The sequence below is a fragment of the Paenibacillus sp. CR_12 genome (assembly GCF_041953985.1).
GTDB classification, from domain to species: Bacteria; Bacillota; Bacilli; order Paenibacillales; family Paenibacillaceae; genus Paenibacillus_AQ; species Paenibacillus_AQ lautus_A.
In genome coordinates this window covers 115344-173014 of the sequence record NZ_JAVFHO010000006.1, presented here as the reverse complement: position 1 = coordinate 173014, position 57671 = coordinate 115344, and the positions used below count along the sequence as shown (strand labels likewise).

Here is a 57671-nt window from a genome sequence, read left to right as displayed (position 1 = left end):
ACGGTTATGGAACATATGGCGGAAGTCCAAGATCGCCCATCCTCCTATCTTTTCTATTCGTAGGTCGTATAACGTTAATTAACATGAAAGTGCTGCCCTGACGCACTCCAGTTTTTGCAATTCGGCAAGCACCGCGTTTGGGGATGATCCCGGGAAGCCGGGGCAGAATGCTATTTGGGAAGGTTTGTTGGGTTTCGAACATACGGGAGATCGTGAGAACATCGGTATTAAAATTGTCAAAGGATGTACATATCAAGCAGCTGGGACAACCTGCGACGTCAATGGTATGCTTTAGATACGGTTTTATTAAGGATGAGTGAATCGGATAAGGAGGCACGGAATGAACTCAGAACATGAACAGACTGCGGGCAAACCTGCAACCGTTTCAGGCGGAGGATCAGGAAGATTTGGGGGCAGACTGATGCCGGAAGTGCCCACCGGCGAGCGGAAGATCGAGCATGTTCGATTATGCCTGGACGAAGAAGTGGGCTCCGTGGGGGTAACCACCGGTTTTGAACGTTACCGTTTTCGTCACGCCGCACTGCCGGAGATCGACTTTGGAGAGATTAAGCTGGACACGACGTTTCTTGATTTTTCCGTACGCACGCCATTCTTGATCAGCTCCATGACTGGCGGAAGCAAGGCCACCGGAGAGATCAATATGCGTCTTGCGGAAGCGGCGGAACGGCGCGGCTGGGCGCTGGGTGTCGGCTCCGTGCGGGCTGCGGTGGAGAAGGAGGAGCTTGCTTCGACATTCCGCGTGCGCGAGAGCGCGCCGAGCGTGCCGGTGATCGCGAACCTAGGAGCGGTGCAACTGAACTATGGCTTTGGCCTTGACGATTGTCAGCGGGCGGTGGATATCGCCGGTGCGGATATGCTGGTTCTCCATCTAAACGGACTGCAAGAAGTGTTTCAGCCGGAAGGGAACACCCGGTTCGGCCGTCTGCTGGGGCGCATCGAGGATCTGTGCCGCACGCTTTCGATACCGGTCGGGATTAAAGAAGTGGGCTGGGGTATCGATGGCGAAACGGCGCGGTCTCTGCTGGACGTCGGGGCAGCGTTCATCGACGTGGCCGGTGCGGGCGGCACCTCATGGAGCCAGGTCGAGAAATTCCGCAGCCCGGATCCGGTCCGCCGCGCTGCGGCCGAGGCTTTTGCCGGGTGGGGCAATCCTACCGCGGAATGCATCGCGGAGGTGCGCGAAGCCGCGCCGGCCTGCGCGCTGATCGGCAGCGGCGGGCTGCAAAGCGGCGTCGATGCGGCCAAAGCGCTCGCGCTTGGCGCCGATCTGGCAGGTTTCGGCCGCGGACTCCTGGGCTCGGCGGTCGATTCGGTTGAAGCGCTCGATCAGCGGCTTGCCCAGGTGGAGCTGGAGCTGCGGACGGCCATGTTCGGTATCGGCGCGGGGAATATCGAGGCCCTGAAGTCCACCAAGCGGTTGATTCGTGCCTAAAACAGCGCGCAGAACACCGCAGAACGGGAATTCGCGATGGCAGTATATTCGTGTTGAAGTCTATGGGGTATCTGCTATAATTAATAAGATTGTTTAGCTGGTGATAGAGGCTTGGCGTATAGATCCCGAGCTTCGTATACTTATAAATAAGAGTAAACCTGATAAGGAGTTGTCACATAAATGGCTTTAAAAGCTGGAATCGTCGGTTTGCCGAACGTTGGCAAATCTACATTGTTTAATGCGATTACGCAGGCGGGCGCCGAGTCGGCAAACTACCCGTTCTGTACGATTGATCCTAACGTGGGCGTCGTGGAAGTGCCGGATGAGCGCCTCGACAAATTGACCGAACTGGTTCAGCCGAACAAGACGGTACCGACCGCTTTCGAATTCGTCGATATCGCGGGCTTGGTTCGCGGCGCGAGCAAAGGGGAAGGTCTTGGGAACAAGTTCCTGGCCCATATTCGGGAAGTGGATGCGATCGTTCATGTGGTCCGCTGCTTTGAAGACGAGAACATTACCCACGTCGACGGTAAAGTGAACCCGGTCAGCGACATTCAGACGATCAATCTGGAGCTGATCCTTGCGGATCTCGACAGCGTCGAAAAGCGGATCGAACGCGCGAAGAAGAACATGAAGGGCGGCAACAAGCAGTATGCTCAGGAAGTGGAGCTGCTGGAGCGCCTGAAGGAAGCCCTGTACAATGACCAGCCGGCACGCAGCGTGGAGCTGAGCGACGATGAGAAATTGATCGTGCGCGATCTGCACCTGCTGACGCTGAAGCCGGTATTATACGCGGCGAACCTGAGCGAAGACGGCGTTGCGGAAGCCGACAGCAATCCTTACGTGCAGCAGGTTCGCGATTTCGCGGCCGCGGAGAACGCGATCGTGGTGCCGATCAGCGCGAAGGTTGAGGCCGAGATCGCCGAGCTTGAAGGCGAGGACAAAGCGATGTTCCTTGAGGAGCTGGGACTGGAAGAGTCCGGTTTGAACCGTCTGATCAAGGCGGCATACAGTCTTTTGGGATTGTATACCTACTTTACCGCCGGCGTGCAGGAAGTGCGTGCCTGGACGATCCGCAAGGGAACGAAAGCACCGCAAGCGGCCGGCGTCATCCATACCGACTTCGAGCGCGGCTTCATTCGTGCGGAAGTCGTTGCTTACGATGACCTGGTTGCGGCGGGCTCGATGAACGGCGCGAAAGAGCGCGGACAGCTTCGTCTGGAGGGCAAAGAGTACGTCGTGAACGACGGCGACGTTATGCACTTCCGTTTTAACGTGTAATCGATGAAGGTTTCAAAGGCCATGGCTCCATGTCGCTTTGTGCATGGGACCGTGGTTTTTTTGAAGCGAACGGGAAAGGCGAGTACCCTTTCTTCGGTCAACTGCCTGCTAGTCAAACGTGTCGTTTCATGGTAAAATAAAAAGTCGTTTACACTTCATGTTCCCTACGAAATTGGAGTGCGAAATGGCATATCTTCAGGAATATATCTTAGAGAGGTGAATTCCTTTGTTGGACCGATTACAATCCCTTGCAGACCGTTATGAGAAGTTAAGCGAGCTGTTGTGCGATCCCGATGTCGCTAATGACTCCAAGAAGCTCAGGGATTATTCCAAAGAACAATCCGATTTACAGCCTGCTTATGAGGCTTATGTTGAATATAAAAACGTCATTGAAGAACTCGAAGCCGCCAAAACCATGCAGGGCGAAAAGATGGACGACGAGATGCGCGAAATGGTGAAAATGGAGATCGAGGAGCTCACCCAGCGCGAGCAAGAGCTGGCCGAAAGAATTCGGATTCTGCTGCTGCCGAAGGACCCGAACGACGATAAGAACGTCATTATCGAGATTCGCGGCGCAGCCGGGGGCGACGAGGCGGCACTGTTCGCTTCCGACCTGTACCGGATGTATACCCGTTATGCCGATACCCAAGGCTGGAAGGTTGAACTGATGGACGTCAACACCAACGATCTGGGCGGGTTCAAGGAAGTGATCTTCATGATCAACGGCCGCGGCGCTTACAGCAAAATGAAATTCGAGAGCGGGGCGCACCGCGTGCAGCGTATTCCGACCACGGAATCCGGCGGCCGCATCCATACCTCCACCTCCACCGTAGCGGTTATGCCGGAGGCGGAAGAAGTGGACATCGAAATCCATGACAAGGATATCCGCGTGGACACCTTCTGCTCCAGCGGCGCAGGCGGTCAGTCCGTTAACACCACCAAGTCGGCGGTGCGCGTAACGCATATTCCGACCGGCATTGTGGCTACATGCCAAGACGGCAAATCGCAGAACTCCAACAAGGAGAAGGCGCTGCAGGTGCTTCGCGCCCGTATCTTCGATATGATGCGTCAAGAGGAAGAAGCGAAGTACGCCGGGGAGCGCAAGAGCAAAGTCGGCACCGGTGACCGCAGCGAGCGGATCCGGACGTACAACTTCCCGCAAAGCCGCGTGACCGACCATCGGATCGGACTTACCGTTCACAAGCTGGATCAAGTGATGAACGGGGAGATTGAAGAGATCGTTTCGGCGCTGACCCTTGCGGAGCAGGCTGAAGCGATGGAAAAAGGAGTATAACGCTTTGAAGCGGACGATATTTGAATTGACGCCGCAGCGCAGCGTAAGAGAAGCCTTTGTGGAGGCTTCTTCTTTTTTAGACGGCATGCGGGTGATGGAGCCGCAGCGGAATGCGCAGCTGCTGCTGGAGCATGTGCTGGGATTGTCGGGAACCTCGTATTATATGGCGCTCGCGGAGCCGTTTCCGGCGGACCGTCGCCGCGCCCTGGAAGAAGCGATCAATCGAAAAGCGCAAGGCGTTCCGGCGCAGTACATTATCGGCGAACAGGAGTTTTACGGCCGACCGTTTGAAGTTACGCCGGCGGTGCTCATTCCGCGCCCGGAAACGGAGCTGCTCGTGGAAGCGGTGCTGAAGTATGGACGGGAGCTCACCCTGCGACCGGATGGAGGGCTGAAGGTCGTCGACATCGGCACAGGCAGCGGGGCCATTGCCATTACGTTGGCTTTGCAGTCAAAGGGATGGGATGTGTTGGCGAGCGATATTTCGCCCGATGCGCTAGAGGTTGCCGCGCGGAACGCGAAGAAGCTGGGCGCCCAGGTTGAGTTCCGGCAGGGGAACCTGCTGGAGCCGTTTGCCGGCACGGGGCCGGACATCCTCGTCTCCAATCCGCCGTACATTCCGGCGGAGGATATCGAAGAACTGCAGCCGGAAGTCCGGGACTATGAACCGCGCACGGCTCTGGACGGCGGGCCGGACGGATTGAATCCGTACCGGATCATGATGGCGCAGCTGCCCTTGCTGTCGGCGCCGCCGCGCCTGATCGCTTTTGAGCTGGGCATGGGCCAGGCCGGGGAAGTAGCCGAGCTGCTGCGGAAGGCAGGACACTGGAAGGAAATCGTCACGGTACCGGATTTGGCGGGGATTGACCGTCATGTTCTGGGAATTTTCCGTTAATTGTATTCGGGTCCGATTTCTTTTAAAATAGAGGATGGGCTGCAGAATGAACGTTGGTTTGTTCGCCCAGATGGTTATTCTGCCTGAATGGCACATCGGGGTTTGCGGGCTCCGGGCACAGGGGGACCTAAAGCATGCTTCAGAAGTTCAAGAAGATTGATTTTGTCATTGTGTTTGTGCTGCTGATGCTAATGGTCGTCAGCATCACGTCGATATATAGCGCCACGTTCGATACCGCTGGGTTCGAGGGTCACCATATTAAAATGGCGGTATTTTATATCCTCGGTTTCGCGGCTTTCTTCGGGCTTAGTTTGATTGATTATCGAATATGGAATAAATATGCGCTGCACATCTATATCGGAGGGTTAATCACGCTGTTGCTGCCTTCCTTCATCGGTCAAACCAAAAATAATGCCACGGGCTGGATCAATCTCGGCATCGTGGACATTCAGCCTGCCGAATTATTTAAGCTGGTATTGATCATATTTATTACCTATGTCCTTATTCGCAAGGACAAATCGAGGCTGTCTTTCTGGCGGGATATCGTACCGATTGGTTTTCTGACGTTCATTCCGTTTGCCATCGTCATGGTTCAGAATGACTTGGGGAACGGACTCAGTTATATTGTCATACTGCTCGGGTTGTTATGGATCGGCAACGTGAAGTTTTCGCATGCGCTGATCGGTCTGCTGCTGGTAGCGGGCATTGCCTTTGGCGGAGCACAGGCCTACATCCACTTTCATGATGAGATTAAAGAATCGAAAATCATGGAGAGCCGCGGTCATTGGATGGAACGGATCGATCCATGGCTGGTGCCCGAAAAAGCTACCGCGAAGGCAAGTTATCATACGAACAATGCAAAGCTGGCCATTGCTTCAGGCGGTATGAGCGGAGAGGGGTACTTGGAAGGCAGCTCGGTGCAATCTTCGCGCGTACCTTATACGTATTCGGATTCGATTTTTGTGCAAATTGCGGAGGAATACGGCTTTATCGGCTCTTCCGTCCTGTTGCTGTTATATTTCATACTCATTCACAGGATGATCCTGATTTCGCTGGAAAGCCGGGAAAAAGCGGGCCCGTTTCTGATCATCGGCATCGTTGCCATGCTGCTGTACCAAATCTTTGAGAACATCGGCATGTTTATCGGGTTGATGCCTTTGACGGGAATCACCTTGCCCTTCATCAGTTACGGCGGAACGTCGCTCATCATTAATATGGCGTGCCTCGGGGTTGCCATGAGCGTGAAGCTGCACGGACAGGAAGTGGAGGAGGATATGCCGAATCCGCAAACATACCGTTCCGCGCCAACCAAACAGGCTTAACGCGGGTGATTAGGGTTTAGAATCGGAGAGATGCTATCGAAAGCAGCATCTCTTTTGTTTTTTTCTCCGTATCCAGGAAAGAGGATCGCGAATTGTGTTAGCGGTGAAAATCTTTTAGAATGATTCATTAGGGGCTTGCATGGCAGGATCCCTGAAAATCTTGAACGTAATGCCACCTTCAGATTAGGGTTTATGGAATGATGAGTATCAACGACGATAAGCAATGGCAAACTTTCTTTTCGAATAATCGTTATATGCCTGTATAGGCAAACCGGGGGTTCGTGTCTCCGGGCACAGGGGGATCAAAGCATGCTTCAGAAATTCAAGAAGATGGATTACGTTATTGTTTTCGTACTGGTTTTGATGATGGGTATCAGCATTACGTCCATATACAGCACGACCGTCGACACCAAGTTCGAAGGCTCTCATATCCGCATGATTGCTTTTTACATTGTCGGCTTCATGGCTTTTTTCGGAATTAGCCTGCTGGATTACCGGCTGCTGATTAAATATGCCAAATATATATACTTAGGCGGTTTAGCCGTGCTGGTCCTCGTGATGTTTATCGGGAAGGACATCAACGGCGCTCAGGGCTGGATTTACATTGGCAGTTTAAGTATACAGCCTGCTGAATTGTTCAAGCTGATCCTGATCATATTTCTTTCTTTTGTATTGGTACGAAAAAACAAACCGCTGCTGTCCTTCTGGAAGGACGTCGTTCCGATCGGGCTGTTGGCGTTCGTGCCTTTCGTGCTCGTCATGGCTCAGAATGACCTGGGTAACGCGCTTAGCTATGTCATCATTTTGCTGGGGCTGCTCTGGATCGGGAACGTCAAGTTCTCCCATGCGCTGATCGGGCTTGTGCTGGTGGCAGGAGTGGCCTTCGGCGGCGCTCAGGCTTACATTCATTATCATGATGAACTGCTGGAATCGAAAATACTGAAGCCGCACTGGGTGGAACGGATTGATCCGTGGCTGTATCCGGAGAAAGCGACCGCCAAGGCCAGCTATCATACGACGAATGCGAAGCTTGCCATCGCCTCCGGCGGCATGAGCGGCGAGGGCTACATGCAGGGTTCGTCGATACAGTCGGGCCGGGTGCCTTATGCGTACTCCGACTCCATCTTTGTGCAGATTGCCGAGGAGTTCGGATTTATTGGTTCCTCCGTCCTGCTGTTGTTGTATTTCATCCTGATCCATCGGCTGATCCTGATCTCCCTGGAATCCCGGGAGCGTGCGGGACCGTTTCTAATCATAGGAATCGTGGCCATGTTTTTATATCAGATCTTCGAGAATATCGGGATGTTTATCGGTTTGATGCCGCTGACGGGGATTACGCTGCCCTTCATCAGTTACGGGGGAACGTCCCTTGTGATTAGCATGGCGAGTCTCGGGGTCGCCATGAGCGTCAAGCTGCATGGTCAGGAAGTGGAGGAAGATATGCCGGATCCGCATGCTTATCGCCCAGCGGCCGCTAAGCAGCAGGCTTGATGGTCGGGTGGAACTTCGCCGCGGTCTGGAAAATAACCAAAACCGAATCGTCATTTATATGAGAGGATGCCGTTCCCATGGGAACGGCATCTTTTTTGTTAAAGTCGTGACGCGCCAATCTATGAATTTTTTTCGATTTGCTAGATTCCATGTTTATATCTTTTTCAGTCGGACATACTGATAGCATCATAGAGTTTCGTTCATAGAGAGGCGGTTGTCCGAGATGAAAAATTATAGTGAAACCCTCCGTATTATCGTGAAAAAAATGGTTGTGCTCTTATCCTGCATGTTTATGGTCATCATGGCTTGGGAGGGGCAGCAGATCGATGCTTCCGTTGTCGGCGGTCCGATCCCTCAAGAATCGATACGGCTTCGCATTCTCGCGAATTCAGATAACCCGTCCGATCAGCTCGTCAAAAGAGAGATTCGTGACGCGGTCGTTGAGCAAATGCAGCTGTGGGTCCTGCAGCTGGAGAACCCGCAAAGCCTGGAAGACGCCAAAGCATTAACCCGGCAGCATCTTCCGGAAATCCGCCAGCTGGTGGGTGAAGAGCTGAGAAAAAGAGGCATTACCTACAATTATCATGTAGAGCTTGGCGTCGTGCCGTTCCCGACCAAATTGTACGGGGGCACGGTGTATCCGGCGGGCGATTACGATGCGCTGCGGATTACGCTAGGCGAAGGCCAAGGACAAAACTGGTGGTGCGTCCTGTTCCCGCCGCTTTGCTTCATCGACGGCGGCAGCGGGGATGCGGCAGCTCAGCCTGTCGAGAAGGGGATCCAAACGGTGTCCGCCGATGCGGGCGACGCTTCTCCGGAGGAAGCGCCGAAGAAGGCAAGCGAAAGCGAGCCGGAGGTCCGCTTCTTCCTGTGGGATATGTTCCTGGGCCTCTGGAATTGGGTGGCGAGCTTATTCTAGGATGATCCCGCGTATTGATTTCCAATACGGACAGGGTATGATAAACTTGGATGAAGAAGTACGTGTTCAAAAAGGTGGATTTTCAGCACCGAGAAGGTTGGATGAAGCTAGGGACTGAGGAGTGGAGCGTACGTTTTGGGTACGTGAGCACCGGAAGGCCCGGCTGAATTCAAGATTCGATGCCGAGCTGCTTCTTGATTCGCTTCGTGTTAGATATAGGATTTATAAGTTATCAACGGAGTTGATGAAATTCTATATCGCAAGAAAACCTACCTATGCATCGCGGTCGCTCATCCTTGAAGTGGCTTCGATGAGGGGTTTTCTTATCAAAAGCGGACTTTTTGAACAACCTCTAGAAGAGTGCTTTCTCTTTGGCGCGACCGGTTTCCATGGGAACCGGCACGGGACTGAAGAACGAGAAGCGCTTTTTCTTTTGGAGTATAGGCAAAACGCGTTTGGATGTTTATATATTTCATATACAGAAAGCTTGGGATAGGTATGGAACAGAACGGAAATGACAAGGAACGCAACCTGCAGCGGGAACAAGGCTCCCGGAATGCTGCATCGAAGCCAACCAAAGTGTGGCACGTCTTAAGCTCCCTCTCCAAGGAGAGCCTCGGGTCCGAGAAGGAAGCGAAGCAGGCGCTGCACGAAGCAGGCCAGGTGCTTGCACAGGGCGGTACGGTGGCTTTTCCGACGGAAACGGTGTACGGACTTGGTGCTGACGCCGGCAATACGGAGGCGGTCGAGCGCATCTTCGCCGCCAAAGGTCGGCCATCGGACAATCCGTTGATCGTGCATATCTCGGAGCTGGCTCAGCTTGACGGCTTGGTCCAGCAGGTGAACGAGACGGAGCGGGCGCTGATGGCGTCGTTCTGGCCCGGACCGCTGTCGCTGGTGCTGCCCGTGAAACCGGGCGCCGTATCGCCTCGCGTGACGGCCGGGCTCGATACGGTTGCCGTGCGGATGCCGGATCACCCCGTGGCGCTGGCTCTGATCAGCGCCGCCGGTTGTCCGCTTGCCGCACCGAGCGCGAATCGCTCCGGCCGGCCAAGCCCGACGCTGGCCAGCCATGTGCTGGAGGATCTGGCGGGGGCGATCGACGGCGTGCTCGACGGCGGCCCGGCCGGGGTGGGCGTCGAGTCGACGGTGGTGCAGGTCGGCGAAGACGGTGCCGTCACGGTGCTCCGCCCGGGCGGCGTCACGGCCGAGCAGCTTGCCGCGGTGGCGGCAAGCGTGCGCCAGGACCCGGCGCTGCAGCGCGCCGCCGGGGAGGCGGAGAGCCCGGCGCCGCGCTCGCCGGGCATGAAGTACACGCACTACGCACCGAAGGGTGCGATGTGCGTGGTGCAGGGCCCGCGTGCCGAAGCGGTGTCGGCACGCATCGCGGCCGAGCTCGAGGCGGCGGCCCGGCGCGGGGAGGTGACCGGCGTGCTGTCGTTCGACGAGCACATCGGTCGCTACCGCGCGGACGTTGCCGTCTCGCTCGGCAGCCTGGCCGCGCCGGAGGAAGCGGCCCGCCGGCTGTACGCCGGCCTGCGCCGCTTCGATGAAGAAGGCGCGACTTTCATCCTGGCCGAAGCGTGCCCGGAGCAGGGGCTTGGCGCAGCCGTCATGAACCGGCTGCTGAAGGCCGCGGGACATCACATCATCCACGTCAATGCCGATGCTGATTGAACGGTTTTAGCATGATTTCCCCCTTGTCCGCATATGGTGTACAAGACCATGGGACTTGGGGGAATGGGGATGTTGGAGGCGTCTGTCCAATCGGGACAGCTTGCGGCGATTCTGCTGATGGCGGTTGCACTCGGGCTAGACGCATTTTCGCTTGGCATCGGAGTCGGAATGAGAGGCGGCATGCGCTTAGGCCATATGCTGGGCATCAGCTTCATGATCGCAATGTTTCACATGCTAATGCCGCTGGCGGGCTTGTTTGCCGGCCGCTATGTAGGTATGCTGCTGGGTCACGTCACAGGGCTTGCAGCCGGCGGGCTGCTCCTCCTGCTGGGCGGGCATATGCTGTATAATTCTTGGCGGGGCGGGGAAGGTCAGCGCATTCATCCTACCGCGTTCTTGGGCATGCTGCTGTTTTCGCTCAGCGTCAGCATCGACTCCTTCTCGGTAGGCGTTTCGCTCGGGATGTTCGTGGATGATGTGCTGCTGATCGTGATCTCCTTCGGTGTCGTGGGCGGTTTGCTGTCCATTCTTGGCCTGCTGCTCGGCCGTCAGGCGAGCAACAAGCTGGGGGAGTACGGCGAGATGCTGGGCGGACTGATTTTGATCATCTTTGGCGTGATGTTTATCTTTTGATGCAATATTTGTTACAATAATCCCAAAACAACCTACAACGGGAGGTACGGGACCGTGAAAAATATATTGTTTGTCTGCACGGGGAATACCTGCCGCAGCCCGATGGCGGAAGGGATGCTGCGCAAGCTCGCCAAACAGCGGGGCATTCCCCTGGAAACGCAATCCGCCGGCGTCTCGGCCGTGGACGGCATGCCGGTATCCCGTCATGCGGAATCGATACTGCGGGACCAGGATATTCAAGATCGTTTGGTATCTAAGCCGCTGACCGCGAATCTTGTGGAATGGGCAGACCTGATTCTGACGCTGACCCAGTCGCATAAGCAGTATGCGATTCGGCAGTTCCCGCATGCGGCCGACAAGATGCACACGCTGAAGGAGTTTGTGGAGGATGACCGGCGGGTGCTGGATGATCTGCGGGAGCAGGACAGCCTGTACGCGACGCTTGAGCTGGCCAGATCGCTGGGCCGCGATGTCAGCGACCGCGACCGGGAGCGTCTGATCGAGCTGCGCCAGCGCATTCCGAGCTTCGATATCTCCGATCCTTTCGGCGGCTCGCGGGAGGAATACGAGGCGACGGCGGCGGAGATTCGGACGGCGCTCTTCCGCCTGCTGGACAAGCTGGAAGCGGATCAGCATAAATAGGATTGGGTTCCACGGAAGCGAAGAGTGAATCTGGATCCGGGCTCAATCTGGCTAAAAAAGCCGCTTGCCTTTCGCAGGGTATTGCTTTAAGATGAAGGTGAAAAACATGAATCCGATGTAACTGGCGACGAAGTGGATGAAACCACGATGGAGCATCGGAATATACGGCCGGTCGCCTGGGCAAAGAGCATTTGGAGCACAATACGTGCGCCGACTGCTCTTTTTTCGTCTTTTGCGTGGAGTTTGGGTTATAATGAAACAAGCTAAAACGCAAAAGCGAACATTCGAGGGGGTTTTTCATAGATGAAAATTGCATTGGGTACCGATCATGCCGGCATTCGTCTGAAAGAGGAGATCGTGGAGGTCATTCGGGGTCTTGGACACGAGGTGGAGGATCTTGGCTGCGGCTGTTCCGATTCCGTGGATTATCCCGATTACGCGCTTCCGGTGTGCGAGAAGGTGGTCTCGGGTGAAGCGGATCGGGGCATTCTGATCTGCGGAACGGGAATCGGCATGAGCATTGCCGCCAACAAGGTGCCGGGCATCCGCTGCGCGCTGACGCATGATGTATTTTCGGCCAAAGCCACGCGTGAGCATAATGACAGCAACGTGATTGCGCTGGGCGAGCGCGTCGTCGGCCCCGGGCTTGCTGCCGAGATCGTCAGCGCATGGCTGACAACGGATTTCAGCCAGGGCGAACGCCATGTCGGCCGCGTGAACAAGATCAAGGCCATCGAGGAGCGTTACCTGAAGAGCGAATCGCGATAGGTCGACGCGTAAGCTGCTGCGGTTATTGCGTATGGAATGAAGCATCTTCTGTGAAAAAATTCATCGGGAGGACTGTGACATGACGGATATCTCCAAGGTTTCCTTGAGCGAACAGACGGCGCGGATCGTCCGCGAGCTGGCCGAAGCGGCAGCCTTAGGACCGGGCAAGGTGCTGGTCATCGGAGCCAGCACCAGTGAAGTGGTCGGACGCCGGATCGGCACGGGCGGCGCTCTTGAAACGGCGCAGCAGCTTCTTCAGGGCATTGCCGAGGTTCAAGCGGAATTCAGCTTCGCTGTAGCCTATCAATGCTGTGAGCATTTGAACCGGGCGCTAGTCATGGAGCGGGGGCTGCTTGAAGAGCTGCGCCTGACGGAAGTGGCGGCTGTACCGATTCCGGGGGCGGGAGGCTCCATGGCCTCGGCGGCGTATCGGAGTATGAAGGAGCCCTGCCTTGCGGAATCCATTGAGGCCCATGCGGGTGTCGATATCGGCGAGACGCTGATCGGCATGCATTTGCGAAGAGTGGCGGTTCCGTTCAGGCCGAGCGAGCGTTATATCGGCGATGCGCGCGTAACGGCGGCTTACACCCGGCCGAAGCTGATCGGCGGAGAACGCGCCGTGTACCGGCTTGAGCAGCGGGATGATTCCACGCTGTGCGATTGATTCGAATGAGAGCCCGCTTTAGTCATTAGGTAAACTTGTAGTCTTGACTTGGCAAGAGAAAATAACGATTGATTATGGGAGGATATGAACATGATGGAACATTTGCGGAAGAATGACCCGGCTGTATTGGAAGCGATGGATTTGGAACTGAAGCGTCAACGCAGCAACATTGAGCTGATTGCCTCCGAGAACATCGTCAGCGAAGCGGTTATGGAAGCCATGGGGACGGTGCTGACGAATAAATATGCGGAAGGCTACCCTGGCAAGCGTTATTACGGCGGCTGTGAGCGAGTGGATATCGTGGAGGATATCGCCCGTGACCGCGCGAAGGAATTGTTCGGTGCCGAGCATGCCAACGTTCAGCCGCACTCCGGCGCCCAAGCGAACATGGCGGTGTATTTGGCTGCGCTCAAGCCTGGAGATACCGTGCTCGGCATGAACCTGGCCCACGGCGGCCATTTGACTCACGGAAGCCCGGTTAACGCGTCCGGCCTTCTGTACAATTTCGTTGCATACGGCGTGCAGGAAGACACGTTCCTTATCGATTACGACGAAGTCCGCAAAGCGGCTTTCAAACACCGTCCTCGTCTGATCGTGGCGGGTGCAAGTGCATATCCTCGCATTATTGATTTCGAGAAGCTTGCTGCCATCGCGAACGACGTAGGCGCATTGTTCATGGTCGATATGGCTCATATTGCGGGTCTTGTTGCCGCGGGTCTTCACCCGAATCCGGTTCCGCATGCCCATTTCGTAACCACCACGACGCACAAGACTCTTCGCGGACCTCGCGGCGGCATGATCCTGTGCAAGAAGGCATGGGCACAGGCGATCGACAAAGCGGTGTTCCCAGGCTCCCAGGGCGGACCGCTCATGCATGTCATTGCTTCCAAGGCCGTTGCGCTTGGCGAAGCATTGGATCCGTCCTTCAAGACGTATGCAGAGAACGTCGTGAAGAACGCGAAAGTGCTGGCTGACACCCTGATCGAGGAAGGCCTGAACATCGTTTCCGGCGGAACCGATAACCATCTGATGCTGGTCGATACCCGCAATCTGGACATCACCGGCAAAGACGCAGAGAAGGTGCTGGATTCCATCGGGATTACCGTCAACAAGAACGCCATCCCGTTTGATCCGACGAGCCCGTTTGTCACGAGCGGTATCCGTATCGGTACGCCGGCAGTAACCTCCCGCGGCATGGATGAGCAGGCGATGGTGAAAATCGCGAAGATTATTGCCATGACCTTGAAGCAGCCTAAAGACGAAGCAACGCTGGAAAAAGCGGGCCGTTTGGTGGCTGAGCTTACGGATCAATATCCTCTTTATGCCGAAATGAAATATTAATCACAGTTTCGTCAGCATAAGAGGCCTATGATAAGAGGACCCCACCTGAAGGTGGGGTCCTCTTTTAGGAGCTGTCACATTCTGGCCAGATTGCTATGCTCGCATGCTCCCGGTCGGGTCGCTTGGCGGTGAGGATCAATATAGGCGAAAATGGAAAACCTAGGTGCAGGGCTGACGAAGATCCGGTTATAAGGTCAAAACTCACGGAAATAAACATGACTCGTGCAGGTGTCAATTGACTAGAGGGAATGATATAATAGACAGGATTTATGGAGCTCACAAGTATTTACGCCCATATTGAAATAACATTTGCATTCAAACCGGAGGGACCAGACATGGGAAAATTGGTGATTTGTGATCACCCGTTGATTCAACACAAACTTACATTTATACGCGATATGCGGACTAACACAAAAGACTTTCGCGAATTGGTAGACGAAGTCGCGACTTTGATGGCTTATGAAATTACGCGGGAGGTTCCTCTTGAATCGATATCTGTTCAGACGCCGGTAGCCGAAACCCAAGGGAAAGTCATTTCCGGCCGGATGCTCGGCCTCGTGCCGATCCTGCGTGCGGGTCTTGGCATGCTGGACGGCGTGGTCAAGCTGCTTCCCGCTGCCAAGGTAGGGCATGTCGGATTGTTCCGCGACCCGGAAACGCTTCAGCCCGTGGAATATTATACGAAGCTTCCAACCGACGTGACGGAGCGGGAATTGATCGTCATCGATCCGATGCTGGCAACGGGCGGATCGGCCATCGCTGCAATCGACGTGCTGAAGAAGCGCGGCTGCACCCAGATCAAGATGATGAATCTCGTGGCTGCGCCGGAAGGCGTAAAGGCCGTGCATGACGTCCATCCGGACGTGGATATTTACGTTGCTGCTCTGGATGAAGGGCTCAACGACCACGGCTACATCGTACCGGGCCTGGGTGATGCAGGAGATCGGCTGTACGGCACGAAATAAGAGCCGAGCCAGTCATTCGTACGACTTGAATTGAAAAAACAAGCATGCAAAGAGGGGTAATTTCAAACATGTCAAAAGTGAAAGTGATGACGATATTTGGGGTCCGCCCCGAAGCGATCAAGATGGCGCCGCTTATTCTGGAACTTCAGCGCCATCCGGAGCATATCGAATCGGTGGTTTGTGTAACTGCGCAGCATCGGCAAATGCTGGATCAGGTGCTTGACGTGTTCAAGATTGTTCCGGACTACGACTTGGACGTGATGAAAGACCGTCAAACGCTGAACGAGATCACCGTACGCGTTCTGGAGGGGCTTGAGCCTGTCCTGCGCGAGGCCAAGCCGGATATCGTGCTCGTGCACGGCGACACGCTGACAACGTTCCTGGCCAGCTATGCAGCCTTCCTGCAGCAGATTCAGGTCGGCCATGTAGAGGCGGGTCTTCGCACATGGAACAAGCTGAATCCTTATCCTGAAGAAATGAACCGTCAGCTGACCGGCGTGCTGGCCGATCTGCACTTTGCGCCGACGGACTGGTCTGCCGAGAATCTCCGCAAGGAGAATAAGCCGGAATCCAGCATTTACGTGACGGGCAACACCGCTACGGACGTGTTCCAGTATACGGTTCGGGAAGGATATACCCATCCGGTTCTGGATTGGGCACAGGGCAAGCGCCTGATCCTGATGACGGCGCACCGCCGCGAATCCCAAGGGGAGCCGCACCGTCAGATTTTTGAAGCGGTGAAGCGCATTGCCGACGAGTTCGAGGATATCGCCATCGTCTACCCTGTGCATCCGAGCCCTGCCGTCAAAGAGCCGGCTCACCGCATTTTGGGGAACCACCCGCGCATCAAGCTGATTGAACCGCTGGATGTCGTGGATATGAACAATATTTACACCCGTACGCATTTCATCATTACGGATTCGGGCGGCATGCAAGAGGAGGCTCCGTCCTTCGGCGTGCCGACGCTGGTGCTTCGGGACACGACGGAACGTCCGGAGGGCATTGAAGCCGGCACCCTGGAGCTGGTAGGCACCCAGGAAGAGAATGTGTACGAACGCATTAAGGCTCTGCTGACCGATCAGGAGCTCTATGACAAGATGAGCAAAGCCGCTAATCCTTACGGGGATGGACAAGCTTCCCAGCGAATTGTCAATGCGATTTTGCACCATTTTGGCATTCGAAAAGAGCGTCCTGAGGAATTTCACAGAATGTTCACAAAGGCATAGTTTACCGTATTCTGATTGGCAAGGGGACAGCATACAGTTGAACTGTACGGTTACCGCGGCGTTTTGCGCAATTTAGACTGCTCAAAACGCCGATTTTACACGGGAAATCCATCAAATCGATTCATTGACAAACTCTTGTTATATTCAGTAAAATGAGTTGGGATTAGAGGTTCATATGAAAAATCCGAAAAGTCAAGATAACCCTTGGTTGATAGCGCTATACATTAGCGGGGCGGGCGGTTTGCTTGCCGCTTACATTCTCATCGGTTTTTTTACCGGGCGATGGCTCATGAATCAGTTGGACGGGCCCAGAGTGTGGCTTGCCATTGGTACGCTTTCGGGGCTCTTTGTAGGGATTTTGAATATCGCTCTTCTCATTAAAAAGTTTTTGGGGGCGCAGGCGTGAATGATTTGACTTCCATTGTGAACGCTGTATTTAGAGTATCGTTACTCTTATTGTCTGCCTTGTTTCTCGGATGGGCTCTCTATCCGGAATTCCGCCCGATAATTATGGGGTTGATCATGGGCATGGCGGCGGGCTTGTTTAATGTACGCTTCCTCTCCATGAAAGTGCAGCAGCTGGCGCAATTGGCTGTCGATCCGGAACCGAAAAAGTACAACTTCGGCTTCATTACGAGATTGTGCATCGGGCTCCTGATTGTGATCTTCGCCGTAAAACTCGAACAGGTATCCCTCGGCGGTGCAATCGCCGGTCTGTTCATACCCCAATTGTTGACCATTCCTGTCAGCATTGTGTTCAGTTTGAGAAACAATCATTGATCAGCGCTAACTTGGAAAGGGGTGAAAACAATTATATGCATGATTCACCGATTATCAAACTTGGCGGATTGAATATTGACCTTTCGGCGGTCATAATGCTTCTTGTCACCTGTGTGGTGGTGTTCGTATTATGCCGGCTGGCGGTACGTAATCTATCTGTCGAAAACCCTTCCAAACTGCAAAACTTCATGGAATGGGTAGTGGAATTTGTGCAAGGCGTCGTAGCGAGTGCGATGGATCTGAAGAAAGGGAAAGCTTACATATCGTTGGGGCTTACTCTGATCCTCTTCATCTTTGTAGCCAACTTGCTGGGCTTGCCGTTCTCAATTATCACCGACTTGCCGGAGAACTTCACGGTCTTTGGTCAGCCAATCCTGGCTACACTAGGACTTGAACATGGCCACTATGCTCACGTATTGTGGTGGAAGTCGCCAACAGCGGACATTTCCGTTACGGCCGGTCTTGCGATCGTTGTATTCGTGCTCATGAACTACCTGGGCCTGAAGCTGAATCGCAAGCATTACCTGAAGCATTACATCGAACCGTTCCCGATCTTCCTGCCGCTCAATATCATTGAGAACCTGGCAAAACCTATCGCTCTGGCAATCCGGCTTTACGCCAACATTTTTGCCGGCGAGGTATTGATCACGGTGATTCTGAAAACCGGCTTCTGGGGCATTCCTTTCATGGCCGCATGGCAAGGTTTCAGTATCTTCATCGGTGCATTGCAGGCGTTTATCTTTACGATTTTGACAATGGTATACATCTCGCAAACTACGATTCACGAAGAGCATTGATCAACTCGGACGAATCCGCCGTAACAGCGGTGTTTTTCGAAAGAGATATTTTCTATAGTTTCACCAAATTTCAATTTTGAAACAATTTTAAGGAGGATATTTAACAATGGAATTTTTGGCAGCAGCTATTGCAGTAGGTCTGGGCGCCCTTGGCGCAGGTTTGGGTAACGGTATGATCGTAAGCAGAACAGTTGAGTCTATCGCTCGTCAACCAGAAGCACGTGGTCAATTGCAAACAACGATGTTTATCGGTGTTGGTATCGTAGAGGTTATTCCTTTGGCAGCTACTGTAATCGCGTTCTTGATCATGTTCTCTTAATAACAATACAACGGTTTGGCGGGGAGGGCCGATGCCATCCGCGCCTTCGTTTTGTTAGGCACCGCACTTCGTGTTGATGGAAAGGAGTGACCTCAATGACAATTCTATGGGAAAATATGGTAATCACTATTCTTGCGTTTCTTATTCTTTACTTTTTGCTTCAGAAGTTTGCTTTCAGCAAATTGTTCGGCATCATGGAGCAGCGTCGTGAGCTGGTCATGAGCCAGATGAACGAAGCGGCACAGACTCGTCAGCAGGCAACTGCTTATGTAGAAGAGCAGAAAAAGGCACTGGAGCAAGCGCGTCAAGATGCTCACGAAATCATCGAGCGTTCCAGACAAACTAGCAACAAACAAGCAGAGCAAATTATGGAACAAGCTAAGGAAGAGGCAATTCGCCTGAAATCCGAAGCTGTTCGTGATATCGAGAATGAGAAGAAGAAAGCGGTCGAAGAGCTTCGCAGCGAAATCGGCAGCGTTTCCGTGAAGATCGCGACCAAGCTGATCGAACGTGAAGTCAAGAATGACCAAGCTCAAGAAGAACTGGTGGATCAATACCTTAAAGAGGTAGGAGGCAGACCATGAGCCAAAATACGGTAGCAGCCAAGCGGTATGCGCGGGCGCTGTTCGAAGTGGCGGCTCAGCAGCAGAAGGGTCTGGAAGTGGAAGAGGAATTGCGGGCTGTCGTGCATGCCATTGAAGGCGATGCCGACATCCAGAAATTCATCGCCACGCCGAATGTTCCCCAGTCCGTGAAGATGAACGTAATCAGCCAGGCGTTGGCAGGGAAGGTATCGCAGCCTGTATTGAACACGATCGAATTGCTTCTCGACAGAGGGCGTGCAGAAATGTTCGCAGAACTGCTGAACAGTTATGTGAAGATACAAGGTGCGAGCTTGGGTTTGGCAGACGCCACTGTGTACTCCACCTACCCGCTTAGCGATCAGGAAAAAGAACAGGTTGCTTCGGAATTCGGACAGTTAGCACATCAGAAGATCCGCGTGACCAATGTTGTGGACGAACGTTTGCTCGGCGGCCTGAAAGTCGTCATTGGCGACAAGCTGTATGACGGAAGCATTGCCGGGAAGCTGGAACGTCTCGAAAAGTCTTTTAATAGACGAGCATAGTAGATAGGGGTGAAAACGTTGAGTATCAGACCTGAAGAAATCAGTACTTTAATCAAAAGTCAAATTGAAGAATATAAATCCGATATCACTGTCTCTGAAGTAGGTACGGTAATTCAAGTAAGTGACGGTATTGCTCGCGTGTACGGCCTGGAGAACGCGATGTCCGGGGAACTTTTGGAGTTCCAAAACGGCGTGTTCGGTCTGGCGCTGAACCTTGAGGAGAGCAATGTCGGTGTCGTTATCCTGGGACCTTACTCCGAAATCAAGGAAGGCGATCAGGTAAAGCGTACAGGACGTATCATGGAGGTTCCTGTAGGCGAAGCTCTGCTTGGACGCGTCGTGAATCCGCTGGGTCAGCCGCTTGACGGCAAAGGCCCGATCGAAGCGACTGCATTCCGTCCGGTTGAGAGCAGTGCACCAGGCGTTATCGACCGTAAATCCGTTCATGAGCCGATGCAAACCGGTATTAAAGCGATCGACGCGATGGTACCTATCGGCCGCGGCCAGCGCGAGCTGATCATCGGTGACCGCCAAACAGGTAAAACCACCGTTGCCATCGATACGATCCTGAACCAAAAGGGCAGCGGCGTTAAATGTATTTATGTAGCCATCGGGCAAAAGCAGTCCACTGTAGCACAGGTTGTTGAAACTCTTCGCCGTCATGGCGCGCTGGAGTACACGATCGTTGTTACGGCTTCGGCTTCCGAGCCGGCTCCACTGCAGTACATCGCTCCATACGCAGGCTGCGCAATGGGCGAGTACTTCATGTACAAAGGCGAGCATGCACTCATCATCTATGATGACTTGTCGAAGCAAGCGGCAGCATACCGTGAATTGTCCTTGCTCCTCCGTCGTCCTCCGGGTCGGGAAGCTTATCCGGGTGACGTTTTCTACCTGCATTCCCGTTTGCTGGAGCGTGCAGCGAAGCTCAACGATGAGCTTGGTGGTGGTTCATTAACCGCACTGCCATTTATTGAAACACAGGCTTCTGACGTATCTGCTTACATTCCAACCAACGTAATTTCGATTACGGATGGACAGATCTTCCTGGAGTCCGAACTGTTCTACTCCGGACAACGCCCAGCGATTAACGTCGGTATTTCGGTATCCCGTGTCGGTGGTTCCGCGCAGATCAAGGCGATGAAAAAGGTTGCGGGCGGCATGAAGCTGGATCTTGCGCAATACCGTGAGCTCCAGGCGTTCTCCCAGTTCGGATCCGATCTGGACAAATCAACCTTGGCTCGTTTGAACCGTGGTGCAAGATTGATGGAAATCCTGAAACAGGGCGTAAACCAGCCGTTGTCCGTTGAACAACAGGTGGTTAGCTTGTACGCAGCCGTTAAAGGATATATCGATGATATCGAGGTTGCTGACGTGCGTCGTTTCGAGAGCGAGTTCCTCGCGTTTATTGGAAGCAATAAACCGGAAATTCTTCAATCCATTACGGATACGAAGGATTTGACGTCCGACAACGAAAACGCGTTGAAAGCGGCAATCGATCAATTTAAGAAGGGCTTTGCCGCTTCGGTCTAAGCTCCTCAGGCAAGTAATAGGAGGGGAGCCGGGGTAAGCCCGGCATCCTCTTTCATCATATGGAATGTAGCTTTGGCTGTGACCAAAGTGGTTTTTACAACAGATGTGGCTTTGGTCCTAGCCAAAGCTTAGTCTACCCGTACGAAGTAATTTTGGCCCCAGCCAAAGCGCGAATTGCTTACGAAGTAACTTTGGCTCCGCCAAAGTTAGGTGATTGCTTACGAAGTTAGCTTTGGCTTCGCCAAAGCTAGGCTGATGCTTACGAAGTAACTTTGGCTCCGCCAAAGTTTTAAGGTGGTGAAAACATGGCAAGAGGATTACGTGATATTAAGCGGCAGATCAAGAGTGTTCAGAACACAAGGCAGATCACCAAGGCGATGGAAATGGTTGCTGCTGCCAAGCTGAGAAGAGCTCAAGAGAAGGCGACCTCCGCGCTTCCATACTCCGAGAAGCTGAAAGAAGTGGTTGGCAGCATCGCTGCTGGAACCAAGGGAATCAGCCATCCGATGCTGGAGAAGCGCGAAGTGAAGAAAACCGGTTATCTGGTGATCACTTCAGACCGTGGTCTTGCGGGTGCTTCGAACTCCAATATTTTGCGTAAAGTATCGAATTTTATCGCAGAACGCCATCAGTCCAAGGACGAGTATTGCCTGTTTGTGATCGGACGTAAAGGACGGGATTATTTCCGCCGTCGTGGACTTCCGGTTGTTGAGGAGCTCACCGATTTATCCGACAGTCCGACCTATGCGGATATTAAGACCATCGCTAACGCGGCGGTTCACCAATACGAGCTGGGTCAGATCGATGAGTTATACCTGTGCTATAACCAATTCGTGAATGCCTTGACTCAGCTTCAGGAGATCTCCAAGCTTCTGCCGATGGAGAACATTGGCGGCGGGGAGAACCTGACTGGTTATGAGTATGAGCCGTCTCCGGAAGGCGTGCTGGAGGTTCTGCTTCCGAAATACGCGGAAACGCTGATTTTCAGCGCAATGCTGAATGCGAAGGCAAGTGAGCTTGGAGCGAAGATGACCGCGATGGGAGCAGCAACGAAGAATGCGAGCAAGTTGATCAACGAGTTGAACCTGACTTACAACCGTGCTCGTCAGGCTGCCATCACGCAGGAAATTTCCGAGATTGTGGGCGGAGCCAACGCTCAGCAATAATGTACGTTTGAATTCTTAACTTAGTATTTAACGGATATGCGGCGATGTGATGAACAGCCGCTTTTACGATCATCGTTCACCGCCAGAGGTGAACGGGTAGGAGGGAAAACGAATCAATGAAAAAAGGACGCGTTGTCAGCATTACAGGTGCTGTAGTTGACATTGAATTTGAGCGCGGTCATCTTCCCGAGATTTTTAATGCTGTCAAGATTGAAGCTACGTTGGAAGGCGGCCGCTCGGTTGATTTGACTTTGGAAGTATCCAATCATTTGGGTGATAACCTGGTTCGTTGTATCGCGATGTCATCCACGGACGGTCTCGTTCGCGGTATCGAAGCTGTGGATTTGGGCAGACCGATCACGGTTCCTGTAGGTTCCGCTACACTCGGACGCGTATTTAACGTATTGGGTGAGCCGATCGATAATGCAGGTGCCGTAGTGTCCGAAGTTAATAACCCGATCCACCGTGAAGCTCCTGCATACGATGAACTCTCCACGCAAGCAGAAATGCTTGAAACGGGGATTAAAGTTATCGACTTGCTTGCTCCATACCAAAAAGGCGGTAAAATCGGTCTCTTTGGCGGTGCAGGCGTAGGTAAAACCGTTGCGATCCAGGAATTGATCAACAACATTGCTCAAGAACACGGCGGTATTTCCGTATTCGCCGGCGTAGGTGAGCGTACTCGTGAAGGTAATGACCTTTACCACGAGATGAGCGATTCCGGCGTTATCAACAAAACCGCGATGGTATTCGGTCAGATGAACGAGCCTCCGGGTGCCCGTCTTCGCGTAGCGTTGACCGGCTTGACGATGGCGGAATATTTCCGTGACCAAGAAGGTAAAGACGTGCTTCTCTTTATCGACAACATCTTCCGCTTTACTCAAGCGGGTTCCGAAGTATCCGCCCTCCTGGGACGTATGCCTTCCGCGGTAGGTTACCAGCCAACGCTGGCATCCGAAATGGGACGCTTGCAAGAGCGGATCACTTCCACGAAAAAAGGTTCTGTAACATCCATCCAGGCGATCTATGTACCGGCGGATGACTATACGGATCCGGCTCCTGCTACGACGTTTGCTCACTTGGATGCAACGACGAACCTGGAGCGTAAAATTTCCGAGATGGGTATCTATCCTGCGGTAGATCCGCTGGCATCCAGCTCCCGTATCTTGGCTCCGGAAATCGTTGGTGAAGAGCATTACAATGTAGCTCAAGGCGTTAAGAAAATTTTGGCTCGCTACAACGAGCTTCAAGATATCATTGCAATCCTCGGTATGGATGAGCTGAGCGAGGAAGATAAAGCGATCGTTGGACGTGCTCGTCGTGTTCAGCGTTTCCTTTCCCAGGCTTTCCACGTTGCCGAGCAGTTTAACGGCATTCCTGGTAAATATGTGCCAGTTAAAGAAACCGTACGCAGCTTTAAAGAGATCCTGGAAGGCAAGCACGACCACCTTCCGGAAGCCGCTTTCCTGTTCGTAGGTACGATTGAAGAGGCAGTTGAAAAAGCAAAAACATTGTAAGCTGACGCTCCGTGATCGGCAGACCGAAACAGTGCTCTCAGTGGGACTGTGAGGTCTGCTGCGCGAGTTTTCTGCGGAAAACGGTGAGGAGGGATGGAAGTGAGCACCATTTTGTTGGAAATCGTAACGCCGGACCGCTTGGTTTACTCGGAGCAGGTGAACAGTGTTACGGTGCGTGGGGTCGAGGGAGAGCTGGGCATTTTGCCTGGTCATATTTCCTTCGTTACGCCGCTTCAAATAGCGCCAGTCTTTGTGAAGATCGGCAACGAGAGAACCCCGTTTGCGGTACAGGGCGGTTTCGTCGAAGTCCGCAAAGATAAGATTGTCATCCTGGCGGAAAGCGCAGAGAGAGCGGGAGAAATCGATCTGGAGCGTGCGGAAGCCGCGAAGGAAAGAGCAGAGACTCGACTGCATGCGAAGGGAAGACAAGATGAAGTTGACCATCGTCGCGCGGAATTGGCTCTGCAAAGAGCGATGAACCGGATTAAAGTGACGCGGAACTAACAATACAGCTTGGCTGCAATCTTGCAGCCAAGCTGTTTTTTGTTTACAGCATGGATAGGATTTCAGAGAAGCTGAATCCTGTTGCTGTGAATCGCAAGGAAAATTTCGATAAGCGGGGAAAACGCCGGCTGTTTTCTGGGAATCGCGTCGATTATAGTTAATTTTTTCATCGTTTAAAGGGTCAGAAGAGTAGGATGAATTCGCTAAAGCAGCTCTCTAACAGTGTCATATGAAGCTCTTGGAGCCTGCGATTCTATGAAATGTTGGATATCCCAAGTATCTAAGCCTTGCTTTTATAGAGTCGCAGCACAACATATAGCGTCTAAGAGAGAAAGGTCATTCCAAGAATTAACCATGCTGGAAGCTTTACCGGCCGCTAAGTTAGGGACCGGTAATTTTTTGTAATATAATAAGTATAAATAGGAGCATGGGGAATGAAACTATATCCATTCCTGGTGTTTCATTGGTTCATGATTGCGATAAGAACAGCATTTTGGACTTCGGCTAATGGCGCGTTCCTGATCGTTTTTGGGCAATGTCGATAAATTTTATTATTTCCGAGGAAATGTCGTATAGAAAGTGCTGGATTCTTAGGCTCCAGCCAAGTATTATAGAAGAGTCGGTCCTGAATAGGGCTGACAAATTCACGAAGGAGGAGGGAGTATGAATCAGGATTTATCCAATTCAATCGGTGCCGTCGGTGTTAGCGGATTGATATCGATTGTTGTTTCACTGGTCTGTATCGCACTGGCTTGGTGGGCATTACAACAAGTAAAGCTGGATTTGGTTGTCCGTCATCCGAAAGGTCCGCAGGGAAAGCTGCTGCATTTGCTGCTGGCGGTGGTGCTTGGACGATTCGTTGCTGAATTCCTAATTGACTATATTACATGGAGTCAAATGATCCGATATATGTTTTAAACGCGAAAGACGGGCGTGGTACATAACGTGTTGGAGCAGCTTGTTTTAAAGACATGAGTTGTAGGATGGTTATGTGTTCGGCAATCTTTTTACGTGTCTGTTTTAATTGCGGTATGAATGGTTATATCTCTGTTAGGTTGCTTCAGAAGAAGATGTCGAATAAACGCATTTTATTATGTTAACACTTAAATCAAGAAACTGATCGGGCGGACGCTATGACTTCCGGACTATAATGTTCACCCGGTAATTGTTGCGCATTGACAAGTGCTGGTCGGTCATGGTACCTTTCGTAGGTCCATACTGCGGATAACAGATGCTTCATAAGGTGGCATCATGGATTGTTCAATTCCTGATGTAGACACCGTATCAGATGTCATAAATAGTTCAAAAATCGCTTGTTTAGCGGAAAACACTAATGTTAAGATGAAAGTTAGGGAATTAGCAACACCTAATTACTAACACACGCAATCAGGAAAATTATGGACGCGGAGGGAAACCATGATGAGCAAATTTATCGTCCGCGGTGGCAAAAGACTGACCGGAAGCGTCAAAGTCAGCGGAGCAAAAAATTCAGTTCTTCCGATCATCGCTGCCTCTCTACTAGGGGAAGTTGGGGAAAGTGTTATTATTGACGCGCCTCCTCTTGACGATGTAATTACAATCAGCAAAGTATTGGAGTCGCTTGGTGCGGGCATTACATATCAGGATGAAGTGATACGTGTGAATGCAGAGCACATAACGACATGTGAAGCGCCTTATGAATGGGTGCGGAAGATGCGGGCGTCTTTTCTGGTCATGGGACCTTTATTGGCACGTTGTGGACGAACCCGGATTTCGCTTCCCGGGGGATGTGCTATCGGCACAAGACCCATCGATCAGCATCTAAAAGGATTTGAAGCTCTCGGGGCGGAAATCAGCCTCGGACAAGGATATATTGAAGCTAAGAGCAATGGCAGATTGCGCGGGGCAAAGGTCTATTTGGACGTTGCAAGCGTAGGTGCTACTGAAAATATTATGATGGCTGCCACATTGGCTGAAGGGACAACGGTTATCGAAAATGCGGCGAAAGAGCCGGAAATTGTCGATTTAGCGAATTACCTGAATGCGATGGGAGCCAAAGTTCGCGGTGCGGGCACGGGCGTGATCCGCATCGAAGGCGTTGAGAAGATGCATGGCGTGAAGCATAACGTGATTCCTGACCGGATCGAAGCAGGCACCTTTATGGCTGCCGCTGCGATTACCGGCGGGGACGTATACGTGGAAGGAGCCATCGCCGATCATCTCGGCCCTGTCATCTCCAAGATGGAGGAGATGGGGATCACCGTCGAGCCGGACGAGAACGGGATTCGCGTCATCGCTGACAAGCCGTTAAAGTCGGTGGATGTGAAAACCTTGCCTTACCCTGGATTCCCAACCGACATGCAATCGCAGATGATGGCGCTCTTGCTGGTGTCGGAAGGTACAAGTGTCGTGACCGAAACCGTATTTGAGAACCGCTTTATGCACGTGGACGAATTCCAATTGATGAATGCGGAGATCAAGGTGGAGGGACGTTCCGCCATCGTGACCGGCGGCGCGAAGCTGAAAGGAGCCAAAGTAACGGCAACGGATCTGCGTGCAGGGGCCGCCTTGATTTTAGCCGGTCTTGTCTCTGAGGGGACTACCGAAGTTGGCGGCGTTCAGCATATTGATCGCGGTTATGTTCATTTGGCGGAGAAGCTGTCCGGACTTGGCGCGGATATCTGGCGTATTTCGACGGAGGAACCGAGCACGGAGAAGGTTTCGAAGAAAGCGGCAACTGAAGCAGAGGACGCCAAACATTTTAAAGTGCAGCCAACCTGGGTATAACCGGGAGGCTGGATCTGTTCATTCAGAATAGATGCAATAAGTCATAGAAGGGGCTTTGCCGATGGAGGCAAGGCCTCTTCTTTTTTTGGGTATGCCATCATCATTGCAGGTACTCCTCCTCCTCTTATGTTGGGATTCCGGATGAATAGGAGACTCTTTGCTAGCTTGCTTGTAGTCAGCCGTAGCGTTTCTTCATCCATATACTTTTCCCGTCTCTTAGAATAGTTCTATCAAATGCCCGTATCTCATAAGTATAAGTAGAGCGTGATGGAGCATGAACGAGAGCCTATACCAGGGGAAAAGGCACAGGAGGGAAACGCAATGAAAGATTCGAAGGTTCGTGTGAATGTGAGCACCGCAGGGAACAAACGAGCGGTCGATTCAAAAGACGTTCGGAAAGAAGGAAGTGCTGAGTCTTATCAGGTGCCGTCCGAAGGATCGGCGGCTCCCGTGTTGAAGTGGAAATTTCCTGAGGGGCTTGAGAAGAAAGGCGGGCTGACAGAAGAACAAAGCCGTCGTTCGATATCGGATACAGAGGACATGGAGGAAGGGCCGCGCGGGCACCGCGGCCCGGGGAGCAGGCCGGACGCCTTCGGCGAGTCCGGCCATGGCCCGCGGGCGGCACAGACGCCGCCGCCCGAACGCCCTGCCGGCGCGCCTGCGCATGGCGCCGGGCCAGACCCCGGCGGGCCGGCGGCCATGCCGCAGGGCCCGCATTCCGCGGCCGAGCCGCAGCGCTTCGCGCAAGCGGCGCCGGGCCGCGTGCCGCGCGGCGGCCGCACGTTCCGTGTGCGGCCTGCGCGCTGGGGGCGCCGCGGCTTTGCCGCGCGGCGCCCGGCCGCCGGGAAGCGGCGGTTGCGGGTGCACCCCGCCGTCTGGGCGGTGGCCGGGCTGCTGGCCTTGGCGCTGGCGCTGCCTCTGCTGGTGGTTGCCCCCGGCAACAACGCACCAGAGCCGCTGCCGCCCGGGCCGGCCCCGCTGCCTTCCGCCGAGCCGCAGGCGGCGGAAGAGCCCACGGTATCCGTCTATGTAACCAAGACGGAGACCGTGGAGGAGCTGCCGCTGGAACAATACCTCGTCGGCGTCCTAGCCGCCGAGATGCCGGCGGAGTTCCAGCTGGAGGCGCTCAAGGCCCAGGCCATCGCGGCACGAACCTATATCGTGCAGCGGCTGGCGTCCGGCGACCGCAGCGGCGTGCCGGACGGCAAGGCCCTGGTGACCGACACGGTCAGTCACCAGGCTTATATTGCCCAAGACGAGCTGACGAAGGAATGGCGTCGGCTGGGGAAGGAAGCCGAGCTGGCGAAGCTGCGGCAGGCCGTTAAGGAAACGGCGGGTGTGGTGATGACGTATGAAGGTAAGCCGATTACGGCTTCTTTTTTCTCCACCAGCAACGGGTATACCGAAAATTCAGAGGATTATTGGAAGAACGAGATTCCCTACCTGCGCAGCGTGGAGAGTCCATGGGATAAAAAGATTTCGCCCAAATACAAGACAACGGTCACGATGCCAAGGTCGGAGTTTATCGGGAAGCTTGGACTGGCGGATGGAGCCGTACCGGTATCGGCAGGCGGGGACGGGGGTTCTTCTTTTTTGAAAGTACTCTCGTATACGCAAGGCCATCGCATTGAGAGCGTACGGGTCGGCGGCAAGAAGTTCACCGGTCGCGAGGTGAGAGAGAAGCTGGGGCTCCGGTCCAGCCAATTCACCCTTCATATGAAAGACGGAGAGATTGAGATTACGACCTACGGCAACGGCCACGGAGTCGGCATGAGCCAGTACGGAGCAGAGGGCATGGCCCGTGAAGGATATGAAGCGAAAGCGATCCTGGAGCACTATTATACGAATATTTCTTTTGACAAAACTTCAAATCTTCTCTCTTTAGTTGCCCCTTGATTCACTCCGTGATTAAAAGACGACTTTTGAACAACCTCTCAAAAAAAATAATAGTGAGATAACGTATAAAAGAGTTGGCCCCGGTAACAATGGTTACTGAGGTGATTGCAAATGAATGAACAGAACAAAAATAGTAAACCCCACGAAGAAACTCCTAAAACTGTGCAAGGAGATTCGGCGGTAACGTCATCTTCGTGGAAGAAAGCATTATCCAAACGGTGGGTGTTCCCGGCAGCATACTTAGCAGCAGCGGCAATTATACTAACCCTCGTGTGGGTCTACCAGGACGCCAGCCAAAAGACGCTGAACCCACAAGAGGAAGCAACAACCGTATCGGAATCGGTTCAAGGCTCGGAGAAGCCTGCTGCAACCGAAGGCAATGACGGAGAGGCTGTAGAAGTGACGGCTAATGCGCAAGCGATGATCTGGCCGGTAGCGGACGACGTGGCGGTGAGCATCGTCAAACCTTACTTTGACGAGACGAATCCGGAGACCCATCAAGAGGCGATGGTGCAATATAACGACACCTTCACGCCGAATCTGGGAATCGACTTGGCTGCCGCCGATGACACGATGTTCGAAGTCAGAGCCGCGCTTACGGGTAAAGTGACCCGGGTTGAGAATCATCCGGTCAACGGTAATGTCGTTGAGATTACATCCGGCGATACGAAAACCGTGTACCAAAGCTTGAACGAAGTGAAAGTGAAGGAAGGCGCTGAAGTGAAGCAGGGCGATTCCATCGCGACGGCCGGACGCAGCGAGCTTGAGAAGGATCTCGGCAACCACGTGCACTTTGAAGTGTATGAGGGCGGGAAACTGGTCAACCCTGTGAGCGTGCTTCCGCAAAAATAATTTCATTTCTTCGTCATATGCGCCCACCGCGCACTTGAAGAGGCAGGATCTTGGGATCCTGTCTTTTTTTTGCTGCGGGTTCGGATGGCAAGTCCAACCCTTGCTGCGCCTTGTTTTATGGAGTTGTTCTGCTTGTCCGCGATCGGCATGTCCAGAAAATAAATGGGTCCAAGTAAGCTTGTCAGCACTTGAAACCGCGAATATCCCGTCAGGCCCCTCATATAATGTACCAAACTATCCACACAGTAGGGAGGCGGGAGCGTGCACGATTACATCAAAGAGCGGACCATTAAGATCGGACGCTGTATCGTGGAAACGAGGCATACGGTTCGAACTATAGCCAAAGAATTTGGCGTGTCGAAGAGCACGGTGCATAAGGACTTAACCGAACGTCTGCCGGAGATCAACCCGGACCTGGCGGATCAGGTAAAGCACATTCTCGAATACCACAAATCCATCCGCCATCTGAGAGGCGGAGAAGCTACCAAGATCAAGTACAAAAAAACCGGCAGCAACCGTGAACCGGTGGCCACGGCAAAATCCTGATTTTTTAGGGCTTTGGTCGCTAGATTGGCGTTGAATCCCTCCCCTAAAGTATGATATGTTAAAAGCTGGTATAGGATCGAAATATGGGACCTGTTTTGCCGAAGATCATCATCGATTGCTAGATTATGTCGAAGGGTGGTACGGTACAGCGAACAGACTCTTTTACCATAAAATAACACTTTGGGGGCTTTTCATGATGTTGAGCAAGGATATTGGAATCGATCTCGGAACGGCGAACGTGCTCATTCACGTAAAGGGGAAGGGGGTAGTGTTAGACGAACCTTCCGTTGTCACTATTGAGACCGACACCAAACGAGTCCTTGCCGTCGGTGAGGAAGCACGGCGCATGGTCGGGCGTACTCCCGGCAACATTACGGCGATCCGCCCGCTGAGGGACGGGGTCATCGCCGACTTCGAAATTACGGAAGCGATGCTGAAGTACTTTATTGATCGCGTGGGCGCGCGCAGTTGGCACAGCCGGCCCCGAATCCTGATCTGTGCACCGACGAACATTACTTCGGTGGAGCAGAAAGCGATCCGGGAAGCGGCTGAGCGCAGCGGCGCAAGGGATGTGTTCCTGGAAGAAGAACCGAAGGCGGCGGCAATCGGCGCAGGAATGGATATTTTCCAACCGAGCGGTAACATGGTCGTGGACATCGGGGGCGGCACCACGGATGTGGCCGTCCTGTCCATGGGCGATGTGGTCACCGCTTCTTCGATTAAAATGGCAGGGGACAAGTTCGACGAGGCGATCACGAAGTACGTGAAGCATAAATATAAATTGCTGATCGGGGAACGGACGGCAGAAGATTTGAAGATGGCGATCGGAACGGTTCGCCCGGGCGGCAGACAAGCTGAGATGGACATTCGCGGACGCGATATGGTATCGGGATTGCCGTTTACCGTAACGGTGTCGTCAGAGGAAGTGCAGGAAGCCCTGTGGGATCCCGTGTCATCGATCGTGCTCGCGGCCAAATCCGTATTGGAGCGCACTCCGCCTGAGCTGTCGGCAGACATCATCGATCGCGGCGTTATTCTAACGGGCGGCGGCGCGCTGCTTCATGGATTGGACGAGCTGTTGACGGACGAGCTTCGGGTGCCGGTGCTTGTCGCTGAAGATCCGATGCACTGTGTGGTTAAAGGAACGGGAATTATGCTGGATAATTTGGACAAGGTCGTTAAGAAAAAGTTCTAACCTTCCGATATAGATGATAGGACAAGTTGAATATGGAGATGAACCGTAGCGTTTATCGACTAAGGTTCTTATGATTCGTTAATGGAAGGGAAGTGCCTTCATTGTTAAGAGGTCTATATACAGCCGCTTCAGGGATGATGACCCAGGAGCAGCGACATAATACGGTGACGCAGAACATCGCCAACGTTAACACGACAGGCTATAAGGCAACGAACAGCGTACAGCGCTCGTTCCCTGAAGTGCTGGTCTCCATGATCGGCGGCAACGAGTCGTCGAATGCGGGACGGAAGCTGGGCAAGTTCAACACGGGCGTATACGCCGAGGAGAGCATTTCGCTCTATACCGAAGGTGCGCTCCGGGAAACGAACAAGACAACGGACTTTGCGCTGGTATCCTCGTTTACGGTACAGAATCCGGCAACGGGCCAGGCTTATCCGTTTGATGCTTCGGGCAGATACGTGGATGAGAACGGCGAGGTGATTTACCGGCCGGAAGGATTTTTCACGGTTCAGAACGAGAACGGAGATGTCCGGTACACCCGCAACGGCAGCTTCCGGGTCAGCCCCGAAGGCAACCTGTTGAGCGAGAGCGGCTATAAGGTTCTGGATAACAATAACAGACCGATTGTATTGACAGGTCCGGCGAGTGACTTTACAGTGAATGAGCAAGGAGAAATCATGGACGCCGCTGGCAGAGGGACGGGCATCATTCTCGGCGTCAGCATCGTGAGCCAGCCTCATGGACTGATTCGAGAAGGGCATGGCGTGTTCCGCATGGCTGATCCGGACGGTGAAGTGCGTTTTATGACGCCGGCCGATAACGGAGTGGTCCGACAGGGATTCATCGAAGGGTCCAACGTGGATCCAACGCAGTCGATGGTGGAATTGACCGCTGCGCTGCGCGCGTATGAAACGAATCAGAAAATCGTTCAATATTACGACAGAACGCTGGAGAAGGCGGTCAATGAGATTGGCCGCGTCTAAGCTAACGTCTGTAAGCAGGTAGGCAGCACATTGCTGCCGAAATAATGGGAGCCCACGGGAGGTAAGTAATGAACAACTCGATGATAAGCGCCATGGTGTCGATGAATGCCCTCCAGCAGCGATTGGATGTCATTGCGGACAATATGGCAAACGTCAACACGGCTGGTTATAAGAAAAAGGAGGCATCCTTTGAGGATGTGCTGACACAGGTTCAGGGCCATCACAAGGATTTCGACCGAACGGGCCGTGCGACGCCGCTTGGCTATACACTCGGGTACGGCATGAGATTATCTTCCGTTGTGCCAAACATGGAGCAGGGCGCCATGAAGGAAACCGGCAACCCGCTCGATCTGATGATTGACGGGCAAGCCATGTTTGCGGTTCAGGGAGACGGCGCGATCGGATATACCCGTGAAGGCGGGTTCCATGTATCCCCGGACGCCCGTAATCCGAACAACCTGCTGCTGGTCAATTCACAAGGCTATCCTGTGCTTGACGTGAACGATAATCCGATTTCTCTTCCGGCCAAAGGGAAAGTTGCCATCAATGAGAGAGGTCAGATTATCGTGGAGACCCCAACGGGTGGCCGTACGGCTCCTTATGCCACCTTGAAGCTGGTTGAGCTTGAGCGTCCGGAGGGACTGGTCGCTGTAGGGGATAACCTGTTCGTCTTAGGGAATGGTTTAGCGGAAGGCGACGTATTCGATACGACGCCGCCTGCTCCGGGTGAGCCTCCTAAATCCAAGGTGCTGTCCGGGTTTGTGGAACAATCCAACGTGAACCTGACCGATGAATTGACCAAGATGATGGAAGTTCAGCGGGCCTACCAGCTGACGGCACGCGCGCTTAGTTCCAGCGATACCATGATGAACCTTGCCAACACAATGCGAGGGTAGGTGGGCATCATGAGTGAATCAAACGCCAAAAAACGCTCCAAGACATCCGGATGGAAAATCGCCGTCCGTATCATGATTCCTGTATTGCTCGTACTGGCATTATTCGGGGGCATGGTCTTCGGATATGTTGTCCTGGGGGATCAGGAGCTTAGTGAAGTGTTTGAATGGGGCACATGGAAGCATGTTTTTGATTTGATTTTCGCACCGTGACGAAGGTCGGGGTGACATACAACGTCGTTGATAAGATGCCGAACTCCCTGTAAGGGAGTTTTCTTTTTTTAGGGTTAAACGGTATAATGGGATGGGACTTGCGTATTAACTTTGTCATTTCATGACAATGGACGGATGTATATAAAATAACCCCACAAAGTGGAGCCTATGCTGCGATGCTTATTCCAAATACTTTGCGGGGACCCCAAAAAACTTGTAAAAGGGCCCTCTCCTCGTACACGGAATGTCCGAAGGAGAAAGCCCCTTATCTGAAACCTTCACTTCTGCAGCGGTGAAGGATATCCATCATTTTTTCCGCAACTCCTTCTTTTTATGCAAATGATCCGAAATTCGTTAAAGAACCTCGAAGATGAAGCATGATACAACCATCAGCAATACCTTCCGCTGCTTGAGAAAGCGGCATAGCGGCGCAACTGGAACGAACTCCCCTTTTCAAACGCTATGCTTGGCGGGTACGTACATAAGGAGGATTTAATACTATGTTGAACATCAAACAGATCCAAGAGATTATTCCGCATCGTCCCCCGTTTTTGCTCGTCGATAAGATCGTGGAGATCGAGGATGGCAAACGGGCGGTCGGCATCAAGAACGTGACGATCAACGAACCGTTTTTTGTCGGGCATTTCCCTGAATATGCCGTTATGCCGGGGGTCCTGATTGTAGAAGCTTTGGCGCAAGTCGGCGCTGTGGCGATTCTCAACGTAGAGAGCAATCGGGGCAAGCTCGGCTTTTTGGCGGGCATTGACGGTTTCCGTTTCCGTGGACAAGTGGTACCGGGAGACACGCTGCGCTTGGAAGTCGAGATCATTCGCCTGAAGGGCATGATCGGCAAAGGGAAAGCGACCGCAACGGTGGATGGACGCGTAGTGGCCGAGGGAGAAATTATGTTTGCTCTCGCGGATAAGGAGTAATTTTCAGACTATTCTTGTTTGGATGAGGAAGGGAGACTTTTTTTCATGTCAGAGATGAGTCAGAGAACAATCGATACGGTACAGCGTTGGTTGAATGATCCTTATGTAGATGAGGAGACGAAACAGGAGCTGCGTTCACTCGAGCACGATGCCAAAGAGCTGGAAGAGCGGTTTTATCGTGATCTGGAATTTGGAACGGGCGGTCTGCGCGGCGTCATCGGTGCAGGCAGCAATCGGATGAATAAATATACGGTAGGTCGTGCAACGCAAGGCTTTGCGCAGTATATTCTGGAGGCTCACGGCGATGCGGAAGGCAAGCCTTCCGTTGTCATCGCCCATGATTCCCGGCATTTCTCGCCGGAGTTTGCGTTGGAGGCTGCTTTGGTTCTGGCCGGCAACGGAATTGTAGCCAAGCTGTACCCCTCCTTGCGTTCTACGCCGCAACTGTCATTCAGCGTGCGCCACCTGGGCGCTACTGGCGGAATTGTCATCACGGCAAGCCATAATCCGCCGGAATATAACGGCTATAAGGTGTACAACCGTGAAGGCGGCCAGTTAGTGCCGGACGAAGCGGAGAACGTGATTGCCCGGATTCAGGAGGTGGATTCTTTCTCCGCCGTGAAAAGGCTGTCGCAGGCGGATGCCGAGGCTCAGGGTCTGCTGGTTTGGCTGGGCGAAGCGGAAGATCAGGCTTTTGTGGATACGGTGACTGATATCAGCGTGAATCGGGAGCTTATCGCGTCCAAGCTGGGCGAGGATTTCAAAATCGTATTCACGCCGCTGCATGGAACTGGGCAAGCCCCGGTCGAGCGGGTGCTTCGGAACATCGGCTTTAAGCATATCCATGTCGTTCCTGAACAAGCCCAGCCGGACGGCAATTTCTCCACCGTGAAATCTCCGAATCCGGAGGAACGGGAAGCGTTCACGCTTGCGATGAAGCTTGGCGAGGAAGTGGGAGCCGACATTTTGATCGGAACGGATCCGGACGCAGATCGCATGGGGGCCGTCGTGAAGAACGCTCAGGGCGAATACGTCGTGCTGACAGGCAATCAATCGGGCGCGATAATGATCCACTATTTGCTGGGTCAATTGAAGGAAGCGGGCAAGCTGCCTCATAACGGTGCCGTCATCAAGACCATCGTTACGAGCGAGATGGGAGCGGCGATTGCGGAACATTATGGTGCCGCCGTGTTGAATACATTGACGGGCTTCAAGTACATTGGCGAGAAAATGACCCAGTTCGAGGAGTCCGGCAGCCATACGTATCTGTTCGGCTATGAGGAGAGTTACGGCTATTTGGCAGGCAACTATGCCCGCGATAAGGATGCCGTGCTGGCCTCGATGCTGATATGCGAAGCCGCCGCCTACTATAAAGGACAAGGCAAGACGCTGTACGATGTGCTGCAGGAGCTTTACGAGCAGTTCGGTTATTTCCTCGAGACGCTGGAATCCCGGACGCTCAAAGGCAAGGATGGCGTTGCCCAGATTCAAGCCAAGATGTCCGATTGGCGCGACAATCCGCCCCAGAAGGTCGGGGGCCAAACGGTTAAGCAGGTCCTTGACTATGCGGAGGGCTTGGACGGATTGCCGAAGGAAAACGTGTTAAAATATTTGCTTGAAGACGGTTCTTGGTTCTGCCTGAGACCTTCGGGCACCGAGCCGAAGATCAAAGTGTACTTTGCCGTGCGCGGCGAATCTCTCGCCGATGCGAAGGCCAAAATTCAATCGCTCTCGGATCAAGTCATGGCCCGGGTAGACGCTTAACCATAGATACATTTTAATGAGAGAAGAGAACGAAGGGGATTTACGATGGTTGCGCAAGGCATCAAATGGCTGTTGCCCTCCATCGTAAATCCCCGCAGGTTCGATGAGGAGGTACTTTCGTGGTTCAGAAATGGAAACGCTGGAACACGGCAGCCCGCAAGTGGCTGTGGATTCTGGTTGTTCTTGGCGTTGCAGCGGCCCTGCCTGTAGGTTATGACCGACTGCAAACAGAATCAACATCAAAGAACGTTGAATTGGTGTTTGATTATCGGGATTTGTTGGATGTCGCGGTGTATCAATCCAAGCCGCAGGATTTTATATCCGAGCAGCTGGATCGCCTGAAAGAAGCTGGCGTGATCAGTATGGCGCTTTATGAAAGCACGCTGGACGAGCTGGCGAAATCGCGGCGGATATCGGTATATGACGGGCAGCAGGTCGCCGATCTGACAGGTACGACGGTCTCCCCGAACGAGAATTTTACGTATGTTGCATTCCTGAACGAGGAAAGCGCAGCTTTAATTAAACCCATCATTCAAGATACGTTCACGAGACTGGGGATTCCGATAAGATCATGGCAGTTCGATCGCGCAGTGGACGGATTGGTGCTGGAAACTCCGCGTTCCAATGCGGTCATTAAACCGTTGTCTCCAGACCCGATTACGATCAGCATGCTGAGGGAGAAGGGCTTTAACATTGTGCCGCGTCTGTCGGACAGCCTTCCGTATGATCAGGCTTACATGGAGAAGCTGATGGCGTACTTCGCGGATAACGGCGTGAAACGCATTCTGTTCGAAGGGGATTCCGCCAGAGGTTTTAATGATCAAGCCGACATGAAAAGCCTGGATTCCTTTGGCCAGCTGTTGAACGAACATGGGATCGGTCTCGTGGCGATTGAGAATATCAAGCGTCCGCAAAAAGGCTTTACGAAACTTGCCTATTTAACGGATTACAACGTAACCCGTATTTATTCCTTAAGCGAGCGGGATGCTAATCTGGAGCCCGAGGTTATCGGGGACCGCTTTGCCCTGGCATCCAAAGACCGTAACATTCGGATGTTCTATTTGAATGCAGAGCCGAGCCGGGATATGACCAAGGCTACCGTTACGCATCCGCTCGACAATCTGATTGACAGTTTGACCGGATCGGGCCAAGCCATCAAGCAGATCGAGGACAATGGCTTCACCATGGGTCCTGCAGAGCCGTTTAAGGTAACCGACTCGTCCTTGCAGCGTTACTTCAAGCTTGGGGCGGTCCTGGGAGCCATCGCGCTGATTTCGCTCATGATTTCCTATTACATTCCGTTCTTGACGATTGCAGCCTTCCTGATCGGGCTCGTGGGCAGCGCCGGATTGTATGTTCTAAAGCCGACATTGCTTGAACAGGCCTTGGCTTTATTTGCCGCGATCAGCGCTCCAACGGTTGCCGTCATATTGGCCATTCGCAAAGTCAATGAAACGCAGAAGAGCATTCCGGACATGAGTCCTGGCAGAAGAATGACCCATTCGATCGTATTGCTGGTCAAAACCTCGATTTTGTCGCTTGCGGCTGTACCGATCGTTGTTGCGTTATTGAACAATGTGACCTATATGCTCGTGCTGGATCAGTTCCGTGGCGTGAGCTTGCTGGCTGCAGCTCCGATTGGACTTATTGCGATCTACGTGGTTCTATATCGCGGAGGATCGACTTACAGCGCAATTCTGAAGCTGCTTAAAGCACCGATCTCGTTGACATGGGTCATCGCAGCAGGGATTGTGGCCATTGTTGGCTGGTACTATCTCACCCGTACAGGTAATGCAGGGTCCGTATCTTCGATCGAAATGACATTCCGTACATTCCTGGAAAATACGTTTGGCGTACGTCCGCGTAACAAGGAATTCTTGCTTGCTCATCCGATGATGGTACTCGGCGTGTTCCTGTCATTTAAGTATCGTCATGCCGTATACCTTCTCATTATCGGCGTGATGGGGCAGCTGTCGATGGTCGGAACATTCACGCATATTCACACGCCTCTTTATATTTCGGCGATTCGCGTCGTATTGGGCCTTGGACTCGGCCTGATCATCGGATTGATCGCGATATTGGTATGGCAAGTGGCAGAAAGGATCTGGAAACGATGGTCTCCACTTCTAAGACAATAGTCATTTCCGGATATTACGGATTTAAAAATAGCGGTGACGAAGCGGTACTGAAATCGATTCTGACCGCATTAGAGCAGGAAGGACAGGCAGCGGGGGTCGATATCAACCCCGTTGTGCTTTCCATCGACCCGGAATGGACTTCGGCTGCCTACGGGGTTAAATCCGTTCATCGGATGAAGCTGGGCGAGGTTCGACAGGCGATCAAGGACAGCGACGGCTTGATCAGCGGCGGGGGAAGCCTGCTGCAGGATGCTACCAGTCCGAAGACCATTCCTTATTATTTGGGCGTTCTCAAGATCGCGCAGTGGCTCGGTAAACCGACGTTTATTTATGCCCAGGGCGTTGGCCCGGTGAACCGCAAACTGTTTTATCCGATGATTCGCTCGATCTTCCGTAAATGCACATATATCTCGGTGCGGGACATGCAGTCGGGCGAACTGCTCCAGTCCATGGGAATATCGGGGGAAGCCGTGCACGTCGTGCCGGACCCGGTAATGGGGTTGCCGCTGCCGGCCGGAGAGGGTGTCCATCGGGATTCCCACCCGGGATCAGCGTCGAAAGAGAATGAAGCTGCACTAGTTTCTTCTATAGAAGAGCAGCACGAATCATCCGAAGAACCTGTAAAGGCATCCTCGTCATCAAGCGGAGACACGAAAGGCTCTCTGCCGGTCATAGGCATTTCGGTTCGGTATTGGCATCCGGAACGAAAAGAGTTGAAGGCTGTAGCGGAAGGTTTAAAGGCGTTGGCCGGACAACGACCGGTGCATCTTCGCTTTCTTCCTTTTCATCAGCCGGATGATATTGAGGCTTCGCAGTTTATAGCGGATGCCATGGGCGATATCTCCAAGAATGGCTCTGCCTTGAGTTTCTATCGCGATGAGAAGCAGCCGCAGGACATGCTGCGCGAGGTTAGCCGTTGTGATATGATATTGGGCATGCGCCTGCATAGCCTGATCTATGCCGCGAATCAGAGCGTGCCGCTGCTCGGAATTTCTTATGATCCGAAAATCAACCACTTCTTGAAGCGGCTTGGCAGCGAGCCTGTCGGAAGCAGTGAATCCCTTGATCCGAGCGTATTAAAGGATCAGATGCTGAAGCTGTTGGACGATGCAGCGGCATGGAAGGCGGAGCATGGCGAGCAGATTGCCGTGCTGAAACGCGAGGCTGCCATGCCTGCACGCCATATTGCCCAATATTTACGCCATAGAGGATGATAAACATGAAACAGACCTATCCATTTCCTACCGTATCGGTATTCGAGATTCCTTTTTCCAAGCTAAGCATGAAAGATACGGTGAAATACCTGACAGAGGCTGTGCAGTCGGGGCAGCCCCATCATGTGATCACGGCGAATCCGATCATGGTGATGACGGCCGTCAACAATCCGGAGTATAAAGAGATGATGCAAAGCGCTGAAATCATCGTTCCGGACGGCACCGGTATCGTGTGGGCCGCTGGTGTGGGCGGCGATCCGTTGGAGGGACGCGTAACCGGCTTCGAGCTTTTACATGAATTGTTGAAGGTCGGGGAAACCTATAGATGGAAGTTCTTTCTGCTGGGAACTACCGCCGAAGTGATTCAGGAAGCTGCCGAAAGGTTACAAATGCAATATCCGGCTGCAATTATATGCGGCTGCCGGGACGGCTTTTTTGGGCCAGATGAAGATGCTGCCGTCATCGAACAGATACGGGCGGCTTCACCGGATATTTTGTTTGTGGCGCGCGGTGCGGATAACCAGGAGCCTTGGATTGCCCAGCATAAACAGGCGCTCCAGGTTCCGGTCGTGATGGGAGTCGGGGGTTCTTTCGACATTATCTCCGGCAAGCTGAAGCGGGCACCGAAGGTGTTTCAAAAGCTGCGTCTCGAATGGTTTTATCGCCTTCTGAAGGAGCCTACCCGTTACAAAAGAATGCTTGCGCTGCCGAAATTCGTAGTGAAAGTGCTGCGCGAGAAAGAAAACGTAACGAAATCGAGCTAAATGGCTCATTTCTGTGGGTAAAATCCGGGAAATCACCGGAAATTGGCATTGGTTTTCGGACCCGAAGGGAGTATAATTCAACCGGTAGACTTTTATTGGGGGTCGAATGATTACATGTTAATGATATACATCATCGGGTTTATCGTATCGCTGGCGCTCGCTCTGCTCTTAACGCCGCTTGTAAAGAAGTTTGCGGTTAAGATTGGTGCCGTTGACGTTCCTAACGCCCGCAAGGTTCATACCCGGATCATGCCCCGACTCGGGGGACTCGGCATTTATCTGGCTTTTATTCTTGGACTGATTGCGGTTCTTCCTTTTTTGCCGGATAGCCTGTCGCCTCGTGATGCCAACTTCATGAAGGCATTTCTGATCGGCGGTTCCATGATCGTATTGATCGGAGCCTTGGATGATCGATTTGAACTTTCGGCCAAAGTGAAGTTTTTGGCTCAGATTGCAGCTGCTTGCGTGGTTGTATTCGGATTTAATATTACCGTGGACTTTGTAAATATACCGTTCCAGGACCGGTACTCCATGCTGGAGAGCTGGGTATCGATTCCGCTTACGATTTTCTGGATCGTCGGCGTAACGAACGCGATTAATTTGATTGACGGGCTCGATGGACTTGCAGCAGGCGTATCCGGCATTGCGATCGGCACGATCCTGGTCATGGCCGTCTTGATGGGCAACACAACCGTAGCCTTGCTCTGCCTGCTGCTCCTCGGCAGCATTATCGGTTTCCTGTTTTTCAACTTCCATCCGGCAAAGATTTTCATGGGAGATACGGGGTCATTATTCCTTGGATTCAGTTTGGCCATGCTGTCCCTGCTTGGATTTAAGCAGATTGCGATTGTATCCTTTATTACGCCGCTGATCATTATCGGCGTTCCGTTGTCGGATACGTTCTTCGCGATCATTCGCCGCAAAATCCAGAAGAAACCGATCTTTGCTCCGGACAAGGGCCATTTGCATCACTGCCTGCGCGAGCTTGGATTCAGCCATCGCCAGACCGTGTTGATCATTTACGTCATTGCCGCGTTCTTCGGCGTATTGGCCGTCATTCAATCGTCGGCTGCCATGTATGAAGCGAACTGGGTGACGTTTGTGGTTATCTGCGTCATGATGTGTTTCATGCAGATCGGTGCCGAAGTCATCGGACTGGTCGGCAAGACCAAACGGCCGATTCTCGGGCTGATTAACCGGATGCGGATGAAGGCAAATCCCGAAAGCCGCACCAAATAGAACTTATTCTTTTTCATTATGAGTCCGGTACGGACATGCCAGCCTCGCCCAAAAAGGGTGAGGCTTTTTTGTGTTTTTTTCTAAATAATTGAATGTCTGGGACCGATATATGAACTATGCGCAAGTACCAATCTGTCAGTGAAAGCGAGGGGACCCAGTGAACGACGCAACACCCAAAACGGACGCCAACGTCCGAATGATCAAGGAGGCACAACCGTTGAAGAAAAATTTCCGTACAATAGCAAGCCTGTTATTGGCCATTGCTATGTTCTTTTCCCTTATTCCGGCATTACCGGCTTCAGCTGCAAATGGAGCCTTGTTTTTTCACTTTTCCAATCTAAGTACGGATCCGAATTCTCCAACCCCGGAGAACCGGAGCTCGATATCGGTTACGGGTACCTACAACGGCATTAACCCGAACACCATCTCTTATGAAATCAAACGGTTCGATGACACAACCACGGGCGGCACCGGCGTCAAGCCGATTCTGGACGAAGCAGCGAATACGTTCGAGTTCCTGAATGTGCAGTTGAATCAGGGCGTGAACAAAATCATCGTGTCCGGCATGAGCACGCAAGGCCAGCAGATGAGTGCTACGGCCTATGTGAAGTTCTCCGATGTACCGGCTGTTTACGAAGTAGCGCTCAGTGATGGACGCGTTCTGGAAGAGAATGCTTCTAAGCCGGTTGTCGTTACTACGCAGACCGTCAGCATTTCCGTCAAAGCGACGAATGGATCCAAGGGTGTTACCGTCAATGGGCAGAGTATGTATGCCGGCGGCGGCGATACGTATTACTCCGCAGGGATCCTGCTGCAGAAGGGTGTCAACGATCTGGTGATCGTCGTGAACTCCGAATCGAAATCCCAGACCATCAATAGACAGGTCGTTTATCATCCGACAGGTTCCATAACTGTCAATCAACTGAAGATTGGCGGCACAAATATCGATGGGCAAGCGGTAGTAACCGGTACGGTGAACGGCGTCATCTCCGGTTATGTGATCGTGGATGCTCCTCCGGCTGGTACCCCGGCGGTTCCCCCGATTCTTGAAGTATCCGTATTTCAGGTAGGATCCACAAATCCGATCACCACCTCGCCGGCAACCGTAGGTGCGGCAAGCTTGCTGGGCAATACCTTGATGTATCCTTTTACAACGACTGGCACAACCAGCATCACTCAGAGCGGGGATTATTTTGTACTCACTAAGGATTCTACCACGGGCTTTGATGTGAAGAATTCTTTTACTTACCGCGATGTCAATGCGCCTACCATCAAGCAGGTCTACCAATTATACGGCGTAACGGAGAGCGGAGGAACGGTATCGGCTACCTCCCAATCCATTTTCCCGAGCAGTAACAACACCGTCCTGAATGAACTGCCGGTCTATCTAATGGTCGAGCAAGTGAACGCAGGCAATGTCGAGATTGAGTCCAGCAAGGGCGGCGGCACGATCGCCCAGAAGTTTACCTACGGCGGCCACACGGTTTTCAAAATCACGAACCTGCCGACAGGTCAGCAGAACCTGATCATCAAGGTCAGCAATGGTTCGGGCGTTTCCGATACCAAAGTCATCCCGGTGACGTTCTTGTCTTCTTCTTATATTGATATTTTCAATTTGTACAACAACCAGGTATTTAAGAACAGCTCGGAATTCAACCAAGTGACAGGACGCATTGTCAACTACACAGGGACTACAGGACTTACGATTTCCCTGAACGGAAACACTCGCGATCTGAACGTGAACGGCAACGGGGAATTCAGCTTTACGGATACGACGTTCCTGCAGCTGATTCCAGGTCCGAATACGTTGGTAGTCGCCGACAAGAGTGGGAAAATCTCGACGAAGCTAACCCTGCTTTATTTTAGCGATACCCGTTCGGTTATCAAAAACATGATCCCATTCCCGGTTGGTTCCGCAACGGAATCCGATCCGGACGGATTGTTCCGAGAAACGGCTGAGAACGCTTATAACACGTATGAAAAAGCTTTGGGTCTGCGATTTGAAGTGGAATACACGGATGAGATTACGGTGAACCTCAGTCATCCGACGCCAACCATCTTTGCAGTATTTACCAAAAACAACCAAGGAACCTGGACTCTTTCGGGCGGTGCCCTGAAGACGCAATTGGATCCCATTAATCCGGCGGATTACGACCGTTACTTTACCATTGGCAATGGCGCAAACTCCAGCTCGGCTCGCGTAGTGTTCAAAGAGCTCGCACTACCAGAGGTTGGTTTACAGGCAATCAGTATCGGTTCGCGTTATCAGTCGGTTACAACCACCGATACCATCGAAATCACGCGCGAACGTGCACCTTATCAAGTGCTGTCTCCGAAACTTCCGAACGAAGGCGTACTGAAACAGAACTTTGTAGAGGTAAGCATCAAGGCTGAAGGCGCGGACGCCATTCTGATTGGCAAAACGCCAATGGTGAAATCCGAAATCAGCGACATTTTCCGTCTTGAGGTCAAGAACCTGAAAAACGGCAAAAACACCATCAAGTTCACGATCGAACAAGGCACCAAAAAGACAAACGGCCAATTCGTCGTAACGTACACCGACGATGCAACGGAAGGCTCCCAGTATAAAACGAATATTTCGAAGTCCGGTAAAGTGTCCGTATTTAAAGGCGGCGTGTCGCTGTCCTTGCCGAAAGGCACCGTGCTTCAACAGGCGAAATCAAGCCCTACGGCTGAAGTGCCAACGATCAACCTGCTCGGCGAGCATGACATCCTGTTCGGCATTGCCAACCAGATCGATGGTCGTACGATTAAAGCCTATAATCGGATCGGCGAAATCGAGAACGGCGTGGAAATGGACGGACGCCTGTCCCTGATTCCAGGGGATAACAACAATGCGTTCCGTTTCACTCCGGCTGCGCATTTTGGATATGCGTCTCCGCTTTACTGGCTGGATGCAGGTTCGCTTAATGCCTACAGCAGCAACGTGGAAGACTTTAATGTAAAAGCGGCAACGCATCCGTACGCAAAAGGGCACGAATTCCATCAACGCTTGATTCCGCAGAACTGGATGGAGCTCTCCCAAAAAGGTACGATTACCTTGAAATACGATTCCGCGCTGGTGAATTCGGCTTCCAGCAATCTGGGCATCTGGTGGTACAACCCGTCCCAAGGAACCTGGATCAACATCGGCGGAAAAGTAGACGCCAAGAAGAAAACCATTACCGCTCCATTCAAGGGCTTCGGTTACTACGCCGTTAAATCCTTGCGTTACAGCTATTCCGATGCGATCTCGCATAAGACGGCCCGCAACGATATCGAATTGATGCTGGCCAGAGGATACATGAAAGCGTCCAAGCAGGATGCGTTCGGCGTATACGATCCGATGACTCGCGGCGAATTTGCTACGATTATCGTGAAGCTGCTGGATATTCCGTTGGATTACGATACCGACAAGAACAAGCTGACCTTTGATGACATTTATCAGGAAAGTGTCGTCAACAGCATGCAGTGGGATTACCGTTACATCGAGACGGCAGCCAGAAAAGGGATCATCCGCGGCATTGCGCCTCGAAGCTTTGCTCCGAATATGGAGCTGACCCGCGAAGAAGCGGCCAACATGATCGCACGCGCGCTGAACCTGAAGATGGGCGAAATCGAAAAAGATAAAGCAGCGCTTCAGAAGCAATTCGAAGATGTGGGCAATATCAAGTCGAACTACTCCTACCCAGCCATTCTTGCCGTAAGCAAGGCCGGCATTCTGACCGGCGTGGCGAACAGCTTGAAGGAAGGCGAGAGAAAGCCGACTTACAACTTCAACCCGGATGCGGTGCTGAATCGTGCCGATACGGCAACCGTCGTTAAACGCATGATGAGCAAGCTGAAAATGCTGTAAGCCATTATTCATAAGTTAGAATTTGCATGACAAAAGGAACGAGAGCCGATGCCCAATTTCTATTGGCAGTGCTCTCGTTTTTTCCTGCGCAGCTTTTAATGAACAGGTTATATATGTCATAATTAACAAGATCTTATGGGCGTCATATGCCCCGCGGAAACCGTTTACCAATATCTATTGTTTTGTAATTTCATGTAGAATACGCTACAATAGCGGAAGCACATACTATTTTTAGAGGGTGAAGATGAATTTATGAAGCCGATATTATCAAAAGCGCAGCTCGACTACATGAAGGCGAAGACCAAGTTCGAGGAAAAAGCCAAAGTGATGGAGAAGAAGATTGAGCTGGCTCGTGCCACTCATGATGAGATAACTCAGGAAGTCATGGAGGGACTCGTTGTTGAGACAGGCTTTCATGATTCATTTAACGAAATGACAGCGGCTGAGAATGCGTTGATCCAATGGTCACATACTACAATTAAACATGATAAGACATATCGTACGAATAAAGCGGAGATCGATCAGATGTACAGCACGCTGCACAGCAATCCGGAGATGCGCGCGCGGATTATCCAGCTCGCTATGAAGATTCGCTAGCATTCTACAAAGGACGCCGATAAGGCGTCTTTTTTTGTTGTCGCAATATGTAAATGTAGGCCTGTTATATGAATCGGGGACACTTCGAAAAAAATTTTTAAAAAAACTTTGCAACTGCCGCAACTTTTTGGAAAATCAAACGTTTATAATGTAGAGCCAACGAAGTAACCAAGATTATCCGATGCAAGAAGATTGTCTATTAATTAGAAAAATGTTCTTTACGGTGTTGGGGACTCGTTGTATAATACCTAGGTAGGATTAGGAATCTATTCTAGTATGTAGTGTTCTCTCGTTAACAAGATTCTGTGATATCGTCACAGACATCATTTATGATTTATGCTCAACTCGGGAAAGGAGGTGCAGGACAAATGAGTGATAAGAGCTACCAAATTAAAGAAAATAATCAAGTGATGATTCAAGGAGGAGAAAAAAAGGTTATGAAGAAAATTTTATCCGTAGCACTGTCTACAGCAATGGCATTCTCCATGTTTGCTTCTGTTGCATTCGGTGACGACGCACTCAACACTCAACAGAAATTTGATGTACTGAAAGAAAAAGGGATCTTCACTGGTTATCCAGACGGAACTGCTGGCCTGGACAAAGAAATGACTCGCGCTGAGTTCGCTAAAGTCCTGGTTGGTATCATGGGTCTTGAGCCAATCGAAGGCAAAGCATCTTTCAAAGACAAAAACTACAAAGCTGACAAATGGCCAGCTCCTTACGTAGAAGCAGTTTACGCTGCAGGTCTGATGGAAGGTAAAAACACAACAAAAATGATCTTCGACTTCAACGGTAAAATCACCGTTCAAGAAATGGCGAAGGTTCTCGTTACTGCACAAAAACTCGAAATCCCAACTGAAACGAACAACAACGCTTCTGACTGGGCTAAAGGTTATGTGCAAGCAGCAATCAACGCTGGTCTGGTAGACGCTAAAGCTAACCCTAAAGCGAACGCTTCCCGTTCCCAACTGGTTGACGTTGCTTACTCCATCTACCTGGCTCAACAAAAACCAGCTGTAGTTTCCTACAAGGTTTCTGAAGAAGGTAAAGTAGTTGAGTTCACACTGGCTAACAATGAAGTTGTGAAAGTAACTCTTGAGACTCCTTTGAAAGCTAACGTAGCACAAGATGTTAAGTTTACACATAACAACTACGAGTACACACATAATGTAACTTGGGTTGTGACTGTAGCTACTAAGATTGACTCTGTATCTGCTTCCAACCTGAAAGAGATCGTTGTTAAATTTGACGGTACTGTAGATCCTGCAAGTGCTGGCAACAAAAACAACTACACTGTTAAAGGCAGCTTGGCAATTGACAGCGTTAAAGTAGCAGATGACAAGAAATCTGCAACAATTCTGTTGGCTAAAGCTGACAATGCAACTCTTACGAACCAAACCGAAACAGAGATCACTCTTAAGAACGTCAAAAACTCTGACGCTTCCAAAGTGTTCGATCAAACGGTTAAATTCACTCCAACTGATGTAGCTATTCCAGAAATCTCTGAAGTAGTTGGTCTTGGAACAGGAGCTTTCAAAATCGTATTCAGCGAGCCAGTTAAAGAGTCAGCTGCAATCATTACTAACAACTACCGTGTAGACGGCAATGTTATTGGTGCTAACGTTACTTTCCAATATCCTAACATTGCAATCGTTGAAACTGGACTCACAGTAGGCGACCACAAAGTTACAGTAAGTAACGTTGAAGACTATTCCGGTCTGAAAGTTGCTCCAGTTGAAAAGTCCTTTACCGTTGTTCAGGACACTGAAGCTCCTACAGTTGCTTCCGTTAAAACAAACGACTTGAGACAAGTTGAAATCGAGTTTAGCGAAACAGTTAAGAGTGTGGATAAAGTCTACGCTAACACGACTGCCAACACGGCATCTGTACCTTACACAATTCGCGACAACAAAGTTATCGTGAACTTCCCTAACCCATTGAATGTAAATGAGAACACAATTTACATCGAAGGTGTTAGAGACTTCAGTAACAATGTTGCTAACCGCGACGCTAAAGTAACTCCAACCCTGGATACAGTTCGTCCAGAAGTTGTGAAAACTGAGTTGAAACAACAGGACAACGGTAATCACCAACTCGTAATTGAGTTCAGCGAGAACGTTGAAACTGCTTCTGCAGAAGCTCGCACTAACTACACGCTGAAGAAAAGCGATGGTAAAGCAGCTGAAGCTGTAGGATTGGACAGCAAAGGTAACCCAGTAATCAAGCCATCTTATGATCCTGTAAAACGTACAGTGACAATTGATCTGGCTAGCAAACTTGACAATGCAACATACACTTTGGAAGTATCCGGTGTACGTGACGTTGCATGGGTTCCTAACCAAATGCTTCCTTTCACTACAACTGTAAATGCTAATGTTGCTACTTCCGGAGCTATTGCTCGCGTATGGCAAGCAAACGTTGGTAATACGCAAAGCTATGTTTATGTTCAATACAACAAAAACGTAGCAACTAGCGGTGTGGGTGATGCTACTTCTAAGCAGAAGTACACTGTTAAACAAGGAACTGACTTCAGAACTTTGGGTAACAATGAAAGTGTAATCCTGTATTCTCCGAATACTGTTCGTATTACCATAGATAACCGCAATCCTGTGGAATCTGTAAGAGCAAACCTGATTGCAGATGTTGATGGAAACTTCTTTACTCAAAACAGCAACTATATTCTTGAAAAAGCTGTAGTTGATACTGAGATTGGTTTGAAAGCTGGCGAAGCTATCGAAGCAACTGACAAAGAATCCGTTAAACTGGTATTCGACGGTGCTTTGAACTACGTCAACCCAAGTGATTTCACAGTTACTGCTGGCGGTAAGAACTATACTCCAAACACGTATACTCTTAGCACAGACAGAACCACTGTAACTTTGAAGTTTACTGGTTCCAATGCACTTCCAACTGATTTGCAAGGAGCTACAATTTCTGCAGCTGACCCAACTACACGTGATAACTTTGGCGTTGTTATTAAGCCGGTTTCTGGTAATGTAGTTGATAAAGTTGCTCCAGAAGTTGACGGTTCTGAGGCTCATATCAGTGCACCAAGCACTGTAGGTACAGCAACATATTACGATATTACTTTTGAAGCTTCCGAAGTTGTCAGCAAAAACAGTACAGTTACTGATGAGTTCGTAAACAGTCTCTTCACTGTTAAATTTGATGGCAAAGATGCTAAAGTGGAAAAAGTTTCCTTCGGTACAAATGGTACTTCGGGTGACACAATCATCGTTCGTGTATCCACGGATCATGTGGTTGCTGCTACTGAAGTCGTATCTGTAGTGTTCGACGGTGCTAGAAACACTAGTGCAAAAGGTATCGTTGACCATAACAAAAATGCTGTTGGTGAATTCCGCGTTGCTAGCCAATTTCAAAACATTGACTAATAATTAGGAATAATAAATGTTTAGCAAAACCGAATCCCCTTCAGGGGATTCGGTTTTTTATTACATTAAATAGGGGTTGAGATAATGAAACGTTCAAATCGTTTGAAATTCACTATAACTGCAGTATTACTTATGGGTAGCCTTTGGGTATTTAATAACCTCAACACCCCCGCTGACGGCGCCAGCACCACCCCAGGCACGACCGATGACCCAGTTGTCACCAAAAGCTACGTAGACCAACAAATCCAGCAAGCACTCAATGGCGGTGGTGGGGGGACTACCAACCCAACCAATCCTACCCAACCATCCCAAGGTGCCGATGAAGTCAAGAACGTTGCATTGAAGCCAGGCAAGATTCTAATCGCCGACGCAGGAACGGAGTTCATCGTGCGTTCAGGTAACGCTGTGATCTACACAGAAGTCGCTAGCGGCGTTGCGGATCTTACCGATGGCAAAGACCTGTTAAACGGAGAAACGGCGCCTAAGAACCATCTGCTTTCCTTCCCGCGTGAAGGTCGAGGAATCCAGGTGAAAGAAGGCCAGACAAGCAATCTGATTGTCATGGTGCGCGGCGGTTACACCATTAAATAGTGTCAGCAATTAGGGGCGTTAGCCCCTGCTAAAATTGTCTCTTCCACCAAGTGGTATTCCGAATAACTTTCGTTCGGTATAATCCTCTTATAATTATTGCCAGTTGTGACAACGTTTTATACGTGTTGACGCTATGTTCTCGACAAATAATAACTTCTGTAAAAACAAATACAGGAGGTGTATTTTCATGGCACGCAGCAGTCGTAATCGTCAAGTGGTTCCGGAAAGTCGTGAAATGCTGAAGCGAATGAAATACGAAATCGCAGCAGAGTTTGGATTACCGGTGGGATATGGCAGCAGTTCGTATGGAGCGGATACGGAATTCGGTTCAGAGCTTGGAGCCATCGGAGGAGGTTCCTCCAGCCGTCGTGCTGGATGGGGGCATCTGACATCCCGTGAGAACGGATCCGTTGGCGGAGAGATCACGAAGCGTTTGGTTCAGAACGCCGAGCAAAGCCTCTTCGGCAGACTGTAATCATTTTTCGATATAAGACGGAACTTATTCTTGATTAACATCCGATTGAAAAACCCAAGAAAATCCTTGAAAAACAGCTCACTAACTGGATTGACACCTGGTAACAAATAAGTTAATATGCATGTTGAGGATTGTACATTTCAAACCTTTTCCTGTCGGAAAAGGTTCATTTTTTGTGTAGGACCTCTTGATATATCACATACTATTCATATGGGAGGTTGATCTCATGTCTTTAACAGGGCGACGTTTATTTACATCTGAGTCCGTAACTGAAGGACATCCGGATAAAATCTGTGACCAGATTTCTGATGCGGTACTCGATGCTTTTTTGGCTAACGATCCGAACGCACGCGTAGCTTGTGAAGTTTCCGTTGCGACTGGTCTTGTTTTGGTCATTGGTGAAATTAGCACTAAATCTGAATACGTGGATATTCCATCCATCGTACGCAATACCGTGAAGGAAATCGGGTATACCCGTGCAAAATACGGTTTTGATTCCAATACATGCGCGGTGTTGACATCGCTGAATGAGCAATCGGCCGATATTGCACAGGGGGTAAACGCTGCACTGGAGAATCGTGATCCTTCCCAAGTGGACAAGGAAACCGAGAACATTGGTGCTGGTGACCAAGGTCTGATGTTTGGTTTTGCAACCAACGAGACGCCAGAATTGATGCCTCTTCCTATTGCATTGTCTCACCGCATCGCTCGTCGTTTGTCCGAGGTTCGTAAAGACGGTACGCTGGACTACCTGCGTCCGGACGGTAAAACTCAGGTGACGATCGAGTATGACGGCAATACGCCGGTTCGCGTGGATACAATCGTGGTATCGACTCAACATGCCGAAGAAGCAACACTGGAGCAAATTCAAAAGGATATTAAAGAACAAGTCATTCTTCCTGTCGTACCGGCTGAATTGCTGGACGCAGAAACTAAATACTTCATCAACCCTACCGGCCGTTTCGTCATCGGTGGTCCTCAAGGCGATGCTGGTCTGACTGGCCGCAAAATCATCGTGGACACCTATGGCGGCTACGCTCGTCATGGCGGCGGTGCATTCTCCGGTAAGGATCCTACAAAAGTCGACCGTTCCGCTGCTTACGCGGCGCGCTACGTGGCTAAAAACCTGGTTGCCGCAGGACTCGCGGACAAGTGCGAAATCCAATTGGCTTACGCCATCGGTGTCGCAAACCCGGTGTCGATCAGTGTTGACACATATGGTACAGGTAAAGTAAGCGAAGAGAAGCTGGTTGAGCTTGTGCGCAACAACTTTGACCTGCGTCCGGCTGGAATCATCCGCATGCTGGATCTTCGTCGTCCGATCTACAAGCAAACGGCGGCGTACGGACATTTTGGACGTACTGACCTGGATCTGCCTTGGGAACGCGTTGACAAAGCCGAAGCGCTGAAAGAACAAGCTGGCGCAAACTAAGGTAATTTTAGGATATGTTCCGGATATAAAGTTTAGGCATGTGCCATTCCATTTTTCTTTTGAAAAAAGGCACATGCCTTTTTGTGTTTAAAATCCTCTCAAGATGTAGCGATGAAACTGGAGATGGAATTAGAATTTATGACAAAAATGCAATAATTATAAAGCTGATGTCTAGTATAGGTGTCGGCTTTCTTTGATTAATAAATGGTAATAGAGGAATATATTTTATGACAAACTAGTTACTTTTAGATGAAAATATAGTAACATAGGATTGATTTACATAGGCTCCTAAAAAATGCCGCTACAATTTTGCTAAGACTTGGTGTACGATACGCGAAAGTGTTTTTTTTATAACAAATTCGTAACTTTTCCTCAAAAATGAAGTCTATTAAATAGAGACTTTATATGTTCGGCATCCGTGTTGAACGAGAGATGGGAGAGTTACGATTACATGGTTAGTCAGGGGAAAACACTGAAGTCTGCAAAATCAGGCGTGGGCAAGAAATGGTTGATTATCACATTGGCCGGGGTCATCTGGGTGGGCCCTGTGCTGAGCAGCGGCATACCGGTGATAGGGAATCTATCAACTTCTTCGGTAGCATACGCGGCAACCACATCAGCGAAGAAGCTGGGTGAGGAAATCATTACGTCCGGCGCGGTTTTGATGAAGTATCAGTATATCAACAGTGCCGGCGCGAAATCGCTGGCGAATGTCATCCGGGTGGATCTCAACAACAAATATGTGAAGCTGGATGTCATGACAGGGCAAGGCAATCAATTTACAACAAGACAAAGCACGGGCGGAATGGCGAAGGAAAACGGTGCAGTAGCAGCGATCAACGGGGATTTCTTTAACACCGGCAGAGAAGGAGCCCCGATGGGCGCTCAGGTCTCGAATGGTCTTTTGATGTCGTCGCCTTCGGATCTTAAAGGCATGTATGCTTTTGCCGTAACGAATGACGGAAAGCCGATCCTGGACGAGTTTGCTTTTTCGGGAAGCATTACCGCCGAGAACGGAACGACATTCCCGCTGGCAGGCATGAACAAAACCGCATACACGCCGGAGGGAACCGGATCGAACTATAGCCATGTGAACGCAGCTTATATATACACAAGTGCATGGAAGGCTCTCGAGCGTCCGAAAAACAGCTCTAGCACACCGACCGAAGTGATGGTGACCGACGGAGTTATTACGGATATTTCGGTGATGGCCGGAATACCTTCGGCAGTTCCGGAAGGAAGCTACATTCTTCGTACGCATGGCGCCGCAGCCGAGTTCGTGAAGAACAACCTGGCCGTAGGCCAGAGGTTAGAAGCGGATTATGCGCTCGTATCGAAAAAGACCGGTCAAAAGCTGGATCCTACGAATCTGCAGATGATGATTGGCGGACATACGATACTGGTGGATAACGGCAAAGCGACGTCCTTTTCAAGAAACGTGAATGATCTTGGAGGCAATCGTGCGCGTACGGCGGTGGGTTACTCCAAAGACGGACGTTACGCCTACCTGATCGCAACGGAGAGCAACGATAACAGCAAAGGCATGACGCTGCAGCAGCTTCAGGATTTCATGACGAAGGTTGGCGTTTGGAAGGGAATGAACCTCGACGGCGGCGGATCGACCACGATGGTCAACCGTCCATTAGCCGAGATGAATACCCAGCTGACCTTCAACACGGAGTACGGGACGACGCAGCGAAGCATCGTTAATGCACTCGGCGTGTTCTCGACGGCGCCTAAAGGCGGCTTGAAGGGCTTGAAGGTGAGCGGCAGCAACACACTGCTGATCGGGCAAATCGGAACATATCAACTCAAGGGCTATGATACTTACTATAATCCCATTGAGGCTGGCTCGATTAAAACGACCTGGAAATCCAGCAATGGCAACCTTGCGGTTAACGGCCAAAGCATAAAAGCAACGAAGCCGGGCACATCGACCCTGACGGCGGTAAGCGGCAGCACCAAAGCGACGATGCAGGTCAAGGTGCTGGGTGCGGATGATCTCGTTGCCTTGACTACAGGCGTTTCCAGTGCACCGCTGCAGGCTGGAACGAGCGTTTCCGTACCGGTAACCGCCGTAACGAGCAACGGCCAAAGCTTGGAGGTTCCGAGCAGTGCGCTGAAATGGGAGTTTATCGGCTTCAAAGGCAGCGTCAAAGACGGCCGCCTGACCGTATCCTCCGTGAACAGCAATACGAAAGTCGGTTATGCCATCGCACGTTATGATGGATTTAGCACAGTCGTTATTTTGTCGGCAGCAGGCGAGAGCACGTGGGAGAACTTCGAGAATGTAAATTACCCTGTGAAGTTCACGACCAACGTGCCTGCAGTTACCGGGACGGCAGCGATCCAAAACGGCAACGGAACAAGGGCAACCTCCAAAGTCTTGAACCTAACCTATGATATGACAGGCGGGCTGGGACAAAAAATGTACGCTTATGCCGAGCTGAATGGCACGACAGGCAAAACGATTCCTGCACAGGCAACGTCCATGACGATTGACGTGGAGGGAGATAACAGCCTGAACTGGCTGCGTGCCGAGCTCAAGGACAATAACGGAAAAACCGTGTACGTCGATCTGGCTAAGGCGATTGATTGGAGCGGCTGGAAGACGCTGAGCATCGATTTGAGCGGATATAACATTGCGTTCCCGGCTCAGATGAAGCGGCTGTATGTCGTGAACGTGGAAGAGGGCCAGGACGAGCGTGCATTGACTGGGGCTGTATCTTTTGACGATATTCGCTTCACGATGCCGTCCCTGTCAGGAAATGAAGGACTTCCAACCGGTAAAGCGGTCATGACCATTGGGCAAAAATCGCTCATGCTGAATGGTTCGAAAGTGGCAATCGATTCCGCGCCAATCCTGAAAAACGGAACGACCTATGTTCCGATTAAGCATGTGCTCGACGCCTTCGGCGGGCAAGCGACCTGGAACCAATCCGCGCAGCGGGTAGGCGTTCTGAGAGGCGGCATGCTCATGGAATTGACGGTAGGCAAAAAGGAATTCATCCTCAACGGTAAACGCAGTTCGGCGGCTGTGGCACCTATGGTTCAAGGCGGTAGGACTTTGGTCCCTCTTCGTCTCGTTTCCGAGCAATTAGGCCTTAAAGTAAAATGGGACAAGAACACGAAGACCGTTACGATCGAATCATGATATGGTATGATATGTATATGAAACGTTAGAAATGGAGTAGAGTGCGTGGATTATCAAGCCGATGCCATCGACCGTGTCATAAAAAATGCCATCAAAGTGATGGAGGACAGCAAATACCAAATGTTCGAAATATTGGAGGCGTCGCGGCAGGAGCTCGCGTCTCTCAATCATGAACTGCAGCGGACATTAAAAGAAACGACGGAAACCTTAGAGAAGGTGGATCAGCTGGAGCTGAACTACCGCCGATCCCGGATCCGGCTGACCGAGGTCAGCCGGGATTTCGTCCGGTACAAGGAAGAGGACATCAAGCAGGCGTATGAGAAAGCAACGCAGCTTCAGCTTGACCTCATGATCTACCGGGAGAAGGAAATGTATCTGAAGGCTAGACGAGATGAGCTGCAAAAGCGGGTTCGCAATGTCGAGAACTCGGTGGAGCGCGCAGAATCGATCGGATCTCAGATGGGCGTAGTGTTGGAATACTTGTCCGGCGAGCTGGGCCAGGTATCCCGAATCATCGAATCTGCGAAGAACAGACAGGTCATTGGACTCAAAATTATTCTGGCGCAGGAAGAAGAACGGAAACGCATATCCAGAGAGATTCATGATGGACCTGCGCAATTGCTGGCGAATCTGGTTCTTAGGACGGAAATTGTAGAAAGAATGCTTGCAAAGCAGGAATTTAAGATGGTGCAGGACGAAATAGTAGATTTGAAGGGCCAGGTGCGTTCGAGCCTGGAGGAAATGCGAAAAGTCATCTTCAATCTGCGTCCAATGGCACTCGATGATCTAGGATTAATCCCCACACTGCGTAAATATGTGCATGATTATGAAGAGAAATCGAAAATCCGCACGATCTTCGAGACACGGGGGAAAGAGCATCGTCTCTCTTCTGCGATGGAGGCGGCCATCTACCGGTTGGTGCAGGAAGCACTTTCGAATGCTGCAAAACATGCTTACCCGACTTATGTGCTTGTTGAAATCACCTACCAGGCGCAATTGGTCAAAATCGTGGTACAGGACAATGGCCTGGGATTCAATGTCGATTTGCTGGAGCAGAAAAGCAAGGACCACTTTGGGTTAATTGGCATGCGGGAGAGGGTTGAGCTGCTCGAAGGGAGAATGGAGATCGATTCAGCCGAGAATCAAGGAACCAAGATCGTGATTCATATCCCGACGAACGTAGAAAAGAGAAAGGAGTAATCGGATGGAACATTTGGAGAAAGAGAACACGATAATCAAAGTATTATTAGCGGATGACCACCAGCTGTTTAGGGAGGGTCTGAAACGCATACTGAATATGGAGGACGACATTGACGTGATCGGCGAATGCGGCGACGGCATTCAAGTGCTGGAGTTCTGCAACGAAGTGAAGCCGGATATCGTGCTGATGGACATCAACATGCCGACCGAAAACGGCGTTCAAGCGACCGAGAAACTACGTGAAATGTTTCCTGAGATCAAAGTTATTATCCTGTCGATTCATGACGACGAAAGTTATGTGTTTGAAACGCTCCGTAAGGGAGCGAACGGTTACCTCCTGAAGGATATGGAAGCCGAGTCACTGATTAATGCGATTCGTTCGGTACATGAGGGATATGCATTTATCCATCCGAAAGTAACGGGCAAGCTGATCCACCAGCTCCGCCGGATGACGTATGTAAACGAAGCAGGCGCGATGGCGGAGAGCGGTTCGCGTGAAGCTGGAGTCAAGTTTGTGGCAGGCGAGAACAACCCATTGACAAGGCGCGAAGCGGAAGTGCTTAGACTAATGGCCGAAGGCAAGAGCAACAAGATGATTGGGGAATACCTGTTCATTAGTGAAAAAACTGTAAAAAACCACGTCAGCAGCATCCTGCAGAAGATGGAAGTGGACGACCGTACGCAAGCGGTTATCAACTCGATCAAATATGGCTGGGTGACGTTGTAATCGCCGATCCGAATGCACGGACGCGTCTTACATAGGGAGGGAACTGCCAAGGGCGGTTCCTTTTTGTTATGAGAAATTAGAGGTTTACAGCATGGCTGAACTCTTTCAGTAACTAGCATACATAATAAATAACTGCTTATACCGCTGCTTTTTTTGATTAGAGTGCGAGGGCTTTATTGGTATCGCAAGAACGGCGGCCTATCTTGTATGAGGGAATGTAGATAAACGTCTTGGTGTAGATATCAGACCCTAAAAGTCTCGAGGCAAGGGTATCCTGAAAAACCGGGGGAAACAACCCATGAGCCGTGGTCTGTCTCTTCTGTGAGGGTACAATCGATTAGACGGTAACAAGATATCGAACCGTACAGGTTCAAAAAGCCAGGAGCATTCTGATATCGCAAGAAAACATCCGCTAAGCGGTCTGGCTCTGTGAAGCAACCTCGATAGGTGCTTTTGTTAAGATATCATCTCGTACTAGCACCGAAGCAGGGGAATACGGATATCGCAAGAAAAACAACCACTTAACTGCGGTCTAGTGA

Annotated in this window: 50 protein-coding genes and 1 riboswitch (1 of these 51 only partly in view); of the genes, 49 read left to right on the top strand and 1 reads right to left on the bottom strand. The window is 51.5% G+C overall.

The genetic code is table 11. From position 1 onward, the window contains the following. Positions 1–15, bottom strand: partial view of a phospholipase D family protein gene (locus RB297_RS22440; RefSeq protein ID WP_375121614.1) — the 5' end (the start) only. Its footprint begins 1515 nt before the window's first position; the window shows 15 of its 1530 coding nt (coding positions 1–15); its start codon is at positions 13–15; its stop codon lies beyond the left edge, outside the window. A gap of 325 nt (positions 16–340) precedes the next feature. Here RB297_RS22440 and fni point away from each other — a divergent pair, with 325 nt between their 5' ends. The 49 genes from fni (at position 341) to RB297_RS22195 (ending at position 57132) form a co-directional block, all read left to right on the top strand. After that, a complete protein-coding gene (gene fni / locus RB297_RS22435; protein WP_096775847.1) occupies positions 341–1453 on the top strand; it encodes a type 2 isopentenyl-diphosphate Delta-isomerase in 1113 nt (370 codons plus the stop codon). Positions 1454–1633: 180 nt separating this feature from the next. Further along, on the top strand, positions 1634–2734 hold the full coding sequence (ychF, locus tag RB297_RS22430) for a redox-regulated ATPase YchF (protein ID WP_090909881.1): 1101 nt from the start codon (positions 1634–1636) through the stop codon (positions 2732–2734). A 226-nt stretch (positions 2735–2960) separates the two neighbouring features. Continuing rightward, positions 2961–4028, top strand: coding sequence for a peptide chain release factor 1 (gene prfA / locus RB297_RS22425; protein WP_015737758.1), 1068 nt, complete (start codon positions 2961–2963; stop codon positions 4026–4028). Positions 4029–4032: 4 nt separating this feature from the next. Beyond that, positions 4033–4923, top strand: a complete 891-nt coding sequence (prmC, locus tag RB297_RS22420) for a peptide chain release factor N(5)-glutamine methyltransferase (RefSeq protein WP_096775848.1) — start codon at positions 4033–4035, stop codon at positions 4921–4923. Positions 4924–5057: 134 nt separating this feature from the next. Then, entirely contained in the window at positions 5058–6245 is a 1188-nt protein-coding gene (locus RB297_RS22415; protein ID WP_036662077.1) for an FtsW/RodA/SpoVE family cell cycle protein, read from the top strand. Between the two features lie 309 nt (positions 6246–6554). Next, positions 6555–7736, top strand: coding sequence for an FtsW/RodA/SpoVE family cell cycle protein (locus RB297_RS22410; RefSeq protein WP_009594539.1), 1182 nt, complete (start codon positions 6555–6557; stop codon positions 7734–7736). 223 nt (positions 7737–7959) lie between these two features. Further along, a complete protein-coding gene (spoIIR, locus tag RB297_RS22405) occupies positions 7960–8655 on the top strand; it encodes a stage II sporulation protein R (RefSeq protein ID WP_375121488.1) in 696 nt (231 codons plus the stop codon). Positions 8656–9153: 498 nt separating this feature from the next. Further along, a complete protein-coding gene (locus RB297_RS22400; protein WP_375121487.1) occupies positions 9154–10332 on the top strand; it encodes an L-threonylcarbamoyladenylate synthase in 1179 nt (392 codons plus the stop codon). A 69-nt stretch (positions 10333–10401) separates the two neighbouring features. Continuing rightward, on the top strand, positions 10402–10965 hold the full coding sequence (locus RB297_RS22395) for a manganese efflux pump MntP (RefSeq protein WP_375121486.1): 564 nt from the start codon (positions 10402–10404) through the stop codon (positions 10963–10965). Positions 10966–11019: 54 nt separating this feature from the next. Beyond that, positions 11020–11607: a low molecular weight protein arginine phosphatase gene (locus RB297_RS22390; RefSeq protein WP_009590545.1), complete on the top strand. Its 588-nt coding sequence runs from the start codon at positions 11020–11022 to the stop codon at positions 11605–11607. Positions 11608–11714: 107 nt separating this feature from the next. After that, positions 11715–11796: riboswitch (ZMP/ZTP riboswitch) on the top strand. Between the two features lie 114 nt (positions 11797–11910). Beyond that, on the top strand, positions 11911–12375 hold the full coding sequence (gene rpiB / locus RB297_RS22385) for a ribose 5-phosphate isomerase B (protein ID WP_009590548.1): 465 nt from the start codon (positions 11911–11913) through the stop codon (positions 12373–12375). 79 nt (positions 12376–12454) lie between these two features. Next, positions 12455–13039 (top strand): TIGR01440 family protein, encoded by a 585-nt coding sequence (locus RB297_RS22380; RefSeq protein WP_375121485.1) that lies wholly within the window; start codon positions 12455–12457, stop codon positions 13037–13039. 90 nt (positions 13040–13129) lie between these two features. Further along, positions 13130–14380, top strand: coding sequence for a serine hydroxymethyltransferase (locus RB297_RS22375; protein ID WP_009590552.1), 1251 nt, complete (start codon positions 13130–13132; stop codon positions 14378–14380). A gap of 335 nt (positions 14381–14715) precedes the next feature. Continuing rightward, positions 14716–15345 carry a uracil phosphoribosyltransferase gene (gene upp, locus RB297_RS22370; protein WP_009590550.1) on the top strand — a complete coding sequence of 210 codons (630 nt, stop codon included), beginning with the start codon at positions 14716–14718 and terminating at the stop codon, positions 15343–15345. A gap of 68 nt (positions 15346–15413) precedes the next feature. Next, positions 15414–16571: a non-hydrolyzing UDP-N-acetylglucosamine 2-epimerase gene (wecB, locus tag RB297_RS22365; RefSeq protein WP_375121484.1), complete on the top strand. Its 1158-nt coding sequence runs from the start codon at positions 15414–15416 to the stop codon at positions 16569–16571. Between the two features lie 175 nt (positions 16572–16746). Further along, positions 16747–16977, top strand: a complete 231-nt coding sequence (locus RB297_RS22360; RefSeq protein WP_009590543.1) for an AtpZ/AtpI family protein — start codon at positions 16747–16749, stop codon at positions 16975–16977. Beyond that, positions 16974–17351: an ATP synthase subunit I gene (locus tag RB297_RS22355; protein WP_015737749.1), complete on the top strand. Its 378-nt coding sequence runs from the start codon at positions 16974–16976 to the stop codon at positions 17349–17351. The genes RB297_RS22360 and RB297_RS22355 overlap by 4 nt, the downstream gene beginning before the upstream one ends. Positions 17352–17386: 35 nt before the next feature. After that, a complete protein-coding gene (atpB, locus tag RB297_RS22350) occupies positions 17387–18148 on the top strand; it encodes a F0F1 ATP synthase subunit A (protein WP_009590537.1) in 762 nt (253 codons plus the stop codon). 106 nt (positions 18149–18254) lie between these two features. Further along, complete coding sequence (gene atpE / locus RB297_RS22345; protein ID WP_007128780.1) at positions 18255–18467, top strand: F0F1 ATP synthase subunit C; 213 nt, start codon at positions 18255–18257, stop codon at positions 18465–18467. A 95-nt stretch (positions 18468–18562) separates the two neighbouring features. After that, positions 18563–19051 (top strand): F0F1 ATP synthase subunit B, encoded by a 489-nt coding sequence (gene atpF, locus RB297_RS22340; protein ID WP_375121483.1) that lies wholly within the window; start codon positions 18563–18565, stop codon positions 19049–19051. Continuing rightward, the gene (locus RB297_RS22335; protein WP_096775856.1) at positions 19048–19593 is read left to right on the top strand and encodes a F0F1 ATP synthase subunit delta; all 546 of its coding nucleotides are present in this window, start codon (positions 19048–19050) and stop codon (positions 19591–19593) included. Before atpF ends, RB297_RS22335 begins: the two co-directional genes overlap by 4 nt. Before the next feature lie 18 nt (positions 19594–19611). Next, positions 19612–21126 (top strand): F0F1 ATP synthase subunit alpha, encoded by a 1515-nt coding sequence (gene atpA / locus RB297_RS22330; protein ID WP_015737746.1) that lies wholly within the window; start codon positions 19612–19614, stop codon positions 21124–21126. Between the two features lie 305 nt (positions 21127–21431). Beyond that, on the top strand, positions 21432–22292 hold the full coding sequence (atpG, locus tag RB297_RS22325) for an ATP synthase F1 subunit gamma (protein WP_009590544.1): 861 nt from the start codon (positions 21432–21434) through the stop codon (positions 22290–22292). Positions 22293–22408: 116 nt separating this feature from the next. Continuing rightward, positions 22409–23809, top strand: a complete 1401-nt coding sequence (atpD, locus tag RB297_RS22320; RefSeq protein WP_009590553.1) for a F0F1 ATP synthase subunit beta — start codon at positions 22409–22411, stop codon at positions 23807–23809. 99 nt (positions 23810–23908) lie between these two features. After that, entirely contained in the window at positions 23909–24313 is a 405-nt protein-coding gene (locus RB297_RS22315) for a F0F1 ATP synthase subunit epsilon (protein WP_015737745.1), read from the top strand. A 663-nt stretch (positions 24314–24976) separates the two neighbouring features. After that, positions 24977–25231 carry a DUF1146 family protein gene (locus RB297_RS22310; RefSeq protein ID WP_009590551.1) on the top strand — a complete coding sequence of 85 codons (255 nt, stop codon included), beginning with the start codon at positions 24977–24979 and terminating at the stop codon, positions 25229–25231. 501 nt (positions 25232–25732) lie between these two features. Next, positions 25733–27079, top strand: a complete 1347-nt coding sequence (gene murA / locus RB297_RS22305) for a UDP-N-acetylglucosamine 1-carboxyvinyltransferase (protein WP_176502510.1) — start codon at positions 25733–25735, stop codon at positions 27077–27079. 321 nt (positions 27080–27400) lie between these two features. After that, positions 27401–28975 carry a stage II sporulation protein D gene (gene spoIID, locus RB297_RS22300; RefSeq protein WP_375121482.1) on the top strand — a complete coding sequence of 525 codons (1575 nt, stop codon included), beginning with the start codon at positions 27401–27403 and terminating at the stop codon, positions 28973–28975. A gap of 111 nt (positions 28976–29086) precedes the next feature. Next, positions 29087–29827 carry a M23 family metallopeptidase gene (locus tag RB297_RS22295; protein ID WP_015737742.1) on the top strand — a complete coding sequence of 247 codons (741 nt, stop codon included), beginning with the start codon at positions 29087–29089 and terminating at the stop codon, positions 29825–29827. 261 nt (positions 29828–30088) lie between these two features. Continuing rightward, entirely contained in the window at positions 30089–30373 is a 285-nt protein-coding gene (spoIIID, locus tag RB297_RS22290; protein ID WP_009594246.1) for a sporulation transcriptional regulator SpoIIID, read from the top strand. A 196-nt stretch (positions 30374–30569) separates the two neighbouring features. Continuing rightward, positions 30570–31568, top strand: a complete 999-nt coding sequence (mreB, locus tag RB297_RS22285) for a rod shape-determining protein (protein ID WP_036660372.1) — start codon at positions 30570–30572, stop codon at positions 31566–31568. Positions 31569–31669: 101 nt separating this feature from the next. Further along, on the top strand, positions 31670–32551 hold the full coding sequence (locus RB297_RS22280) for a flagellar hook-basal body protein (RefSeq protein ID WP_213580665.1): 882 nt from the start codon (positions 31670–31672) through the stop codon (positions 32549–32551). A gap of 68 nt (positions 32552–32619) precedes the next feature. Further along, positions 32620–33447: a flagellar hook-basal body protein gene (locus RB297_RS22275; RefSeq protein WP_015737739.1), complete on the top strand. Its 828-nt coding sequence runs from the start codon at positions 32620–32622 to the stop codon at positions 33445–33447. A 9-nt stretch (positions 33448–33456) separates the two neighbouring features. Next, entirely contained in the window at positions 33457–33657 is a 201-nt protein-coding gene (locus tag RB297_RS22270) for a DNA-directed RNA polymerase subunit beta (RefSeq protein WP_009594210.1), read from the top strand. Positions 33658–34157: 500 nt separating this feature from the next. Continuing rightward, the gene (fabZ, locus tag RB297_RS22265) at positions 34158–34589 is read left to right on the top strand and encodes a 3-hydroxyacyl-ACP dehydratase FabZ (protein WP_007133270.1); all 432 of its coding nucleotides are present in this window, start codon (positions 34158–34160) and stop codon (positions 34587–34589) included. A 45-nt stretch (positions 34590–34634) separates the two neighbouring features. Further along, entirely contained in the window at positions 34635–36353 is a 1719-nt protein-coding gene (locus RB297_RS22260) for a phospho-sugar mutase (protein WP_192570394.1), read from the top strand. A gap of 119 nt (positions 36354–36472) precedes the next feature. Beyond that, on the top strand, positions 36473–38491 hold the full coding sequence (locus tag RB297_RS22255; protein WP_375121481.1) for a DUF5693 family protein: 2019 nt from the start codon (positions 36473–36475) through the stop codon (positions 38489–38491). After that, complete coding sequence (gene csaB / locus RB297_RS22250; RefSeq protein WP_375121480.1) at positions 38467–39705, top strand: polysaccharide pyruvyl transferase CsaB; 1239 nt, start codon at positions 38467–38469, stop codon at positions 39703–39705. Before RB297_RS22255 ends, csaB begins: the two co-directional genes overlap by 25 nt. A 5-nt stretch (positions 39706–39710) precedes the next feature. Then, on the top strand, positions 39711–40469 hold the full coding sequence (locus RB297_RS22245) for a WecB/TagA/CpsF family glycosyltransferase (protein WP_096775861.1): 759 nt from the start codon (positions 39711–39713) through the stop codon (positions 40467–40469). Between the two features lie 114 nt (positions 40470–40583). Then, positions 40584–41708, top strand: a complete 1125-nt coding sequence (locus tag RB297_RS22240) for a glycosyltransferase family 4 protein (protein ID WP_009594254.1) — start codon at positions 40584–40586, stop codon at positions 41706–41708. Positions 41709–41925: 217 nt separating this feature from the next. Then, a complete protein-coding gene (locus RB297_RS22235; protein WP_119846161.1) occupies positions 41926–45564 on the top strand; it encodes an S-layer homology domain-containing protein in 3639 nt (1212 codons plus the stop codon). Between the two features lie 252 nt (positions 45565–45816). After that, on the top strand, positions 45817–46161 hold the full coding sequence (locus RB297_RS22230; protein WP_009594240.1) for a hypothetical protein: 345 nt from the start codon (positions 45817–45819) through the stop codon (positions 46159–46161). A 368-nt stretch (positions 46162–46529) separates the two neighbouring features. Then, positions 46530–49553 carry an S-layer protein gene (locus tag RB297_RS22225; RefSeq protein WP_375121479.1) on the top strand — a complete coding sequence of 1008 codons (3024 nt, stop codon included), beginning with the start codon at positions 46530–46532 and terminating at the stop codon, positions 49551–49553. A gap of 132 nt (positions 49554–49685) precedes the next feature. Further along, entirely contained in the window at positions 49686–50144 is a 459-nt protein-coding gene (locus RB297_RS22220) for a hypothetical protein (RefSeq protein ID WP_375121613.1), read from the top strand. A 187-nt stretch (positions 50145–50331) separates the two neighbouring features. Continuing rightward, on the top strand, positions 50332–50619 hold the full coding sequence (locus tag RB297_RS22215; RefSeq protein WP_375121478.1) for an alpha/beta-type small acid-soluble spore protein: 288 nt from the start codon (positions 50332–50334) through the stop codon (positions 50617–50619). A 226-nt stretch (positions 50620–50845) separates the two neighbouring features. Next, positions 50846–52051 carry a methionine adenosyltransferase gene (metK, locus tag RB297_RS22210; RefSeq protein ID WP_213580658.1) on the top strand — a complete coding sequence of 402 codons (1206 nt, stop codon included), beginning with the start codon at positions 50846–50848 and terminating at the stop codon, positions 52049–52051. Between the two features lie 451 nt (positions 52052–52502). Beyond that, positions 52503–55205, top strand: a complete 2703-nt coding sequence (locus RB297_RS22205) for a stalk domain-containing protein (RefSeq protein WP_375121477.1) — start codon at positions 52503–52505, stop codon at positions 55203–55205. A gap of 45 nt (positions 55206–55250) precedes the next feature. Continuing rightward, the gene (locus tag RB297_RS22200; RefSeq protein ID WP_009594214.1) at positions 55251–56405 is read left to right on the top strand and encodes a sensor histidine kinase; all 1155 of its coding nucleotides are present in this window, start codon (positions 55251–55253) and stop codon (positions 56403–56405) included. 4 nt (positions 56406–56409) lie between these two features. Continuing rightward, positions 56410–57132 (top strand): response regulator, encoded by a 723-nt coding sequence (locus RB297_RS22195; RefSeq protein ID WP_009594205.1) that lies wholly within the window; start codon positions 56410–56412, stop codon positions 57130–57132. Positions 57133–57671: the final 539 nt, after the last annotated feature.

Excerpts from the sequence above, each read along its gene's own strand:
- RB297_RS22230 (WP_009594240.1), top strand. The coding sequence starts at position 45,817 with ATGAAGCCGATATTATCAAAAGCGCAGCTCGACTACATGAAGGCGAAG.
- RB297_RS22195 (WP_009594205.1), top strand. The coding sequence starts at position 56,410 with ATGGAACATTTGGAGAAAGAGAACACGATAATCAAAGTATTATTAGCG.
- RB297_RS22205 (WP_375121477.1), top strand. The coding sequence starts at position 52,503 with ATGGTTAGTCAGGGGAAAACACTGAAGTCTGCAAAATCAGGCGTGGGC.
- RB297_RS22400 (WP_375121487.1), top strand. The coding sequence starts at position 9,154 with ATGGAACAGAACGGAAATGACAAGGAACGCAACCTGCAGCGGGAACAA.
- atpD (WP_009590553.1), top strand. The coding sequence starts at position 22,409 with ATGAAAAAAGGACGCGTTGTCAGCATTACAGGTGCTGTAGTTGACATT.
- atpF (WP_375121483.1), top strand. The coding sequence starts at position 18,563 with ATGACAATTCTATGGGAAAATATGGTAATCACTATTCTTGCGTTTCTT.
- atpG (WP_009590544.1), top strand. The coding sequence starts at position 21,432 with ATGGCAAGAGGATTACGTGATATTAAGCGGCAGATCAAGAGTGTTCAG.
- RB297_RS22380 (WP_375121485.1), top strand. The coding sequence starts at position 12,455 with ATGACGGATATCTCCAAGGTTTCCTTGAGCGAACAGACGGCGCGGATC.
- RB297_RS22335 (WP_096775856.1), top strand. The coding sequence starts at position 19,048 with ATGAGCCAAAATACGGTAGCAGCCAAGCGGTATGCGCGGGCGCTGTTC.
- RB297_RS22410 (WP_009594539.1), top strand. The coding sequence starts at position 6,555 with ATGCTTCAGAAATTCAAGAAGATGGATTACGTTATTGTTTTCGTACTG.
- upp (WP_009590550.1), top strand. The coding sequence starts at position 14,716 with ATGGGAAAATTGGTGATTTGTGATCACCCGTTGATTCAACACAAACTT.
- atpE (WP_007128780.1), top strand. The coding sequence starts at position 18,255 with ATGGAATTTTTGGCAGCAGCTATTGCAGTAGGTCTGGGCGCCCTTGGC.
- RB297_RS22415 (WP_036662077.1), top strand. The coding sequence starts at position 5,058 with ATGCTTCAGAAGTTCAAGAAGATTGATTTTGTCATTGTGTTTGTGCTG.
- fni (WP_096775847.1), top strand. The coding sequence starts at position 341 with ATGAACTCAGAACATGAACAGACTGCGGGCAAACCTGCAACCGTTTCA.
- atpB (WP_009590537.1), top strand. The coding sequence starts at position 17,387 with ATGCATGATTCACCGATTATCAAACTTGGCGGATTGAATATTGACCTT.
- RB297_RS22260 (WP_192570394.1), top strand. The coding sequence starts at position 34,635 with ATGTCAGAGATGAGTCAGAGAACAATCGATACGGTACAGCGTTGGTTG.
- RB297_RS22295 (WP_015737742.1), top strand. The coding sequence starts at position 29,087 with ATGAATGAACAGAACAAAAATAGTAAACCCCACGAAGAAACTCCTAAA.
- wecB (WP_375121484.1), top strand. The coding sequence starts at position 15,414 with ATGTCAAAAGTGAAAGTGATGACGATATTTGGGGTCCGCCCCGAAGCG.
- spoIID (WP_375121482.1), top strand. The coding sequence starts at position 27,401 with ATGAAAGATTCGAAGGTTCGTGTGAATGTGAGCACCGCAGGGAACAAA.
- RB297_RS22310 (WP_009590551.1), top strand. The coding sequence starts at position 24,977 with ATGAATCAGGATTTATCCAATTCAATCGGTGCCGTCGGTGTTAGCGGA.
- mreB (WP_036660372.1), top strand. The coding sequence starts at position 30,570 with ATGTTGAGCAAGGATATTGGAATCGATCTCGGAACGGCGAACGTGCTC.
- RB297_RS22215 (WP_375121478.1), top strand. The coding sequence starts at position 50,332 with ATGGCACGCAGCAGTCGTAATCGTCAAGTGGTTCCGGAAAGTCGTGAA.
- RB297_RS22220 (WP_375121613.1), top strand. The coding sequence starts at position 49,686 with ATGGGTAGCCTTTGGGTATTTAATAACCTCAACACCCCCGCTGACGGC.
- ychF (WP_090909881.1), top strand. The coding sequence starts at position 1,634 with ATGGCTTTAAAAGCTGGAATCGTCGGTTTGCCGAACGTTGGCAAATCT.
- RB297_RS22245 (WP_096775861.1), top strand. The coding sequence starts at position 39,711 with ATGAAACAGACCTATCCATTTCCTACCGTATCGGTATTCGAGATTCCT.
- RB297_RS22375 (WP_009590552.1), top strand. The coding sequence starts at position 13,130 with ATGATGGAACATTTGCGGAAGAATGACCCGGCTGTATTGGAAGCGATG.
- spoIIR (WP_375121488.1), top strand. The coding sequence starts at position 7,960 with ATGAAAAATTATAGTGAAACCCTCCGTATTATCGTGAAAAAAATGGTT.
- metK (WP_213580658.1), top strand. The coding sequence starts at position 50,846 with ATGTCTTTAACAGGGCGACGTTTATTTACATCTGAGTCCGTAACTGAA.
- RB297_RS22275 (WP_015737739.1), top strand. The coding sequence starts at position 32,620 with ATGAACAACTCGATGATAAGCGCCATGGTGTCGATGAATGCCCTCCAG.
- RB297_RS22240 (WP_009594254.1), top strand. The coding sequence starts at position 40,584 with ATGTTAATGATATACATCATCGGGTTTATCGTATCGCTGGCGCTCGCT.
- fabZ (WP_007133270.1), top strand. The coding sequence starts at position 34,158 with ATGTTGAACATCAAACAGATCCAAGAGATTATTCCGCATCGTCCCCCG.
- RB297_RS22360 (WP_009590543.1), top strand. The coding sequence starts at position 16,747 with ATGAAAAATCCGAAAAGTCAAGATAACCCTTGGTTGATAGCGCTATAC.
- RB297_RS22270 (WP_009594210.1), top strand. The coding sequence starts at position 33,457 with ATGAGTGAATCAAACGCCAAAAAACGCTCCAAGACATCCGGATGGAAA.
- RB297_RS22225 (WP_375121479.1), top strand. The coding sequence starts at position 46,530 with ATGAGTGATAAGAGCTACCAAATTAAAGAAAATAATCAAGTGATGATT.
- rpiB (WP_009590548.1), top strand. The coding sequence starts at position 11,911 with ATGAAAATTGCATTGGGTACCGATCATGCCGGCATTCGTCTGAAAGAG.
- murA (WP_176502510.1), top strand. The coding sequence starts at position 25,733 with ATGAGCAAATTTATCGTCCGCGGTGGCAAAAGACTGACCGGAAGCGTC.
- csaB (WP_375121480.1), top strand. The coding sequence starts at position 38,467 with ATGGTCTCCACTTCTAAGACAATAGTCATTTCCGGATATTACGGATTT.
- RB297_RS22395 (WP_375121486.1), top strand. The coding sequence starts at position 10,402 with ATGTTGGAGGCGTCTGTCCAATCGGGACAGCTTGCGGCGATTCTGCTG.